Source organism: Bradyrhizobium sp. CSA207 (assembly GCF_029051685.1).
Classification (GTDB): Bacteria; Pseudomonadota; Alphaproteobacteria; order Rhizobiales; family Xanthobacteraceae; genus Bradyrhizobium.
Genome location: NZ_JAACFT010000005.1, coordinates 223,930 through 280,000, shown reverse-complemented (window position 1 = coordinate 280,000; position 56,071 = coordinate 223,930). Strand labels below are relative to the sequence as shown.

The 56,071-nt window shown below is 64.5% G+C and carries 53 protein-coding genes, 1 tRNA gene and 3 pseudogenes (1 of these 57 cut by a window edge); 26 read left to right on the top strand and 31 right to left on the bottom strand.

Annotated elements, in window-relative coordinates:
- Positions 1-1,918, bottom strand: the 5' portion of a protein-coding gene (locus tag GWG65_RS07730; RefSeq protein WP_275194769.1) for an acetyl/propionyl/methylcrotonyl-CoA carboxylase subunit alpha. It extends 98 nt beyond the left edge of the window; the window shows 1,918 of its 2,016 coding nt (coding positions 1-1,918); it begins with the start codon at positions 1,916-1,918; the stop codon falls past the left edge of the window.
- 174 nt (positions 1,919-2,092) lie between these two features.
- Positions 2,093-3,196, bottom strand: a complete 1,104-nt coding sequence (locus tag GWG65_RS07725) for a putative zinc-binding peptidase (protein WP_275194768.1) — start codon at positions 3,194-3,196, stop codon at positions 2,093-2,095.
- Positions 3,197-3,428: 232 nt separating this feature from the next.
- Here GWG65_RS07725 and GWG65_RS07720 point away from each other — a divergent pair, with 232 nt between their 5' ends.
- The 3 genes from GWG65_RS07720 to GWG65_RS07710 all read left to right on the top strand — a co-directional run bounded on the left by GWG65_RS07720 (position 3,429) and on the right by GWG65_RS07710 (position 7,674).
- Positions 3,429-5,906 carry a PAS domain S-box protein gene (locus GWG65_RS07720; RefSeq protein WP_275194767.1) on the top strand — a complete coding sequence of 826 codons (2,478 nt, stop codon included), beginning with the start codon at positions 3,429-3,431 and terminating at the stop codon, positions 5,904-5,906.
- A 159-nt stretch (positions 5,907-6,065) separates the two neighbouring features.
- Positions 6,066-7,325, top strand: a complete 1,260-nt coding sequence (locus GWG65_RS07715) for an arsenic transporter (protein ID WP_275194766.1) — start codon at positions 6,066-6,068, stop codon at positions 7,323-7,325.
- A gap of 112 nt (positions 7,326-7,437) precedes the next feature.
- Positions 7,438-7,674: a hypothetical protein gene (locus GWG65_RS07710; RefSeq protein ID WP_275194765.1), complete on the top strand. Its 237-nt coding sequence runs from the start codon at positions 7,438-7,440 to the stop codon at positions 7,672-7,674.
- A gap of 68 nt (positions 7,675-7,742) precedes the next feature.
- Here GWG65_RS07710 and GWG65_RS07705 read toward each other — a convergent pair whose 3' ends face one another.
- Both GWG65_RS07705 and GWG65_RS07700 read right to left on the bottom strand, forming a co-directional pair.
- Positions 7,743-9,107, bottom strand: coding sequence for an MFS transporter (locus tag GWG65_RS07705; RefSeq protein WP_275194764.1), 1,365 nt, complete (start codon positions 9,105-9,107; stop codon positions 7,743-7,745).
- A gap of 24 nt (positions 9,108-9,131) precedes the next feature.
- Positions 9,132-9,899 carry a GntR family transcriptional regulator gene (locus GWG65_RS07700; RefSeq protein WP_275194763.1) on the bottom strand — a complete coding sequence of 256 codons (768 nt, stop codon included), beginning with the start codon at positions 9,897-9,899 and terminating at the stop codon, positions 9,132-9,134.
- Between the two features lie 180 nt (positions 9,900-10,079).
- Here GWG65_RS07700 and GWG65_RS07695 point away from each other — a divergent pair, with 180 nt between their 5' ends.
- Genes GWG65_RS07695 through GWG65_RS07685 form a run of 3 tightly spaced genes read left to right on the top strand, consistent with a single transcriptional unit; the run spans position 10,080 to position 13,116 of the window.
- Positions 10,080-11,279, top strand: coding sequence for a mandelate racemase/muconate lactonizing enzyme family protein (locus tag GWG65_RS07695; protein ID WP_275194762.1), 1,200 nt, complete (start codon positions 10,080-10,082; stop codon positions 11,277-11,279).
- 10 nt (positions 11,280-11,289) lie between these two features.
- Positions 11,290-12,057, top strand: coding sequence for an SDR family oxidoreductase (locus GWG65_RS07690; RefSeq protein WP_247380896.1), 768 nt, complete (start codon positions 11,290-11,292; stop codon positions 12,055-12,057).
- Between the two features lie 27 nt (positions 12,058-12,084).
- Complete coding sequence (locus GWG65_RS07685) at positions 12,085-13,116, top strand: L-idonate 5-dehydrogenase (protein ID WP_275194761.1); 1,032 nt, start codon at positions 12,085-12,087, stop codon at positions 13,114-13,116.
- 13 nt (positions 13,117-13,129) lie between these two features.
- On the opposite strand, the gene GWG65_RS07680 is transcribed toward GWG65_RS07685, so the two are convergent.
- On the bottom strand, positions 13,130-14,005 hold the full coding sequence (locus GWG65_RS07680; RefSeq protein WP_275194760.1) for a DUF3280 domain-containing protein: 876 nt from the start codon (positions 14,003-14,005) through the stop codon (positions 13,130-13,132).
- Between the two features lie 190 nt (positions 14,006-14,195).
- On the opposite strand from GWG65_RS07680, the gene GWG65_RS07675 reads away from it, so the two are divergent.
- Both GWG65_RS07675 and GWG65_RS07670 read left to right on the top strand, forming a co-directional pair.
- The gene (locus tag GWG65_RS07675) at positions 14,196-15,596 is read left to right on the top strand and encodes a histidine kinase (protein WP_275194759.1); all 1,401 of its coding nucleotides are present in this window, start codon (positions 14,196-14,198) and stop codon (positions 15,594-15,596) included.
- Entirely contained in the window at positions 15,593-16,255 is a 663-nt protein-coding gene (locus tag GWG65_RS07670; RefSeq protein ID WP_275194758.1) for a response regulator transcription factor, read from the top strand. Before GWG65_RS07675 ends, GWG65_RS07670 begins: the two co-directional genes overlap by 4 nt.
- 19 nt (positions 16,256-16,274) lie before the next feature.
- Here the strand turns inward: GWG65_RS07670 and GWG65_RS07665 are convergent, their stop codons facing one another.
- On the bottom strand, positions 16,275-17,258 hold the full coding sequence (locus tag GWG65_RS07665) for a VOC family protein (RefSeq protein WP_275194757.1): 984 nt from the start codon (positions 17,256-17,258) through the stop codon (positions 16,275-16,277).
- 146 nt (positions 17,259-17,404) lie between these two features.
- Between GWG65_RS07665 and GWG65_RS07660 the strand changes: the two genes are divergently transcribed.
- The 4 genes from GWG65_RS07660 (at position 17,405) to GWG65_RS07645 (ending at position 21,926) form a co-directional block, all read left to right on the top strand.
- Positions 17,405-18,196 carry a DNA-binding transcriptional regulator gene (locus GWG65_RS07660; protein WP_275194756.1) on the top strand — a complete coding sequence of 264 codons (792 nt, stop codon included), beginning with the start codon at positions 17,405-17,407 and terminating at the stop codon, positions 18,194-18,196.
- Between the two features lie 75 nt (positions 18,197-18,271).
- Entirely contained in the window at positions 18,272-19,786 is a 1,515-nt protein-coding gene (locus GWG65_RS07655) for a bifunctional 3-(3-hydroxy-phenyl)propionate/3-hydroxycinnamic acid hydroxylase (protein ID WP_275194755.1), read from the top strand.
- Between the two features lie 24 nt (positions 19,787-19,810).
- Entirely contained in the window at positions 19,811-20,668 is an 858-nt protein-coding gene (locus tag GWG65_RS07650; RefSeq protein WP_275194754.1) for a fumarylacetoacetate hydrolase family protein, read from the top strand.
- 46 nt (positions 20,669-20,714) lie between these two features.
- Entirely contained in the window at positions 20,715-21,926 is a 1,212-nt protein-coding gene (locus GWG65_RS07645) for an ABC transporter substrate-binding protein (protein WP_275194753.1), read from the top strand.
- Here the strand turns inward: GWG65_RS07645 and GWG65_RS07640 are convergent, their stop codons facing one another.
- Positions 21,927-22,769: a hypothetical protein gene (locus GWG65_RS07640; RefSeq protein ID WP_275194752.1), complete on the bottom strand. Its 843-nt coding sequence runs from the start codon at positions 22,767-22,769 to the stop codon at positions 21,927-21,929.
- A gap of 209 nt (positions 22,770-22,978) precedes the next feature.
- Here GWG65_RS07640 and GWG65_RS07635 point away from each other — a divergent pair, with 209 nt between their 5' ends.
- Positions 22,979-23,860 carry an IclR family transcriptional regulator gene (locus tag GWG65_RS07635; RefSeq protein WP_275194751.1) on the top strand — a complete coding sequence of 294 codons (882 nt, stop codon included), beginning with the start codon at positions 22,979-22,981 and terminating at the stop codon, positions 23,858-23,860.
- A 36-nt stretch (positions 23,861-23,896) separates the two neighbouring features.
- Positions 23,897-24,871, top strand: a complete 975-nt coding sequence (locus GWG65_RS07630) for a tripartite tricarboxylate transporter substrate binding protein (protein WP_275194750.1) — start codon at positions 23,897-23,899, stop codon at positions 24,869-24,871.
- Between the two features lie 145 nt (positions 24,872-25,016).
- Here the strand turns inward: GWG65_RS07630 and GWG65_RS07625 are convergent, their stop codons facing one another.
- Entirely contained in the window at positions 25,017-25,508 is a 492-nt protein-coding gene (locus tag GWG65_RS07625) for an SRPBCC family protein (protein ID WP_275194787.1), read from the bottom strand.
- Positions 25,508-25,897: a metalloregulator ArsR/SmtB family transcription factor gene (locus GWG65_RS07620; RefSeq protein ID WP_275194749.1), complete on the bottom strand. Its 390-nt coding sequence runs from the start codon at positions 25,895-25,897 to the stop codon at positions 25,508-25,510. Before GWG65_RS07620 ends, GWG65_RS07625 begins: the two co-directional genes overlap by 1 nt.
- A gap of 289 nt (positions 25,898-26,186) precedes the next feature.
- Between GWG65_RS07620 and GWG65_RS07615 the strand changes: the two genes are divergently transcribed.
- Positions 26,187-27,248 carry a serine hydrolase gene (locus GWG65_RS07615; RefSeq protein WP_275194748.1) on the top strand — a complete coding sequence of 354 codons (1,062 nt, stop codon included), beginning with the start codon at positions 26,187-26,189 and terminating at the stop codon, positions 27,246-27,248.
- A gap of 64 nt (positions 27,249-27,312) precedes the next feature.
- Here the strand turns inward: GWG65_RS07615 and GWG65_RS07610 are convergent, their stop codons facing one another.
- Positions 27,313-28,143, bottom strand: a complete 831-nt coding sequence (locus GWG65_RS07610; RefSeq protein WP_275194747.1) for an outer membrane protein — start codon at positions 28,141-28,143, stop codon at positions 27,313-27,315.
- 290 nt (positions 28,144-28,433) lie between these two features.
- Positions 28,434-29,137, bottom strand: a pseudogene (locus GWG65_RS07605) (SDR family oxidoreductase).
- A 107-nt stretch (positions 29,138-29,244) separates the two neighbouring features.
- On the opposite strand from GWG65_RS07605, the gene GWG65_RS07600 reads away from it, so the two are divergent.
- Positions 29,245-30,090 (top strand): GNAT family N-acetyltransferase, encoded by an 846-nt coding sequence (locus GWG65_RS07600; protein WP_275194746.1) that lies wholly within the window; start codon positions 29,245-29,247, stop codon positions 30,088-30,090.
- 11 nt (positions 30,091-30,101) lie between these two features.
- On the opposite strand, the gene GWG65_RS07595 is transcribed toward GWG65_RS07600, so the two are convergent.
- The gene (locus tag GWG65_RS07595; RefSeq protein WP_275194745.1) at positions 30,102-30,551 is read right to left on the bottom strand and encodes a hypothetical protein; all 450 of its coding nucleotides are present in this window, start codon (positions 30,549-30,551) and stop codon (positions 30,102-30,104) included.
- A 394-nt stretch (positions 30,552-30,945) separates the two neighbouring features.
- Between GWG65_RS07595 and GWG65_RS07590 the strand changes: the two genes are divergently transcribed.
- Positions 30,946-32,811 (top strand): alkaline phosphatase family protein, encoded by a 1,866-nt coding sequence (locus GWG65_RS07590; RefSeq protein ID WP_275194744.1) that lies wholly within the window; start codon positions 30,946-30,948, stop codon positions 32,809-32,811.
- Positions 32,812-32,852: 41 nt separating this feature from the next.
- Here GWG65_RS07590 and GWG65_RS07585 read toward each other — a convergent pair whose 3' ends face one another.
- Entirely contained in the window at positions 32,853-33,449 is a 597-nt protein-coding gene (locus GWG65_RS07585; protein WP_275194743.1) for a hypothetical protein, read from the bottom strand.
- 381 nt (positions 33,450-33,830) lie between these two features.
- On the opposite strand from GWG65_RS07585, the gene GWG65_RS07580 reads away from it, so the two are divergent.
- The gene (locus GWG65_RS07580) at positions 33,831-34,490 is read left to right on the top strand and encodes a peroxiredoxin (RefSeq protein ID WP_148737740.1); all 660 of its coding nucleotides are present in this window, start codon (positions 33,831-33,833) and stop codon (positions 34,488-34,490) included.
- A gap of 130 nt (positions 34,491-34,620) precedes the next feature.
- Here the strand turns inward: GWG65_RS07580 and GWG65_RS07575 are convergent, their stop codons facing one another.
- Positions 34,621-36,351, bottom strand: coding sequence for a Cache 3/Cache 2 fusion domain-containing protein (locus GWG65_RS07575; RefSeq protein ID WP_275194742.1), 1,731 nt, complete (start codon positions 36,349-36,351; stop codon positions 34,621-34,623).
- A 298-nt stretch (positions 36,352-36,649) separates the two neighbouring features.
- On the opposite strand from GWG65_RS07575, the pseudogene GWG65_RS07570 reads away from it, so the two are divergent.
- Both GWG65_RS07570 and GWG65_RS07565 read left to right on the top strand, forming a co-directional pair.
- Positions 36,650-36,809, top strand: a pseudogene (locus GWG65_RS07570) (FAD-binding domain-containing protein); the annotation flags it as partial.
- Positions 36,810-36,875: 66 nt separating this feature from the next.
- Entirely contained in the window at positions 36,876-37,181 is a 306-nt protein-coding gene (locus tag GWG65_RS07565; RefSeq protein WP_275194741.1) for a histone, read from the top strand.
- Positions 37,182-37,251: 70 nt separating this feature from the next.
- On the opposite strand, the gene GWG65_RS07560 is transcribed toward GWG65_RS07565, so the two are convergent.
- The 3 genes from GWG65_RS07560 to GWG65_RS07550 all read right to left on the bottom strand — a co-directional run bounded on the left by GWG65_RS07560 (position 37,252) and on the right by GWG65_RS07550 (position 39,514).
- The gene (locus GWG65_RS07560) at positions 37,252-37,995 is read right to left on the bottom strand and encodes a hypothetical protein (protein WP_275194740.1); all 744 of its coding nucleotides are present in this window, start codon (positions 37,993-37,995) and stop codon (positions 37,252-37,254) included.
- Between the two features lie 93 nt (positions 37,996-38,088).
- Entirely contained in the window at positions 38,089-38,961 is an 873-nt protein-coding gene (locus GWG65_RS07555) for a DMT family transporter (protein WP_275194739.1), read from the bottom strand.
- Positions 38,962-39,067: 106 nt separating this feature from the next.
- Entirely contained in the window at positions 39,068-39,514 is a 447-nt protein-coding gene (locus tag GWG65_RS07550; RefSeq protein ID WP_148737985.1) for a hypothetical protein, read from the bottom strand.
- Positions 39,515-39,799: 285 nt separating this feature from the next.
- Here GWG65_RS07550 and GWG65_RS07545 point away from each other — a divergent pair, with 285 nt between their 5' ends.
- On the top strand, positions 39,800-40,060 hold the full coding sequence (locus GWG65_RS07545) for a hypothetical protein (RefSeq protein ID WP_275194738.1): 261 nt from the start codon (positions 39,800-39,802) through the stop codon (positions 40,058-40,060).
- Between the two features lie 33 nt (positions 40,061-40,093).
- Here the strand turns inward: GWG65_RS07545 and GWG65_RS07540 are convergent, their stop codons facing one another.
- Positions 40,094-40,555 carry a host attachment protein gene (locus tag GWG65_RS07540; RefSeq protein WP_275194737.1) on the bottom strand — a complete coding sequence of 154 codons (462 nt, stop codon included), beginning with the start codon at positions 40,553-40,555 and terminating at the stop codon, positions 40,094-40,096.
- A gap of 316 nt (positions 40,556-40,871) precedes the next feature.
- On the opposite strand from GWG65_RS07540, the gene GWG65_RS07535 reads away from it, so the two are divergent.
- Both GWG65_RS07535 and GWG65_RS07530 read left to right on the top strand, forming a co-directional pair.
- Positions 40,872-41,150 carry a hypothetical protein gene (locus GWG65_RS07535; RefSeq protein ID WP_275194736.1) on the top strand — a complete coding sequence of 93 codons (279 nt, stop codon included), beginning with the start codon at positions 40,872-40,874 and terminating at the stop codon, positions 41,148-41,150.
- A gap of 481 nt (positions 41,151-41,631) precedes the next feature.
- Positions 41,632-42,001 (top strand): annotated as a pseudogene (locus GWG65_RS07530) (AraC family transcriptional regulator); the annotation flags it as partial.
- A 71-nt stretch (positions 42,002-42,072) separates the two neighbouring features.
- On the opposite strand, the gene GWG65_RS07525 reads toward GWG65_RS07530, so the two are convergent.
- A complete protein-coding gene (locus GWG65_RS07525; RefSeq protein ID WP_275194735.1) occupies positions 42,073-42,477 on the bottom strand; it encodes a VOC family protein in 405 nt (134 codons plus the stop codon).
- Positions 42,478-42,541: 64 nt separating this feature from the next.
- Between GWG65_RS07525 and GWG65_RS07520 the strand changes: the two genes are divergently transcribed.
- Positions 42,542-42,973 (top strand): nuclear transport factor 2 family protein, encoded by a 432-nt coding sequence (locus GWG65_RS07520; protein ID WP_275194734.1) that lies wholly within the window; start codon positions 42,542-42,544, stop codon positions 42,971-42,973.
- A 62-nt stretch (positions 42,974-43,035) separates the two neighbouring features.
- Here GWG65_RS07520 and GWG65_RS07515 read toward each other — a convergent pair.
- The 3 genes from GWG65_RS07515 to GWG65_RS07505 all read right to left on the bottom strand — a co-directional run bounded on the left by GWG65_RS07515 (position 43,036) and on the right by GWG65_RS07505 (position 44,486).
- Positions 43,036-43,112, bottom strand: a tRNA-Arg gene (locus tag GWG65_RS07515).
- A gap of 146 nt (positions 43,113-43,258) precedes the next feature.
- Complete coding sequence (locus GWG65_RS07510; protein WP_275194733.1) at positions 43,259-43,759, bottom strand: hypothetical protein; 501 nt, start codon at positions 43,757-43,759, stop codon at positions 43,259-43,261.
- 160 nt (positions 43,760-43,919) lie between these two features.
- Positions 43,920-44,486, bottom strand: coding sequence for a hypothetical protein (locus tag GWG65_RS07505; protein WP_275194732.1), 567 nt, complete (start codon positions 44,484-44,486; stop codon positions 43,920-43,922).
- Between the two features lie 214 nt (positions 44,487-44,700).
- Between GWG65_RS07505 and GWG65_RS07500 the strand changes: the two genes are divergently transcribed.
- Positions 44,701-45,084 (top strand): VOC family protein, encoded by a 384-nt coding sequence (locus GWG65_RS07500; protein WP_275194731.1) that lies wholly within the window; start codon positions 44,701-44,703, stop codon positions 45,082-45,084.
- A 52-nt stretch (positions 45,085-45,136) separates the two neighbouring features.
- Here GWG65_RS07500 and GWG65_RS07495 read toward each other — a convergent pair whose 3' ends face one another.
- The gene (locus GWG65_RS07495) at positions 45,137-45,634 is read right to left on the bottom strand and encodes a hypothetical protein (protein WP_275194730.1); all 498 of its coding nucleotides are present in this window, start codon (positions 45,632-45,634) and stop codon (positions 45,137-45,139) included.
- A gap of 250 nt (positions 45,635-45,884) precedes the next feature.
- On the opposite strand from GWG65_RS07495, the gene GWG65_RS07490 reads away from it, so the two are divergent.
- Complete coding sequence (locus tag GWG65_RS07490) at positions 45,885-46,235, top strand: GrlR family regulatory protein (protein ID WP_275194786.1); 351 nt, start codon at positions 45,885-45,887, stop codon at positions 46,233-46,235.
- Here GWG65_RS07490 and GWG65_RS07485 read toward each other — a convergent pair whose 3' ends face one another.
- From GWG65_RS07485 to GWG65_RS07450, 8 genes are all read right to left on the bottom strand, one after another.
- Positions 46,236-48,923: a PAS domain S-box protein gene (locus GWG65_RS07485; RefSeq protein ID WP_275194729.1), complete on the bottom strand. Its 2,688-nt coding sequence runs from the start codon at positions 48,921-48,923 to the stop codon at positions 46,236-46,238. It abuts the gene before it with no gap.
- A 124-nt stretch (positions 48,924-49,047) separates the two neighbouring features.
- Positions 49,048-49,962, bottom strand: coding sequence for an EamA family transporter (locus GWG65_RS07480; RefSeq protein WP_275194728.1), 915 nt, complete (start codon positions 49,960-49,962; stop codon positions 49,048-49,050).
- 73 nt (positions 49,963-50,035) lie between these two features.
- Positions 50,036-50,851 carry an NUDIX hydrolase gene (locus GWG65_RS07475; protein WP_275194727.1) on the bottom strand — a complete coding sequence of 272 codons (816 nt, stop codon included), beginning with the start codon at positions 50,849-50,851 and terminating at the stop codon, positions 50,036-50,038.
- A gap of 4 nt (positions 50,852-50,855) precedes the next feature.
- Entirely contained in the window at positions 50,856-51,809 is a 954-nt protein-coding gene (locus GWG65_RS07470) for a dihydrodipicolinate synthase family protein (protein WP_275194726.1), read from the bottom strand.
- 72 nt (positions 51,810-51,881) lie between these two features.
- Complete coding sequence (locus GWG65_RS07465; RefSeq protein ID WP_275194725.1) at positions 51,882-52,760, bottom strand: SDR family oxidoreductase; 879 nt, start codon at positions 52,758-52,760, stop codon at positions 51,882-51,884.
- A gap of 187 nt (positions 52,761-52,947) precedes the next feature.
- Positions 52,948-53,808 (bottom strand): MaoC family dehydratase, encoded by an 861-nt coding sequence (locus GWG65_RS07460; RefSeq protein WP_275194724.1) that lies wholly within the window; start codon positions 53,806-53,808, stop codon positions 52,948-52,950.
- Positions 53,809-54,002: 194 nt separating this feature from the next.
- Positions 54,003-54,392 (bottom strand): OB-fold domain-containing protein, encoded by a 390-nt coding sequence (locus tag GWG65_RS07455; RefSeq protein WP_275194723.1) that lies wholly within the window; start codon positions 54,390-54,392, stop codon positions 54,003-54,005.
- Positions 54,392-55,549, bottom strand: coding sequence for a thiolase domain-containing protein (locus GWG65_RS07450; protein WP_275194722.1), 1,158 nt, complete (start codon positions 55,547-55,549; stop codon positions 54,392-54,394). The genes GWG65_RS07455 and GWG65_RS07450 overlap by 1 nt, the downstream gene beginning before the upstream one ends.
- Positions 55,550-56,071: the final 522 nt, after the last annotated feature.

Sequence of the window (56,071 nt, the reverse complement as noted above, 5' to 3'; positions counted from 1 at the left end):
TCTGCATCTTCATGGCTTCGACGACAGCGAGGGTCTCGCCGGCCTTAACCTCCTGCCCTTCGATCACCGCGATCGTGACCACGAGGCCCGGCATCGGGCAGAGCAGCTTCTTGCCAGTGTCGGACGCCGCGGTCACCGGCATCAGCCGCGCCGAGGCCGCTTCCGCTTCGGTCCAGACATAGACCGGCACCTCGACGCCCTGGTGCGCGAGACGGATGCCGTTGGGAATCGGACGCGCCTGCACCGCGACCAACTGGCCATCAATGGTGCCCTGCCAGACCGGATCGCCCGGCTTCCACGGCGATTGCAACAGATGCGCGTTGCCGGGTTTACCATCGGCATCGACGAGCCGCACCGTGATCGCCTCGCCCTCGCGTGCGACCTCGAGCAGTATCTCCTGGTGATCGAGCCACACCGCGCGGCGGCGCTCGCGCTGCACGACGCGGCCGCCCATTTGTCCGGAGATCTGCCGCTTGCGCTCCCCTAACACGTGATCAATGGCGGCGCCGACCGCCGCGATCCGCCGCGCGACCTCGCCTTCCGGCGCGCGCACAGCAAATCCCTTGGGGAATTCCTCGGCGATGAATCCGGTCGAAAGTCGACCCTCGCGCCAGCGCGGATGATGCATCAAGGCCGAGAGGAACGGGATGTTGTGGCGGATACCATCGACATAGAACGAATCCAGCGCGGTCGCCTGCGCCTCGATTGCAGCGGCGCGCGACGGCGCATGCGTGACCAGCTTGGCGAGCATCGGATCGTAGTGGATCGAGATTTCGCCGCCCTCCTGCACGCCGGTGTCGTTGCGCACGGTGATGCCGTCCTTGCTGGCTTCAGCAGGCGGGCGATACTTCACGAGACGCCCGATCGAAGGCAGAAAATTGCGGAACGGATCTTCGGCGTAGAGCCGCGACTCCACCGCCCAACCCGTAAGCGTGACGTCCTTCTGCGTCAGGCCAAGCTTCTCGCCCGCGGCCACGCGGATCATCTGCTCGACGAGGTCGACGCCGGTGACGAGCTCGGTGACGGGATGCTCGACCTGGAGGCGCGTGTTCATCTCCAGAAAGTAGAAACTCTTGTCCTGGCCGGCGACGAATTCGACGGTGCCGGCGGAGTCGTAGTTCACGGCCTTGGCCAGCGCGACCGCCTGCTCGCCCATCGTGCGGCGCGTGGCCTCATCGAGCAGCGGCGACGGCGCCTCCTCGATGACCTTCTGGTTGCGGCGCTGGATCGAGCATTCGCGCTCGCCGAGATGGATGACGTTGCCGTGCTTGTCGCCCAGCACCTGGATCTCGATATGGCGGGGATCGACGATGAACTTTTCGACGAAGACACGGTCGTCGCCGAACGAGGCCTTGGCTTCGGCCTTGGCGAGATTGAACCCCTCGGCGACCTCTGCCCTCGAATGCGCGATGCGCATGCCCTTGCCGCCGCCGCCGGCAGAGGCCTTGATCATCACGGGATAGCCGATCTCGTCGGAAATCCTCACCGCGTGCTTGTCGTCCTCGATGACGCCGAGATAGCCGGGCACGGTCGAGACCTTTGCCTTGGCCGCAGCCTTCTTGGATTCGATCTTGTCGCCCATCGCTGCGATCGCACCCGGGTTGGGGCCGATGAAGACGATGCCGGCAGCTTCCAGCGCGCGCGGAAATGCTTCGCGCTCGGACAGGAAGCCGTAGCCGGGATGGACGGCCTCTGCGCCCGTCTTGCGGCAGGCGTCCACGATCTTCTCGATCACCAGGTAGCTCTCGACCGCCGCGGGCGGACCGATCAGGACGGCCTCGTCGGCCATCTCGACATGGAGGGCGTCGCGGTCGGCCTCGGAATAGACCGCAACCGTCTGAACTCCCATGCGGCGCGCGGTCTTGATGATCCGGCAGGCGATTTCGCCGCGATTGGCGATCAGAATGCGTTTGAACATGCTTTTCTTGAGTCTCGACCTTGGGCGGGACCCTTCCCTGGCCGTTGGGGCCTATGGGGACGGGCCGTGTGGCTCCCGTGGTACATCAAAATAAGCTGGAGGCAACGGTCTAAATCCGCGCCGCTGACGTACCAGAGAGGGCCAGACCCGAGCCTCGCGGCGCCCGCGAGCCTTCTACTGCCCCTTGACCTCGGACTGGGCCTCGGTCGCGGCCTTGGACCCGGCTTGGGCCACGTCCCGGACCAGGCCGTGAATGAAGCCCAGTTTCGCGACCACCGCGGGCGACAGGATGAAGGGATAGAGGTCGCGCAGCCCCATCGCGCGGTTGACGCTGTTCATGGCGAAGGTGAAGGGCAGCCATGCATTGACCAGCGCCTCAACGTCCCGGGCCTCGTAGGGGTTGAAACGGATGCGGGTCGACAACTCTCCATCGCGGTCGACCTTGGGTCGCACCTCCATGCCGAACTCGGAGGCCATCTCCAGGGTGTCGACGATATGGAGATAGTGCGCCCAGGTCTCGGCAAAGTCCTCCCACGGGTGCGTGGTGGCATAGGCCGAGACGTAGTTCTGCTGCCAGTCCGGCGGCGCACCCTCTGCGTAATGGAGCTGCAAGGCCTGGCCGTAGTCGGCGGAATCGTCGCCGAACACTGCACGGCATTCTTCCAGCCTGCCGCCTTCGCTCACCAGCACGTCCCAGAAGTAGTGCCCAACCTCGTGACGGAAATGCCCGAGCAGCGTCCGGTACGGCTCGCCCATCTCGAGCCTGCGCCGTTCACGCTCGATGTCGTCGGCCTCGGTGAGCGCGATCGTGATCAGGCCGTTGTCATGGCCAGTCATGATCCGCTGCCCATTGTTCGGATCGTCAGCAAGGAAATTGAAGATCAGGCCATGCTCGGGATTGTCCTGCCGGGTCTGGAGCGGCAGCTTCCAGCGGATCAGGGAATAGAACAGCCGGTGCTTCGCCCCCTCGAGCTCGCGCCACCCGGCAAGCTGCGCGGGATCGGACAGGTCCGGGACCATGCCGTTATGACGGCAGGCGCGGCAGTAGCCGCCGTCTTCAGGATCGGTGAGCCAATTGCAGGCGTCGTACTCGGCATTGCGGCACAGCATCCGCCCCTTGCCCTTGTCAGCGAGCGTGGCCCAGGCCTCACCGTCGGGCTCGAGCGCCGACATGGTCTCCTTCTCCGGCAGGAACGCAACCCGATGGCCGCAACGTTCGCAGGCGCGATTCTCGAAATAGAGGACGTTGCCGCAGGCCTGGCAGACAAAGAGCTTCAAGATTTAGCCTCTTCTGAAAGAGAGTCTCGTGAAGAACACTGGAGAGCACTGGGAAGGCGCCTCGCAAAGACGCGTCCGCCGGCTGATCGTTCCAGCCTCTGGAACAAATTGCCAGACCGGACGTTCGCTCATCGGACTTTTCCCGTGCCGAGCAGGCCGCCTGCCCTTCCCGACAATCTCCCCTTTGAACAATGGCCATCGCGCTCCGTCTGTGTGAATATCGGTCCGGCACGTGCGTACCCGCATGATAACGGCCGACACCTTGAACGATCCTTTACCCGAGACCGCTGCCGCCGAAGGGCTGCGCGAGCATCTGGAAGAGATCGCGCGCGAGCGCGACGACGTCTATCGTGCGCTCCAGGATCGCGAGGCCGAGCTCGCGCGCATCCAGCGCATTGGCAAGGTCGGCGGGTTCGAGGTCAACTTCCGCGAAGGATTCAAGAACCGCCGTTCGCCCGAATATCTGATGCTCCATGGGCTGCCACCCGAAGCCTCCGACGAGACGCACGAGGACTGGGTCAACCGCATCCATCCCGACGACCGCGACGACGCAGTGAAGCACTTCTTCGATGCGCTGTCCGGGACGAGCGAAGACTACACCGCCGAATACCGCATCATCCGCCCCAGTGACGCCGAGACCCGCTGGATCCGCGTCGTGGCCAAGATCGAGCGCGACAAGAACGGCCGCGCCATTCGCTTCGTTGGCGCCCACATCGACGTGACCGACCAGATGCTGGTCCGCGAGACCCTGCGCGAGAGCGAAGAGCGCTTTCGGCTGATCGCCGACAGCGCGCCGGTGCCGATCTGGGTGACCAAGCTCGACCGTACACGCTCCTTCGCCAACCAGGCCTATGTCGATTTCGTCGGCCTGCCCTACGATCAGGCCATCGCCTTCGACTGGCGCAAGGTGCTGCATCCGGACGACCTGCCGCATGTGCTGCAACAATCCGTACAGGGTGAAGCGTCGCTCAAGCCGTTCGTGCTGGAAGCGCGCTACAAGAACGCGAGCGGCGAATGGCGCTGGCTGCGCTCGGAATCGCAGCCGCGCTGGGACCCGACCGGCAAGCACATCGGCTTCATCGGCGTTGCACACGACATCACCGCCGCCAAGCAGGCCGAGTCCGAGCTGCGGCAGCTCAACGAGACGCTGGAAGAGCGCATCACCAAACGCACCGCCGAGCTCGAAGCCAACGAGGCGCGGCTGCGCGCCATCCTGGAGACCAGCAACCAGTATCAGGGACTGGTCAACCTCCACGGCGAACTGCTCTACGCCAACAAGACCGCACTCGCCGGCATCCGCACGGAGTCGCGCGAAATCATCGGAAAGCCGTTCTGGGACACGCCCTGGTTCGCGACCACCGAGGGCATGAGCGCCGTCGTGCGCACCGCCTTCGACACCGTGCTCGGAGGCGAAGCGGTGCGAATGGAAATGCGGCTGCGTCTTCCCGTCGGCGAACGCGATTTCGATTTCGGCATGCGCCCCGTGCTCGACCGCCACGGCAACATCACCGGCGCGGTGCCGGAACTGGTCGACATTACCGAGCGCCGCCGCGGCGAGGAAGCACTGCGGCAATCGCAGAAGATGGAGGCGATCGGCCAGCTCACCGGCGGCGTCGCGCACGACTTCAACAATCTGCTCACCATCATCCGCTCGGCTACCGACTTCCTGCGCCGGCGCGAGCTGCCGGAGGAGCGCCGCCGCCGCTATGTCGACGCCATCTCCGAGACCGTCGAACGTGCCTCCAAGCTCACGGCGCAGCTGCTGGCCTTCGCACGCCGGCAGCCGCTGAAGCCGCAAATCTTCAACGTCGGCAGCCAGGTCGAGGGTGTCGCGCAATTGGTCCGGCCGCTGGTCGGCGGCCGCATCGAGATCGCGGTAGAGGTCCACGATTCCGACTGCTTCACGATTGCCGACATTGCGCAGTTCGAGACAGCGCTGATCAACCTTGCCATCAATGCCCGCGACGCGATGGAAGGTGAAGGACGACTGACCATCGCGGTGCGCAGGGTTTTGGGCATTCCGAGATTGCGCGCGCAGTCGGCGCGGGGCGGCGACTATGTCGCGATCTCCGTCGCCGACACCGGCAGCGGCATCGCACCGGAAAACATCGACGCCATCTTCGAGCCGTTCTTCACCACCAAGGAGGTCGGCAAGGGCACCGGCCTCGGCCTCAGCCAGGCCTTCGGCTTCGCCAAGCAGTCCGAGGGCGACATCGCTGTGACGAGCGCGCCCGGCCAGGGTGCGACCTTCACCATCTATCTGCCACAGGCGCAGAGCCCTGCCGGGGAGAAGGAAGCCGCGGCCCTGACCAGCGAGGCGGCAACGACCGGGCGCGGCTACCGCGTGCTCGTGGTCGAGGACAATGACGATGTCGGCCGTTTCTCGACCGAGCTTCTGGAGGACCTTGGCTACGTCGTCCGCCGCGTCGCCAACGCCAATGCGGCCCTCGCAATCCTCGGCGAGAACGAATTCGCCGTCGACCTCGTCTTCTCCGACGTCATCATGCCCGGCATGAACGGCGTCGAGCTCGCCGGCACCATCCGTGAGCGCTATCCGGGCCTCCCCGTCGTGCTCACCAGCGGCTACAGCAATGTGCTCGCCGAGAACGCGCATCGCGGCTTCGAGCTGATCCAGAAGCCCTATTCGGTCGAGTCGCTGTCGCGCATCCTGCGCAAGGCGATCACGGAGAAGCTGTCGGGCGCGCGGTGAAGGCAACACCAGCGTCGTCCCGGCGAAGGCGGAATGTTCGTCGGCTGCTAGCCGTCACGATGACGCTGACGGCAAGTCCGGTGACGTCGCGGGGGAAGACAGCGGCTCCGGGTTCGGCTATCGCTGCCGAATGAACCACCCCCGTATCAAGGACTGAACGTGCCGACTGCGCCGCATGACGCCTTTTGGGCCTGGAGCATCATCTTTGCCGCCACCGCGGGCGTCATCATCCGGCCCTTTCGCCTGCCCGAGGCGATCTGGGCCGTCATCGGCGCCGGCACCCTCGTGCTGCTCGGCCTGCTGTCCTGGCAGGATGCGCTTCTCGGGATCGAGAAGGGCATCGACGTCTATCTCTTCCTAATCGGCATGATGCTGATCGCCGAGCTCGCACGGCTCGAGGGATTGTTCGACTATCTGGCGGCGTTTGCGGTTGAACATGCGCGTGGCTCGCCGCAGCGATTATTTCTCCTGATCTATCTGGTCGGCACGCTGGTCACTGTGCTCTTGTCCAACGACGCCACCGCAATCGTGCTGACACCCGCCGTCTACGCCGCCACGCGTGCCGCCGGCGCCAAGCCGCTGCCCTATCTGTTCGTCTGCGCGTTCATTGCCAACGCCGCGAGCTTTGTGCTGCCGATCTCCAATCCCGCCAACCTCGTGGTCTTCGGCAAGCACATGCCGCATCTTGGTGCATGGCTGCGCCAGTTTACGCTGCCGTCGCTCGCCTCGATCATCCTCACCTACCTCGCACTGCGCCTTGCGCTGTATCGCGAGTTGAAGGAAGAAACGATAGCAGCCCGCGTCCCTCACCCGAGTCTGGGCCGTGGCGGCCGGTTGACCGCTTACGGCATCGGCGCCATCGGGATCACGCTGATCTGGGCTTCTGCACTCGATCTGCAGCTTGGCCTGCCGACCTTCATCTGCGGCACGGCGACCGCCGCCGCAGTGTTGCTGCTCAACCGCCAATCGCCTCTTCCCCTGCTGAAAGGGGTGTCCTGGAGCGTGCTGCCGCTGGTCGGCGGGCTGTTCGTGATGGTGGAAGCGCTGGTGAAGACCGGCGTGATCGGCCAGCTCAGCGCACTGCTGCACCAAGCCGTGGGGCAATCCGCTGCAAAAGCCGCCTGGAGCGTCGGCATCGCCACCGCGATCGCCGACAATATCGCCAACAACCTCCCCGTCGGCCTCGTCGCGGGCTCGGTCGCTGCCAGCGATCACTTGCCCGCACCCGTCGTCAGCGCCATTCTCATCGGCGTCGATCTCGGGCCGAATCTATCGGTGACCGGCTCGCTCGCCACCATCCTGTGGCTGGTCGCGCTCCGCCGCGAAAAGATCGAGGTCGGCGCCTGGCGCTTCCTCAAGCTCGGCATGCTGGTGACGCCGCCCGCCTTGATCGCGGCATTGGCAGCCGCGATCAGATAACGGCGAGCCCGAATTAAGCGGAATATTTGCGGTGCATCAATGCCGGCGGCGACGCCGCAGCTAGAGTTCGCTTGTCGCGCGGTCCGAACATGGCGCGACAAGGAAGGTCATCATGCCGATCCAATCCAAGGCACTTCCGCAGAGCTTTTCCCTGCGTCGCTCAATTCAGAGATTCACTGCACCGGTCGAAGGCCAGGCCGAGACGTCCCACCCCCTGCTGGTCTTGACCGTAGTGGTGCTGCTAGCCCTGTTCGCCATCGTGGAAATCGACCTCCACGCGACTCAACTTCAGGCGATCGGCCTGCTCGGCTATGGGACCGGGATCGATCCGATCTTCTTGAGCCCATAACGGCTCGCGGCTCATCCAGTCGAAGGTCCCGACCGCGGCCATGACGGCCGCGACCGGGTCATACATCGTCAGTCGTTCTCGTAGCCGTAGACTTCCGGCAGGATGAAGACCGCGGCGAGCAATCCGATCAGCGGGAAGATCGCGACGAACAGCGTCGCATTGGCCTGTCCGATCGCCGCGAACAGCGTCGGGAACAGGAAGATCGCCAGGAACGACGGCAGCTTCACGAACATGTAGGCGAAGCCGCTCGCAGTCCCGCGGTATTTCGGCTTGGCGACCATGGTCGGGATCGTCATGCAGTTCGACGCGTCCCAATAGTGGCCCCACAGCATGGCCGCCGCCGCGAATGGCAGCAGGATCTTGTTGTCGGTGTAGAGCGCGAAGGCGGCAACCAAGAGCGACACCAGCACGATGGAGAAGCCAGCGATCGCGATGCCGCGATGCCCGATCTTCGGCGTCAAGAGCGGGCCGACCCACCCGGATACAGCGGCGAGGGAGAACAGCCCCATCGTCACCAAATTGTTGCCGAGGATGCTCGACACGCCGACCATCGCGAATAGCACCGGCAGGTAAAACGCGAAGGTCGAGAACTCGCTCGCCTGGGCGAAGCAGGCGATCCAGCCATAGATCGTGGCGCGCCAGCGGATCGGGTCCTTCTTGAGATCGGCGAGGAATGCGCTGGTGCGGACCTTCGGCACTTTCACATCCTGGTCCGGCAGCATGGCGAGATCGTCGTTGAACATCTCGCGCGCGACCTTTTTGGCCTCGCGGAAGCGCCCCTTCTGCACCAACCACACCGCCGTCTCCGGAACGTCATGCCGCATGATCAGGATGATCAGCGCCGGCAACGCGCCGAGGCCGAGCGTCACGCGCCACAGCGTCTCGTGATGAATGTCGAGCAACAGGAAGATCACGATGACGCCGATGGTGAGAACTTCACCGACCGCGAACATGAACTGCCAGCGGTTGCCCATGACCTCGCGCTCACCCTTGGCCATGGATTCCATGATGTAGGTGTAGCCGGTCGAGATGTCGGAGCCGAGCGGGATGCCGAGCAGGAAACGGATCACCACGAGCCAGCCGACGCTCGGCACGAAAGCCTGCGCCAATGCGAGCACGATGAACATCACCATGGTGATCAGGAACATGACGCGGCGGCCGATTATGTCGGACAACCAACCGCCGAGCAGCGCGCCGATCAGGGCGCCGCCCTGCGTGCCGGCCGCGGCAAGACCGAGCATCAGCGGATCGGGATTGTACTGCTCCTTGATGAAGATCAGCACGAAGGCGATGGAATAGAGGTCCCAGGCCTCGACCAGGATCGAGGCCATCATCAGCCAGCCGACCTTGTTACCTTTTGGACTATAGTTCGTAATGAGGTAGCGGACCGCAGCTTCGCTCGCGGTCGGTTGTGGCATGGCGATCGTTGACATCTTTGGTCCTCTCTTCGAAACTCTTTACGCGCCGAGCAGCGGTTCGATGCTGCAATCGAGCAGGCGCGGGTCGATCCCGGTCTCCATGCCTGTGAACATCTCGCCCATATAGTCGATCAGTGCATCGCTCGCCTTCACCGCGTCCTCGACGCGGCGATTGGCGACCGCATTGAGAATGGCCAGATGACGATCGATGGTGCCTGACAGATCAGCCTGTCCCGGCATGAATCGGTGATGGATATAGCCGATGCGGCGATAGAGCGTGTGCAGCGGCCGCAGCGTATGCACCAGAAACGGTTCGCCCGCCGCGTCCAGCACCAGTGCGTCAATGCGGCGGTCGATGCTGTTGAACTCGTCGAGGGTCAGGCTGGCGCGGCGCTCGCGCAGCAGCCGCTCGATATGGAGCGCCTGATTGCGATGCGAGAGGCTGGCGCGATCGGCCGCGAGCCGGACCACGAAACGCTCCATGTCGCGGCGCAGGCCGAGCAACATGCGCTCGCGCGTCAGATCGATCGGCGCGATGTGCAGGCCGTGGCGCGGGCGGATGATGATCAGCGTATCGTTGGAAAGACGGTTGACGGCGTGATGCACCGGCGTGCGGCCGAAGCCGGTCATGTGCTGCAGCTCCAGCATCGTCATGAACTGGCCGGGCTTGAGCTCGCAATGGACGAGCAGCTCCTCGATCCTCTGATAGGCAAGCTCGAAGAAGTTGAGCCGGTTGCGCCGGCTGGGCTTGCCCTCGCCGTCGTCCTCCGCTCTCACCACCTCGAGCGCGCGTTTGCGCCGTGCCATGTTGTCCTCCCCGTCGGCCAGCGCTCTCGCGTTGCGGCGGCACCTTGTTGGTGATATCCCTAAAACATGTTGTGATATATTACAAGCAGGGGTAAGACGTCCGCCTGCTCGCCACACCAATACTGGCGCGCAATGACAACAAGACGGGCGCCACGCGCCTGTGACGGGAGGATTATTGCCGTGAAGATCACGTCGATCGAGACCCTGCGCACCGAGGAATTCTCCAACGTCATCTGGGTGCGCGTCCACACCGATGCGGGCGTGATCGGACTTGGCGAGACCTTCTATGGCGCGGGCGCGGTCGAGGCGCAGATCCACGACACCTTCGCCGGCCGCCTGCTCGGCCGCAATCCCCTGCACATCGAGGCAATCCATCGCGACATGCTGAACCTGCCGATGGCGCAGTCCTCCACCGGCGTCGAATACCGCGCAGCTTCCGCAATCGACATCGCGCTGTGGGATTTGTTCGGCAGGGTCTGCAATCAGCCGGTGCACCAGATGCTCGGCGGCCTCTGCCGCGACAAGCAGCGCATCTACAACACCTGCGCCGGCACCAAATATGTTCGCTCCACCAACATCAGCCCGGTCTCGAACTGGAACCTCGGCGCCTCTGAAGGCCCTTACGAGGATCTCGATGCCTTCATGACCCGCGCCGATGCGCTCGCCGAGAGCCTGCTGGAAAGCGGCATCTCCGCGATGAAGATCTGGCCGTTCGATCCGGCGGCACAGGAGAACAAGGGGCTCTTCATCACCGCCGCGCAGATGAAGCAGGCCATCGAGCCGTTCGAGAAGATCCGCAAAGCCGTCGGCGACAAGATGGAGATCATGGTCGAGCTCCATTCGCTGTGGAATTTGCCGACCGCCAAGCAGATCGCGCGCGCGCTCGAGCCGTACAAGCCGACCTGGTACGAAGACCCGATCCGGATGAACTCGCCGCAGGCGCTCGCCGAATATGCCCGCTCGACCGACGTCTGGGTCTGCGCCAGCGAGACGCTGGGATCGCGCTTCCCCTACAAGGACATGCTCGACCGCGACGCCATGCATGTAGTGATGGCGGATTTGTGCTGGACCGGCGGCCTCACCGAAGGCCGCAAGATCGCGGCGATGGCCGAGACCTATCACCGCCCCTTTGCGCCGCACGATTGCATCGGTCCGATCGGCTTCGTCGCCGCCATCCACATGTCGTTCAGCCAGCCCAACACGCTGATCCAGGAATCGGTCCGCGCCTTTTACAAGGGCTGGTACAATGAACTCGTCACCACCATGCCTGTGATAAAGGACGGCTATGTCTTCCCGATGGAAGGCCCCGGCCTCGGCATCGACCTGCTGCCCGCGGTATTCGACCGCAGCGATCTCACCGTGCGCCGCTCCAACGTCTGAGGATCTTGAGATGAGCACCGCCCTCTTCGACCTTTCCGGCCGTACCGCACTCGTGACCGGCTCCTCCCGCGGCCTCGGACGCGCTATCGCCGAGGGCATGGCCAAGGCCGGCGCCAAGTTGATCATCAACGGCGTCGATCCCAAGCGCGTCGAGCAGGCCGTCGCCGAATTTCGCGCGGCCGGGCACCAAGCCGAAGGTGCCGCGTTCAACGTGACCGACGAGCCCGCGATCGTCGCTGCCTTCGAAAATTTCGACAGACAAGGCCTGGCGGTCGACATCGTCGTCAACAACGCCGGCATCCAGCACCGCAAGCCGCTGGTGGAGTTCACCACAGACGAATGGCGCAAGGTGATCGAGACCAACCTCACGAGCGCCTTCGTGATCGGCCGCGAAGCGGCCAAGCGCATGATCCCCCGCAAGCACGGCAAGATCATCAACATCGGCTCGCTTGGCAGTGAACTGGCGCGTCCCACCATTGCGCCCTACACCGCCGCAAAAGGCGGCATCAAGAACCTGACCCGCTCGATGGCGGTGGAATGGGCCCAGCACGGCATCACGGCCAATGCGATCGGACCCGGCTACATGCTGACCGACATGAACGAGGCGCTGGTCAACAACACCGATTTCAACAACTGGCTGATGGGCCGCATCCCGTCAAAACGCTGGGGCCGGCCGGATGAGTTGGTGGGCGCCGCGATCTTCCTGGCGTCCGATGCCTCGACCTACGTCAACGGCCAGATCATCTATGTCGACGGCGGCATGATCGCCGCGATGTGATCGCTTAGACCAACAAGGGAACGAGCCATGCGCGCCGTCGTCATCCACGCCCCGAAAGACCTGCGCATCGACAGCTATCCCGATGCGGCGCCCGGCCCGGGCGAAGTCCGCGTCAAGATCGCCAATGGCGGCATCTGCGGCTCCGACCTGCATTACTACCATCACGGCGGTTTCGGCGTCGTGCGCATCCAGCAGCCGATGGCGCTAGGGCATGAGATCGCCGGCGTGGTCGCCGCCGTCGGTGACGGCGTCACGAACGTGAAGCCGGGCACCCGCGTCGCGGTCAACCCGAGCAAGCCGTGCGGCCAGTGCCAGCACTGCCAGGAGGGCATGCGCAACCAGTGCCTCGACATGCGCTTCCTCGGCAGCGCGATGCGCTTTCCGCATGTGCAAGGCGGCTTTCGCGAATTCCTCACGGTCGACGCCACGCAGGCCGTGCCGATCGCCGACAAGCTGACGCTGGCGGAAGCTGCGGTCGCCGAGCCGCTGGCAGTGTGTCTGCATGCCGGCAAGCAGGCCGGTCCCCTGCTTGGCAAGCGCGTGCTGATCACCGGCTGCGGCCCGATCGGCGCGCTGATGATCCTGGTCGCGCGCTTCGGCGGCGCCGCCGAGATCGTGGTGACCGATGTCGCCGAAGCGCCGCTCGCGGTTGCCAAAAGGCTCGGCGCCACGCACGCCATCAACGTCGCGGCCAATGCCGCCGCGCTCGATCCCTGGCGCGCCGGCAAGGGCGTGTTCGACACGCTGTTTGAAGCCTCCGGCAACCAGGCTGCGCTGCGCACCGCGCTCGACGTGCTGCGGCCCGGCGCGACGCTGGTGCAGCTCGGCCTCGGCGGCGAGATGACGCTGCCGATCAATTCCATCGTCGCCAAGGAATTGCAGATCCGCGGAACCTTCCGCTTCGACCCCGAATTCCAGCTCGCGGTGCGGCTGATGGGCGAAGGCCTGATCGACGTCAAGCCGCTGATCACGGCCACCATGCCGTTCGAGAATGCGGTCGCAGCGTTTGAGCTCGCCAGCGACCGCGCCCAATCGATGAAGGTGCAGTTGACGTTCTGAGCGTCGGCCAGCGTTATTGGTTCTCGATCAGGTGATCCCTGACCAATCCCACCGCGCCGCGCTTCCAGGAATAGTCGGCGCCCATCCGCAAGCCACTGTCGCCGCGCGCGACGACTGCGCCGGTCCGCGCGTCGCGCACCTGAAAACCCACCGTATACTCCGTCCGGCTGACCCGTCGCACCACGCCGATCAGCGATTGATCCGCGCCGAGCTTTGCGGCGATGGCCGCATCGCAGCCGCCGCAATCGCGCAGGCTGCGGCTCCTTGCGGCGCCCTCGCCTGCGCCGCTGACGTCGACGATGCGGTAACGCCCGGATTGCGCGAGCGCGGCGCGCACGCCCGCCGTCGCTTCGTCCAGATAGGACACGTCGGCGGCCGCGAGGCTGGATGCAGGCGCCGCGGTGTTGTCGTCGAGCTCGAAATCGAACACCGCAAGCGCGACCGGCGCCGGTGCCACGAGCGCTGCCAGGACCTCGCGGGATACGAAGATCTCGGCACGTTCCCATGCTTCGTCGTTATCACCGCGGAAGGTATAGAGCTTGTCCATCACGACCTTCTTGGCGCCGGCATCGATCACTGCGACCTTGGCCCATTGCACCAGCGTGCTCGTCTTCTGGATGCCACCGATGACCTTGAACGCCGCCCCGTCCTGCACGGACGGCGCAAGCCGATAGCGCCGGTCGGCGGTGATGTCGCGGCGCAACGCGGCCATGAAGGCGGCGAGCCGCCGCTCGTGGGCGGCAGTCTGGTTGGCCGGCTCGGCCGATGTGTCGATATAGCTGAAATCGTCGATGACAACGCCGACGCTGGCGTCGGCCGCCGCCGGCCAACGAGCCGCCGAGACGACGAGCAGGAGAATTGCAACAGGGACAAGAAGGGATCGTCGCATGTGCGGCCTCGCGGGTGGAAGGGCCCGACGCTAGGCCGGGCGATGCGCGGCGTGCAGCTTCCCGCGTCCCGGCCACCGCCGGGAAATTTTCACGACCTTACTCCTTGAGCGCCGGCGGCGCTTTCCGGCCGTGCAGTTCTGCCGTTTAATGCCCCGGCGGACCGAGATCATCCGCGCAGGATGCCCGCCGATGTGGAACCGCCTGAAGCCCGACCTGAAGCTCCGCCTGACGTTGCGCGTTGCGGCCATTTCCACCCTCTGCTTCGCGGCGATCTCGGCCTATTTCCTGGTCGAGGCCGATCGCTCCGTGCACACCCGGATCGACGCGATCGCCAGTCTCGCTGCGCGAACGCTGGAGCTGCAACAAAACAAGATCCAGTGGGTGAACCATCCCCGCGCCGAATTTCCGGACCTCGACAACGTCGCAGCTTCGGTCATGGCGCCGGGCCTTTGTCTTGCGTTTCGCGCCGGCAACGGCGACACCGTCCAGCGCTTCTGCGGTGGCGCATCCGGCGCCGCCGGCCATCCGCCGCAAGTCTTCGCCACGCTCTATCGCAAACTGTTCGATCCCGGCCGCGAGGCCACACATGCCGTGACCGTTCGCGGCACCACGATCGGCGAAGCCGTCACCTGGATCGATCCGGCGGTGCAGACAGCCGAAGCCTGGCACGACGCCGGCCGCCTGATTGCGGCGCTTGCAATCGTCCTGCCGCTATTGTGCGCGCTCGTCTATGCGGCGCTGGCGCGTGCGCTGCGTCCGACCCGGATCATCCGCGACGGCCTCGAACGGATGGCCGCCGACGATCTCACGGCGCGGCTGCCGCCATTCGAACTCGCGGAGCTCTCGGCCATCCGCGACGTCTTCAACCATCTCGCCGAACGTCTCTCCACCACGCTCGCTGAACGCAGCGAGCTCACCCGCCGGCTGATCGTGGTGCAGGACGAGGAGCGGCGGCATCTGGCGCGCGAACTGCACGACGAGTTCGGACAATCTCTTGCCGCCATCCGCGCCCTCGCCGCATCGGCACACCAGACTGCAGCGCAGGACTGTCCCGCCCTGCTGCCGGAATGCGACGGCATCTCGCGGACTGCGACCGGCATGATGGAGACGCTGCGTGGCGCCCTGTTCAGGTTGCGGCCGCCCGACGTCGACGAGCTCGGCCTCGTCGCGAGCCTCGAGGGCCTGGTTGCGGGCTGGAACGGCCGCAGCCGCGGCCAGCCCCGCTTCGAGTGCCGATTTGACGGCGCGTTCGAGAGCCTGCCCGCCGCGGTCGGCGCCGGGCTCTACCGCATCGTGCAGGAGGCGCTCACCAACGCGGCCAAGCATGCCGGCGCCACGCGGGTCACGCTGGAGCTGACCGCGCGCGAAGCCGCAGCGCATGACGATCGCACCATCGCGCTTTGCATCGCCGATGACGGCCGGCCGGGCGATACGGCCGTGACGACGGGAATGGGCCTGCTCGGGATGCGCGAACGTGTCGCCGCGCTTGGCGGCCGCCTGAGCTTCGAGACCGGAGCGGATCGGGGCGCGACGCTGCACGTCGTCATTCCCGCATCGGTCCACCCCACCGTCATGGAGCGTGCAGCATGAACGGCACCGACTGCGCCATCATGCTGGTCGACGATCATGCCGTCGTCCGCGAAGGCTATCGCTCGGTGTTGCAGAAGCAGCCGGGCCTGCGCGTCGTGGCCGAGGCCTCAGACGGAGCCGAGGCCTACCGCCTGTTCAAATCGGCCAAACCCGATCTCGTGATCATGGATCTCAGCATGCCCGGCATCGGCGGGATCGAGACTGTCAGGCGGATCCGGCAATGGGACAAGGCCGCCAAGATCCTGGTCTTCACCATGCACCAGAATGCGGGTTTTGCCGTGCAGGCGATCCGCGCGGGCGCAAGGGGATATGTCACCAAGACCAGCCCGCCGGAAACGCTGGTGCGCGCGGTCATGGACGTGCTCGCGGGCAAGATCGCCGTCAGCCCTGACATCGACCATGAGCTGGCGCTGAGCCGGCTCAGCGGCGAAAGCTCCGCCGCCGACGTGCTCACCGCGCGCGAGTTCGAGGTGCTGCGCCTGCTGCTCGCCGAACGGAGCACCGATGAGATCGCCGAAACGCTCCACGTCAGCCCGAAGACGGTCGCCAACCTGCACTCGCTGATCAAGGACAAGCTCGGCGTCGGTTCGGACATCGAACTGGTCCGGCTCGCACTGCGCCAGGGCCTGCTGACCCAGGCAGATTTTGGCGAGGCATGAAGCGCAGCGCGGTGGCGCATCATTCGCTCGATATCACCGAGTCCAGCCACGCGCAGTTCAGCGGCGGCACGCTTGGGTCGGGCACGCGCACGCCGCGCGCCGCCGCGTCCAGCCGCATGTCGCGCAGGCGCTTGCGCTGCTCCTCGGGCATGTAGAGACGCTCGTGGCCCCACAGCGACGGGCCGTCGAAGGTCTCGTGCGGCTGCCAGGTCTTGGGATCGATGACGCGTCCACCCCAGCCATATTCGATGAAGAAGCCGGAGGGCGTGTTCACATAGAACGACGTCATGTGGTCGTTGGTGTGCCGCCCCAGCGTATAGGCGATGCGGCCCTCGTCCATTTGCGCGAGGTCGTAGCCCTGTCCGACATCGTCGAGGCTGCCCAGTTCGACCATGAAATGATGCAGCGCCTTTCGCCCCGAGCCGACCATCGCAAAGCTGTGGTGGCGGCCGTTGACGTGGAAGAAATAGAGCCCATACGGCTTGAGTCCAAAATCGGAGACGTGAAAGCCAAGCACATCGCGATAAAACGGCAATAGCGGCTCGACGTCTTCCACGTTCATCACGACGTGCCCCATGCCGAGCGCGCCGGTGCGGAAGCCCGAGATCGGCCGGCCCGGCTTGAAGGGCTCGGTCGTAAGCGCCGGCTTGCAAAATGCCTCTAACCGGTTGCCGGCAGGATCGGCAAACGCGATCATCTCACTGACATGCCGCTCATCGGCGAGCGCGCGCGATCCGCGTGTCACCTTGACGCCGAGACTCTCGAGCCGCCCGGCAAGCTGATCAAGCTCGACGGTCGACGGAACTTCCCAGCCCATCACCGCAAGGCCAGCGTCGCTGCTGCCGTCGATGATCAGCCGCTGCTTGCGGTCGTCCATGCGGAAGGCCCGCATCTTGCCGCCGCGGTCGACCTGCTGCATGCCGAGCAGGCCGGTCGCCATCCGGCTCCATTGGTCGATCTGGGACGAATTGATCCCGATATAGCCGAGCGCGGTGATTTCCATCGACGTCCTCCCGAAGGCATCGTGCCTGCCGCATCGCGGCAAACTTGATACCGGTTGCGCGCGACCCTACGGTGGCTTCCGCAATCGCGTCGCGTTTGCAACGACGATAGCCGCGGGCCCAAGCCGCACATAGGAGGAAATGCGAAGTGTCCAAGGAGCGGACGCGAAACGGGGCGCCGCGGCCATTGGAAGGCGTCCGCGCCTTCAAGCGCGGGCTGGACGTGCTGCGCGAGGTCAACCGCTCCGGCGGCATCCGCGCCGGTGATGTGGCCCGCGCGCTCGACCTGCCCCGCCCCACCGTCTATCGCCTGCTCGAGACTTTGGAGGAACTCGGCTACGTCGCGCGCAGTGCCAGCGACGACCGCTTTCGCGTCACCCGGCGGGCGCTGAGTCTCGGCGACGGCTACGATCCCGGCGTGGTGATCTGCCAGGCTGCAGCGCCTTATCTTGCCGAGCTCAGCAAGGCCCTGGTCTGGCCGGTCGATCTCTCTACTTATGAAAACGCGGCCATGGTGGTGCAGGAGACCACCCATTCCCGCAGTCCGGTGTCAATCGATCGCGGCATGATCGGCAAGCGCCTGCCGATGCTGCGCACCTCCGCCGGCCGCGCCTATCTTGCCGCCTGCCCCGCGCGCGAGCGCGATCTGATTGTCAACCATCTGCGCCGGATCGACGAGGCCGATGACCGTCCCTTCCTCGACCAAAGCCGCCTCGATCGTATGATCGCCGAGACGCGGACGCGCGGCTACGCCATCCGCAGCGAGGGCGAATACAATCCCAAGACGGCCTCGATCGCTGTTCCGATCGTCCGGAACGGCGCCGTGTTCGGCTGCATCTCCATCATCTGGATCCGCTCGGCGCTCGGAATCGAGGAAGCGGTGGCGCAGTTTGCAGCGCTACTTCAGGAGACGGCGGCGGCTATTCCGGTCGAAGTCTAGCAGAGCCGTCCGCTGGGCGGACACTTGGCGCGCCGATGTTGAATGGGTGCCATGGCTTGGGGAAGAGATAGCCCCATGCAAAATAGATCCACCCCCGAAGACTTCGACGTCGTGATCGTCGGCCGTGGCCCGGTCGGCGCCGCACTCGCCAATCTGCTCGGCCTGTGCGGCGTGCGGACGCTGGTGCTGGAGCGGGAGGCGCGGACCTATCACCTGCCGCGCGCAGTGCATTTCGACGACGAATGCATGCGCGTCTTCCAGACCATCGGCCTTGCCGATGCCATCCTGCCGCATGTCATTCTCAGCCCCGGGATGCTCTTTCTCGACGCCGACGGCCAATTGCTGCTGGACTGGTCGCGGCCGCAGACGCTGACGCCGATGGGCTGGAATCTCAGCTACCGCTTCCACCAGCCGGATCTGGAGGATGTGCTGATCGGCGGCTTGACGCGTTGGCCGCATGTGACCTTGCGCAGCCGCTGCGACGTGTTCGCGCTGGATCAGGACGAGACCGGTGTGCGCGTCCGCTACGAGGACCTTTCGAACGGCCAACTCCGCGAAGTCCGGGCCGGCTATGTCGTCGGCTGCGACGGCGCCCGCTCGCTGGTCCGCCGCTTCATCGGCTCGGCCATGGACAACCTCGGCTTTCACGAGCGTTGGCTCGTGATCGACGTGCTGCTCAAGCGCGACCGCGACGACCTCGGCAATTACAGCCTCCAGCATTGCGATCCGCGGCGGCCCGCGACCTATGTACGCGGGACCGGCGCGCGGCGGCGCTGGGAGATCACGGTACTCCCGGACGAGGACTCCCAGGTGGTCGCGCAGCCGGAAAAAGTCTGGGAGCTGCTGTCGCGCTGGATCACGCCCGACGATGCCGAGATCGAGCGCGCCACGGTCTACACCTTTCATTCCGTCATCGCTCGGCAATGGCGCAAGGGACGACTGCTGCTGGCTGGCGATTCCGCGCACCAGACCCCACCCTTCCTCGGCCAGGGCATGTGCGCCGGCATCCGCGACGCCGCAAACCTTGCCTGGAAGCTTGCCACGGTGCTGCGCGAGCGCGCGGATGCGAGCTTGCTCGACACCTACCAGAGCGAACGTCTCCCCCATGTGCGCGAATTCATCGAGCTCGCCATTCGTCTCGGCGGCGTGATCAACACCAAGGCGATCGAAGCGGGCCTTGCCGCCGGCGAAGCGCGCGCGAACGCGCCGGTCAAGCTCGAGGTGAAAAAGCCCCTGCTCGGCCCAGGGCTTGCGCTCGGCGATCTGCCCCTGGTCGGGCATCTGGCGCCGCAATTCAGCTTGAGCAATGGCAACCGCAGCGACGATCGGATCGGCTATCGCCACGTGCTCCTCGTCGAGACCGAGGCTGCACTTTGGACCCATCTACGCTGCGCTCTGGCGCAGGTCGAAGTCGAAATTCTAACCAGCGACGACGCCGAAGGCATTACGCCCTGGCTGCGCGAACACGGCATCATCGCCGCGCTTGTTCGTCCCGATCGCTATGTGCGCGGAGCCGCCCGCAATGACCCCGAGCTCGGCCAGCTCGTCGCCGCTGTCATCCCACCAACCCACGTGCCGTCCGCGGCCTGACCGAACATATTCGAAGGACATCTCATGAAGCTGCTCTCATTCATCGCCGACGGACGCGCCTCCTTCGGCGCTGTCAAGGATAACGGCGTCGTCGATCTCGGTGCGCGCATGGCCGGTGACGGCTGCACCACACTGCGCCAGTTGCTCGAAACCGGCCGTCTTGCCGACACAGCGAAATTGATCGCGTCCGCCAAGCCCGATCATCCCCTCGACAAGATCATCTTCGCACCCGTGATCCCCGATCCCGGCAAGATCATCTGCGTCGGCCTCAACTATCGCGACCACGTCGCCGAAACGGGACGCACCGTCACCGAGAAGCCGGCACTGTTCGCCCGCTTCGCCTGTAGCCAGGTCGGGCATCTCCAGCCGCTGGTGAAGCCGAAGGTCAGCGACGATTTCGATTTTGAGGGCGAACTTGCGCTCGTCATCGGCAAGGAAGGCCGACACGTCTCCGCAAGCCGCGCGCTCGACCACATCGCGGGCTATGCCTGCTACAATGAAGGCAGCATCCGCGACTGGCAGCGTCACACCAGCCAGTTCCTCTCCGGCAAGACCTTTGCGGAGAGCGGCAGTTTTGGCCCGTGGCTGGTGACGGCGGACGAGATCCCCGATCCGTCAAAGCTCACCTTGCAGACGCGGCTCAACGGCACCGTGATGCAGAAGACCACCACCGATCTTCTGATCACGCCGATCCCCGAGCTGATCGCCTACATCTCGGCAATCTGCCCGCTTGCCCCCGGCGACGTCATCGTCACGGGCACGCCGGGCGGCGTTGGCGCCAAACGCACGCCGCCGCTGTGGATGCGTCCCGGCGACATCGTCGAGGTCGAGATCTCCGACATCGGAATCTTGCGCAACAAGGTCATCGCCGAACCGGCCTGACTGATCGCCGACTTCAATTAAACGATAACAAAGTCAGGGAAACGACATGGGCAGCCTCCGCACGACTTCAACCGCCATCCTCGTGATCACGTTGGCGCTCGCAGCGACCGCTGCACGCGCCGAGATCAAGGGCGACGCCATCCGCATCGGTGTCCTCACCGACATGAACGGCGTGTTCGCAACCGCTATGGGCCCGGGCTCGGTCGAGGCGGCGCGGATGGCGGCAGAAGAGTTCGGCGGCAAGATCAACGGCAAGCCGATCGAGATCTCACAGGCCGATCACCAGAACAAGCCGGACCTCGCCGGATCGCTGGCACGGAAATGGTTCAGCGACGGCGTGCAGGCTATCGCGGATGGCGGGAGCTCCGGCGCGGCGCTCGCGGTGCAGGAGCTGGTGCGCGGCAACGGCAAGATCTTCCTCGTCTCCGGCGCCGGGGCCAACCAGCTCACCGACGAGGCCTGCGCGCCGACCAGCGTGCAATGGACCCAGGACGCCTATTCCACCGCGACTGCGGTCGTCTCCGGCATCATGCAGACCAGCAAGGAGCCATGGTTCTTCATCACCGGCGACTATGCGTTCGGACATTCGATCGAGGCGACTGCGCGTGCCCGCATCGGCGAGCTCGGCGGCAAGGTTGCCGGCAGCGTCAAGGCGCAGCTCGGCACGCCCGATTACAGCTCGTTCCTGCTCCAGGCGCAGTCCTCGGGCGCAAAGATCCTCGCGATCAACGTCGCCGGCGACAACGCCACTGCGATCAAGCAGGCGGAGGAATTCGGACTGGCCGCGCAGGGCATGAAGATCGTGCCGATGTCGTTCCAGAACGTCGATATCGAGGCGGTCGGCCTGAAGGCGACCCGCGGCGATCTCATCGTTACCTCGTTCTTCGAGGACGTCTCGCCTGCCGCCCGGCGCTTTTCCGACGCGTTCTACGCGCGCCGCAAGGCGATGCCCTCGCAGATCCAGGCCGGCGTCTATTCGGCCGTGCGCCATTATCTGCAAGCCGTGAAGGATACCGACTCCGACGACAGCGCGACCGTGATGGCGAAGATGAAGGCGACCCCGGTGTCGGATGCGTACACCACCAACGGCCGCATCCGCGAGGACCAACGCATGGTGCACGATCTCTATCTGGTGCAGGTCAAGACGCCGGAGGAATCCAAAGGTCCCTGGGATTTCGTCAAGCTCGTCGCAACGATCCCGCCCGACCAGGCCTTCCGTCCGCTCGATCGCAGCAAATGCAGCCTGGTCGGCAAGTAATCAGGCCAGATAGCGCGTGAGATAGCCTTCCATCGCGTAGAGCGCGCACAGCGCCAGGCTCGACCACACCGCGGCGCTGAAATACAGGAACATCCAGGTCAGTTCGCCCTTCCAGTGCGCAACGTCGTGGGTAACCACCCAGCGCGTGCTGACGTCGTGAAGCCCTTCGAGGAAGCCGAGGAGCCTGTTGCCCTCGGCATGCCCCGCCCGCCAGCGGCTGAGATACATCGGCACGTCGACGGTGACGAGAAAGGCGAGGAAGCAGGCGATGCCGACGATGCCGGCGCTGAGCGCCCAGCGCACCGGTCCCTGGAATTCCGGCATCAGACGGCACAGCGCAATCCCGACCAGGAAGAAGGTCACCGCCCACAACGAATTCTCGATCGCGTTGAAGAGATAATTGGTGGTCAGCACCGCGTACCAGGAGAAGCACTCCGCGATGATGATCACGGGGACGATGATGAGGGCGATGTTCACCGTGGTCTCGGCGCCGGCCATGGTGCCGAGCTGATGCAGGATGATGGCCCATTGCGCGGCGAAGCACACTTCGGCGACCGTCGCGACGGAGCGGCCGACGAACACGCTCGACAGCCAGGTGTCGAACAGGCAGATGCGCTGCACATCGGCGCGCGGCAGGAACGAACGGAAGGCGCAGCCGAACACATAGCCGGCGCAGAGCAGCAGCATCACACCCATCGCGGGCGGCGCATCGAGGCCGCCGCTGACGGGCTGATAGAACTCCCGGTACAGCATGAACCAGACAAGGATATTGACGTTGCTGACAAGCGTCAGGGACCCCCACCACCACGCGAGGGGATTTGACCGCGCCTGCCACTGCAACATGATTAGCTCCGCTGTAATCGATTTGACATGTCGTCGTAACAATCCTGTCACAAGACGCCAGCGAATCACGACAAAAATTTGTGTGCGGCAGGCTCCTCACGGGCCCTTTGTGCGTGCGAGGCCTCCGCCGCTTCGTCCGCATAGTGGACGAAATTACATATTACGTGAATCTATTGGACAAGAAGTCCAGCCGGGTTCATGAAGTCCGCATGGCTCAAACCGCCCCCAAATTGCTCCACGCCTCCTCGTCCGCCGCCGCGGTGCTGGCCGAGAGTGCCGATAACGCCGCTTTCGCGACGACGCTGGCAAAAGGCCTCGTGGTGCTCGAAACCTTCAAGGCCGGGACGAGGCTGCTCGGCAACATGGAGCTGTCGAGGCTGACGGGCATCCCCCGGCCGACGGTGGCACGGCTGACGCACACACTGGCCGAGCTCGGCTATCTCCGCTACGACGCCGAACGCTCCAAATACCGCGTCGGCGCGCGCGCTTTGCGAATGGCGCATCCGCTGCTCGCCGACATGCAGTTTCGCCAGCTTGCGCGACCCATGATGCAGGAGCTGGCGCAGAGCGTCCGCGGCACGGTCTCGATCGGCCTGCTCGACGGCACATCAATGATCTATGTCGAGACCGCGCGCTCCGGTGACGTCGGCCCGCACGTGCCCGACATCGGCATGCCCATTCCCGTCGTGATCACTGCGATGGGCCGCGCCGCTGCGGCGACCTTGCCGCCGGCTGATGCCGCATCGCTCGAACAGCGCATCGAGGCCGAGGACGCCGAGCTGTGGTCGGCCTTCCGTGACAAATACCGCGCTGGACTCGCGCAATGCGCAGGCCGCGGCTTCTGCACCTGCTGGGGCGAATACATGGCCTCGATCCACGCCGTCGCCGCACCGCTGTTTCACGCGGGCGAAACCAGGCAGTCGTTCTCGATCAATTGCGGCATCCCCGCGTTCCGGCTTCAGCCCGGACAGTTGGAGGGCGAGATCGGCCCGCGCATCGCCGCCCTTGCCGACGGCATCCGCGCCATCGTCAGCGCGGCGGAGCCCGCGATCGGGACACGCAAGCAAAACAAGAAGGGGGCCAGGACATGAACAAGAAGTTCGGCACCCCGCGCCCGGGAGGCCATCATGACTATTACGCGCCGAACATTGCTGGGCACCCTCGCCTTTTCCTTTTCCGGACTGCCATTCTCGGCACACGCTGAGGAGGCCTGGCCGTCGCGCTTGGTCCGGCTGGTCTCGCCTTACGGGCCCGGTGGCTCCAACGACATCTCGCTGCGCTTGCTGGCCGAAGAGTTCGGCCGCAGCCTGCACCAGCAATTCATCGTCGAGAACAAGCCGGGCGCCGGCACGCGCATTGCCAACGATCTGGTCGCGCATGCGCCGGGCGACGGCTACACCATTCTCTACGTCGCAGCCCCCTACGCCACGGCCGAAGCGCTGTTTGGCAAATTGACCTACGACCGCAGCGATCTTCAGCCGGTTGCCATGGCGGTGATCGCGCCGCTGTTCCTGATCATCAGCGCGGACGCGCCGTTCAAGACGCCTGCGGAGCTGATCGCCTACGGCAAGTCCAAGCCGGATGGACTGACCCTCGCCTCGCCCGGGGCGGGCTCGCAGCCCCATCTTGCCGGCGAGCTCCTGTTCAGGGACGCCGGCGTCAAGGGTCTCAACATCCCCTTCCGCGGCGACGCCGCCTCCTACACCGAACTGCTCGCCGGCCGCGTCGACGCCACGCTGACGGCGCTGCCGACCGCGCTGCCCTACATCCAGAGCGGCAAGTTCATCGTGCTCGGCGTCGCCTCCGCCGAGCGCAGCGCGCTCTACCCGCAGGCGCCGACCCTGCGCGAACAGGGTTTCCCCAACGTGGCCGCCGCCGGCTGGTACGGCTTCATGGCGCCTTCCACGACGCCACGCGCGATCGTCGACAAGCTGCAAGCCGAAGTATTGCGCGCGCTCGCCGATCCCGTGGTCAAGGACAAGCTGACCGCCCAGGGGCTCGAGGTACGTGCCGGCACCGCCGCCGAATTCGGCCAGTTCATCGACAACGAGACGCGCAAATGGACCGGGCTGATCCGGGAGGCGGGGCTCAAGGGGGAGTGAAGAAGAAGTGTGAACGCGCGGCGTGAGGCGGTGGACTTTCTCCTCCGTCATGGCCTGGCTTGTCCCGGCAATCCGCGCCTAACCGCGCGGCACGAGAAACGTGGGTGCCCGGGACAAGCCCGGGCATGACGACGGAGAGCGTGGCTCAGCTCTTCATCCCACTCACATACGCCGCGAGCTTGTCCAACGTCTCATAGCCGTATTCGACGGCGCCAAAACCGATCATGCCGTCGCGCTGCTCCGTGCTCGAGGCTAGTTGCCGCATCATCAGCACGGTCTTGCCGTTGCTCTGCTCGGCGAACGTGAGGGTGAAGCGAAACAGGCCGGGATCATCGTCCTGGTCGGCGCCGTGATCCATTTCCATCAGGGACGGCCGCTCGATGCGGCGGAAGCGCATGCGGTTCGGATAGACCGTGCCGTCGGGGCCGATCATGTTGAAGCGCCAGACGCCGCCGACCCGCACGTCGATCTCGAAAGTCTCGATCTTGAATCCCTTCGGCCCGAACCATTGCGGCAGATGTTTCGGGTCCGACCACGCCTCGAACACCAGATCGCGCGGCGCGTCGATCACGCGCGACATCACGATCTCGCGGTCGAGCGACCATTGGGACAATGCCGGGTTGGCAGAACTCGTCATCATTTGGCACCTTTCCGTTTGCTGGTTCGGGACGGCCGTTTCGCGGCCGCCCCTTCCTTTTCTTTCTTCAGCTTCATCACGTAAGCCTCGAACCGGTCGAGCCGCGCCTCCCAGGTCGCGCGCTGCTGCTGGAACCAGTCCTCCGCGCCGACAAGCGCCTCCGGACTGAGACGGCAAGTGCGCACGCGGCCGGACTTCTCCGACTGGACGAGCCCGCTCGTCTCCAGCACGTGGATGTGTTTCATGAAGCTCGGCAACGCCATCTCGAAGGGATCGGCGAGCTCGCCGACCGACGCCTCGCCCGCGCACAGCCGCATCACGATCCCCCGTCGCGTGGGGTCGGCGAGCGCGGAAAAGATCTGGTCGAGCCGGGATAATTGGTTAGCCATGGAGCTAACTATATACCTTGTCGCAATTCGGCGTCAATAATTATTAGCTTTTCGGCTAACTAATTTTCGTGAGCCGCATATGCGGAACCCAGAGCGCGCAATCGTGACTTGGGAGACCGCGCGCTCCCAGCTAAAAGCTTCCCCGGGGGCAGCATCGCATCGATCGTCAGAGCACGTGCCGCCAATTGTCATCTCATCGCAAATCAGCCGCCGGACGCTTGCCCGGGCCGCGCTCATTCCGTTCGCAATCGCGCTTGCCCGGCCGCACCGCGCATCGGCGGATTCCGACATGATCGCGCAGATGCGCGACATCGTCGCCGCGGAACTGGCGCCGACGGCGACGTCGGCCCATCCGGGCGGCCTCGCCGCCGCGCTCTATGCCGGCCGTCATGTCGAATTCTTCAGCTACGGTTTCGCTGACGACGCCAGCAAACGGCCGGTGACGCCGGACACGCTGTTCAACCTCGCCTCCTTGCGAAAGCCGTTCGAAGCGACGCTGGTGGCGCTCGGCACGCTGCGCGGCGAGCTGCGGCCGGACGATCCCCTGCCGAAATACCTCCCCGAACTCACGGGCGATCATATCCGCCGCGTCACAATCGGCGAGCTCGCCACGCACACATCGGGACTGCTGCTGCCGACCGACTATCCGCCCTGGCCGAACGATGCATTCACCCGCGCGCAATTCATCGATATGCTCAATGCCTGGACGCCGCCCGCAGGCGTCGCGCCTGGCAAGCAGCGCATCTACACACATGCCGGCTACGTGCTGCTCCAGCTCGTGCTCGAACGCTGCTACCGCGCGCCGATCGCATCGCTGATCGAGCAGCGTATCCTCGGGCCGCTCGGCATGACCGCGACTTACGTCCCCGAGCGCGGTGCGGACGACCGCGCAGTGATGGACGAAGCCTGGATGCAGCGTGTCGTCCAGGGCTATTCCGACCAGGGCACCGCGACCGGTCCGCCCGGCAACCAGCAGAGCTATTTCGATTTCCCCGGCACCGGCCAGATGTTTTCATGTGCGCGGGATCTCGCAACATTGGTGGCGGCCTGCGTCGACGGCCGATCGGTCGAGCCGCATTTGCGCGAGGCGCTGCGGATGACGCAGCACGAGGCCTTCCGCGTCGACGAGAAATTCGGACAAGGCATGGCCTTCGAGACCGTGCATCTTCCCGGCGTCACCGTCGTCGACAAGCCAGGCGGACTGAACAACGCCTCAGGGTATCTCGGCTTGCTGCCGACGCGACGGATTGGCATCGTGCTGCTCGCCAATCGCGGCGACTATCCGCACGAGATCGCCCGCTACAAAATCCTGCCCGCGCTGGCGCATCTCGTAGCATTGCACGCGGGGTGAGCTTTTTGACAGAAAGCCCCGGCTGAACCGGGGCTTTCCATACCAGGTCGGAACGGGATGGTGGTCAATACCTGGCGACGGTCGGTCCGCCGAACTTGTAGTTCACGCCGACGCGCACGATGTTCGATTTGAGATCGACCGAGTGGGTGAAGACGTTGCTCGGAAATGCGCCGCCAAGCAGATTGGTGCTGGTCGCGGTGCTGCGTCCGAGATCGACATAGAGGTATTCGGCCTTGAGTGACCAGCCGCCGCCGAACGCATATTCGGTGCCGAGGCCTGCGGTCCAGCCGAGGCGCGTATCGCGGATCGCGGCCGATTCCGTCGCCGCCGCGAACGTGTCGGTGAAGTTGAAATTGCCCCGCACCTCCGCGATTGCTGCGCCGCCCGTCGCGTAGACCAGCCAGCTCGGGATGGCGAGGAAGCCGATGCGGCCGCGGATGGTGGCGAGCCAGTCGGCCGAAACCGAGGAGCTGACGGTGAAGGTGCTTGCCGCACAGCATGGGTACGGAGCCGCGCCGGTCGCGCTGCCCTTGAAACCCAAATAGTTGATGTCGCCTTCGAGGCCGAGCACAGCGTTGTTGATCTGCCAGTTGTAGCCTGCCGTGAAGCCGCCGGTGACGCTGGAGCCCTTGACGCGCTGGGCGCCGACCGCGGCAATGGCGGAGACACTGGAGCTCGCAAAATAGGCGGCCGGATCGAACACGGTCGATGTGGCTGGATCAGCGCTGCCCCATTGTCCACCGACGTTGGCACCGACATAGAAGCCGGTCCAGTTGTAGGCTGGCGCCATTGCCGGCGCCTTGGTGTAATGCGCTGCGAGATCGGCCGCATGCACGGACGCGGTGCCCAAGGCAACCGAGACAACCGAGGCAACCGCCAGCAGATACTTCTTCATTCCAGTCTCCTTGCCCCACGCGATTGAGCTCGCGTTTTCGAATGCGCGCGGGTGGGAGCCATCCGGCGCAGATTGGGGATAGGTGCCGCGCCGCCTCCCGTCTTGGACTGCGGCGAAGTTCATAAGGACTGTGACGTAGCGTGCGGTCCATCGCGTACGAAGTGTAGCCAGTGTGGCCGACGTGCCACGCATTTGCCTCGCCGCAGCATCAGGCAGTGGCGCGCAACGCAGGCCCGCGTCGCGTCACGACAATCGCGCGAGAATCAAGCTTCGAATCTGCTCGATGGCGCTCAGACCGAACGCGTCAGTCCGCCGTCGACGCGGATGTTCTGGCCGGTGATGTAGGCAGCGCCGTCCGAGGCGAGGAACGCGACCGTCGCCGCGACCTCCTCGACCTTGCCGTAGCGCCTCATCGGCCCGCTGTCGCGGCGGGCCTCTGTCTGCGGCAGGCTGTCGATCCAACCCGGCAGCACGTTGTTCATGCGGACGTTGTCGGCGGCATAATTGTCCGTGAAGATCTTCGTGAAGGCGGCCAGCCCTGCCCGGAACACCGCCGAGGTCGGAAACATCGCGCTCGGCTCGAACGCCCAGGCGGTCGAGATGTTGATGATTGCCCCGGCCTTTTGTGCCTGCATCACCGGCGTCACCAGCCGCACCGGACGGATCACGTTGAGCAGATAGGTGTCGAGCCCGGTGTGCCACTGCTCGTCGGTGATCTCGGTGATCGGTGCGCGCGGGCCGTGACCGGCGCTGTTGACGAGCACGTCGATATGACCCCACTTCGCCAGCGCACCGTCGACGAGGCGCTTCAGATCGTCATTTGACTTGTTGGAGCCGGTAACGCCGATCCCGCCAAGCTCGGTGGCCAGCGCCTCGCCTTGCCGGACGACGACAGGATGGCGACGCGAAAGCCGTCGGCCGCGAGCCGCCGCGCAGCCCCCGCTCCCATGCCGCTGCCGCCTGCGGTGACGAGTGCGACTTTCTCTGTTGCCATGACCGATGATCCCTTGCGATGGAGTTGAGGCGAGCCGCAGGCTCGGCCTATCATGAGGCCTTCTACAACCAGGCTTGTCGGCAGGTCCACCGTCGAAGGCATCCGTCATGAGTGATTTGCAGATCCGCAACCTGCGCCCAGAGGAGATTTCCCTCACCGTCGACTGGGCTGCCGCCGAAGGCTGGAATCCGGGCCTTGCGGATGCGGCCTGCTTCGCGATCCCCGATGCGCAGGGCTTCTTCGTCGGTGAGATCGACGGCGAGGCGGTGGCGACCGTCTCCTGCGTCAACTACGATGATCGCTTCGCCTTCCTCGGCTTCTACATCGTGCGCGCAGGGTTTCGCGGCGCGGGTCACGGCGTGCGCATCTGGAACGCGGCGATTGCGCATGCGGGGTCCCGCGTGATCGGGCTCGACGGCGTCGTGGCGCAGCAGGACAATTACAGGAAATCCGGCTTCCAGCTTGCTTACGCTAATATCCGCTATGGCGGCGCCATTGCGGCACCATCTCTACCGTCGCCTACCGACATCGTCGCGCTGGACAAAATACCGTTCGCCATGGTGGAGACGGATGACGCGACCGTCTTCCCGGCCCCGCGCATCGCCTTCCTACGTGCCTGGATCAATGCGCCCGGCCATCTCGGCCGCGCGCTGCTGCGCGACGGCAAGCTCGCTGGATGGGGCGTGATCCGCCGGTGCCGCATAGGCCACAAGATCGGCCCGCTCGTCGCCGACGACCGCGCGGCAGCAGAGCCGGTCGTGCAGGCCTTGCTGGCAAGCGCGGGCAGCGGCGAGATCTTCCTCGATGTCCCCGCCGTCAACCGCGAGGCAATCGCACTTGCGGAGTCGTTCGGACTGAAGCCGGTGTTCGAGACGGCGCGGATGTACACCGCAGCGGCCCCGCCGCTGCGGATCGACCGTATCTTCGGCGTGACCAGCTTTGAGCTGGGCTAGCGAATACGCGCTCAGTAGCAGCGCATGATGTTGACGGTGTGCTCACCGCCGCCGCGGCCGGGCACCGTCACGGACTCGGTGGGACAGCTCGGCACATAGGGACGATCGGACGGTACGACGTTCGGCGGGAAGCGATGCGTCCAGTCCCAGGGAACGTCGTAGGTATAGGTGTAGCGCACGTCGTTGGAGAGCGGCTGCCCTGCATCGGCGAAGGGCTGGCTGTAGCCCGCACTGTCGTAGAAGAACCCGCCGCCGCCCGGCCAATACACCCACGGATTGTTCCGCCGGTGGAACCGGCTGCCCGGCGCGATCGCTGGGCGTGCCGCGGCCGGCGGTGCGGCAGCGGATACAACGCCATGCGGGGCGGCTGCGCCCGGTCTTGCAAAACTGTCGCTGGCGGCAAGAAGCAGCACGACCACGCTGAGCGAGGCGAGTAACGCCCCATGCATTCTATACGTCATGATACGCACCAACTCGTTGGCTACAAAGCAAGCTCCCCGAGGGCACGCTAGGCCGGGCCGTCAGGGCCCGGCAAACATATAATTAATTATTGGTTAAGACCCAATCTTAACGCGACCTGCGACAAAGACGCATGGCGCACGGGCCGCTCACGGCGTCACCGCGGCCGCTTCTCGAACACGTCCTTGAACAACGGCGACGCGGAAAATGCCGCAACTGATAGAGGTTGGACTGAACTGACAGGACCCGTTGCTCCAAAGAGCGGCGGGTTCTTCCCTCTCCCCAGCCCTCTTGCATGACGACCCGCCCCTGTAACAAGACTGTCATGCAGCAAAACTAAACGATGGCGGGGGCCGCGGTTGGCCACCGAGCCGCCTCACCGCAGGGAGAGATTTGATGCGCCGTTCACTGGTGTTGCTGTCCGCCGGACTGACCGTGCTGTCCACCGGACTTTGCGCAGGACTTGCCTCCGCCCAGAACAACACGCCCCGCAACCTGATCCTGTTCATCCCAGACGGGCTGCGCGCCCTGAAGGTCACGCCCGAGACGGCGCCGGCGATGGCCGAGGTCCGCGACAAGGGCGTCAATTTCAAGAACCCGCATTCGCTGTTCCCGACCTTCACCATGGCCAACGGCTCGGCGATGTCGACCGGACACTATCTCGGCGACACCGGCGTGTTCTCCAACACGATCTGGACCAACTACACCTCCGCGCCTGCCGGCGACACCGTCGTCCCCTTCATCGAGAACGACGTCGTGCTCGGCGACATCGACGAGCATTTCAAGGGCGACTATCTCAACGAGGAGACCATCCTGAAGATGGCCCGCGACAAGGGCCTCAGCACCGCGGCAATCGGCAAAGTCGGTCCGACCTACCAGTTCGACCACAAGGACAAACCCGAACAGGCCGGCCTGCATTCGGTCGTGTTCGACGACTCGACCGGCGGCAAGAACGGTGTGGCGCTGTCGGACGAGGTGAAGGCGGCACTCGCCAAGGCCGGCCTTCCCCTCGCCTCTCCGCCCCGCGGCGACAATTCCAAGGCGGGCGATGCCAAGACACCCGGCACCACTGTCGCCAATATCGCGCAGCAGGCTTACTTTGCCGATGTCGCCACCAAAGTCGTGCTGCCGATGTTCAAGGCGCGCAACAAGCCGTTCGTGCTGGTGTTCTGGTCACGCGACCCTGATGGCACCCAGCATAACCAGGGCGACAGCCTCAACCAGATCAAGCCGGGCATCAACGGTCCGAGCACGATGGCGAGCATCAAGAACGCCGACGACAATCTCGCCCAGCTGCGCAAGGCCTTGGACGAGCTCGGCCTTGCGGCGAGCACGAACATCATGATCCAGGCCGACCACGGCTTCTCGACCATCTCCAAGGAGAGCAAGACCAGCCCCTCGGCCAAGGTCAGCTATGACGACACGCCGAACGATTTTCTGCCGATGGGCTTCCTGGCGCTTGATCTGGCCAAGGCGCTCGACCTGCCGCTGTTCGACCCCAACGACAAGAACGCGAAGATTGAAGGCAACAGGCACCCCAAGGCCGGCAACGGCGTGCTCGGCAAGGATCCGACCAAGCCCGACCTCGTCATCGCCACCAATGGCGGCTCGGATCTGATCTACCTGCCGAACAAGGATAAGAAGCTAGCGGCCAGGACGATCAAGGCGTTGCTGGAGCAGGACTACGTCTCCGGCCTGTTCGTCGACGACCAGCTCGGCCGCTTTCCCGGCACCCTGCCGCTGTCGAGCATCAATTTGCGCGGCAAGGCGGCGACGCCGACGCCGGCGATCGTCGTCAATTTTCGCTCCTATGCCAGCGACTGCGGCGAGGCGCCGACCAACTGCTCGGTGCAGGTCGCCGACACCGTGCTGCGCCAGGGCCAGGGCATGCATGGCAGCTTCAGCCGCGGCGACACCATGAACTTCATGGCCGCAATCGGCCCGGACTTCAAAGCCGGCTTCGTCAGCGAACTGCCGGTCAGCAATGCCGATGTCGGCATGACGGCTGCCCAATTGCTCGGGCTGCGCGGCGCGCAAAATGGCGGCCTGGTCGGCCGGGTGATGTCGGAGGCCCTGCCCAACGGGGTCGTGCCGAAGGCATACAAGGCCGTGGAGAAGTCGAAAATGTCCGAGAGCGGTCTTCAGACCGTGCTCAACGTCCAGCGCGTCGGCAGCCAGCGCTATTTCGACGCCGCCGGCTTCCCGGGCCGCACGCTTGGCCTCGAGCCGAACCCCGGCAAACAAAAAACGGCGGGGAAATAGCCCCGCCGCTTTCTCTCGCCCTCAAAAGAGACGAGATAATCTCACATTCCAATGTCGAACACGTTCGGCAATTGGCCCGCCAGAGGCAGCGCGGTGGCGCCCAGGAAGGTCGCCACCATCGCCATCAGGCGACGGTTGTTCTGGCGCTTGCCGCGCATCTGGCCCGCGATCCACTCCAGCATCTCGCTATTGACCTTGGAGGCATAGGCCGGCGCCCAGCTCTCGATGTCGGACTCTGCCGACAGCGCGACGCTGCGCGGCGGCACCTTCAGGCCCGACGCGCTCGCGGCATAGTGGGCGACGGCCTTGGCCAGCAGGTCGTCGAACCGGCCGCCATCGGCACGCTCGGTCGCGGCCTCGTTGATCTCGAACAGCGTCTCGGCTTCGGCGCGGCTGACCGGCTGGTCATTGACGGCGGTGGCCGTCAGGATGCGGACGCACCAGGCGGTGTCGTCGGCATCGAGCGAACGGGAAAAGTGCATCCGGCCCTTCGTCGTCGGGCCTTCGCCCGTGATCACGCCGTCGCGGACGATGGTCAGGGCGTGGGCCGCGGTATCGCGGCAGGACGGTTCGAGGGACGGCAACTCAACAGGCTTCTCGGCGGACTTCTCAAGAGACTTGGGCGCAGCGGCAGACATAGTTCACTTCCAGATTTCTTCTGATCGACCAGCATTTTCATGCGGGCGTAAAGGGGTGGTTAATGATTCGATACGGGGATCGCGACTTTTCTCATTGGTTGCCAATTGGTCGCTATCAGGACCATTTTGGTTCCATCAAACGTCGGGCGAGCGTGATGCGGATCATAAAAGGCTTTATCGGGGCAATCGAGATCGTGTGGCTCCGGTCGGGATGTTTCGCCGCACGCGCCCCTGTAACAGAAAGGTGCTAAGAAATGGGCCCTTCAAAGAGAGAATTCACATTTTACTTGAAGCGGTTCACTTGAGCGCGACGACACCCTATACTACCCGTGACGGAGAAATGTGAATTCATAAGCAAATTCAATGTGATGAGGCAGAACCATGACACTCCCGATCGGCGCCACCGCCCCCGACTTCGAAGCTGAGACCACCGAAGGGAAGATCAAATTCCATGACTGGATCGGCAACAGCTGGGCGCTTCTCTTCTCGCATCCGAAGGACTTCACGCCGGTTTGTACGACGGAACTCGGCGCGCTGGCCAAGCTGAAGCCCGAATTCGACAAGCGCGGCGTCAAGCTGATGGGCCTCTCGGTCGATCCGGTTGACCGCCATTCCAAATGGTCGGAGGACATCAAGGAGACGCAAGGTGCCGCCCCGAACTATCCGATGATCGGCGACACCGACTTCAACGTCTCGAAGCTCTACGAGATGCTGCCGGCCTCGACCTCGGGCGATCCCCTCACCCGCACGCCGGCCGACAACCAGACCGTCCGCAACGTCTTCGTCATCGGGCCGGACAAGAAGATCAAGCTGGTGCTGGTCTATCCGATGACCACGGGCCGGAATTTTCAGGAAATCCTGCGCGCCATCGACTCGCTCCAGCTCACCGCCAAGCATCGCGTCGCAACGCCGGCCGACTGGTCGCAGGGCGAGGACGTGATCATCGCAGGCTCGGTCTCCAACGACGAGGCCAAGACGATCTATCCGCAGGGCTGGAAGGAGCCGAAGCCCTACATCCGGATCGTGCCACAGCCGAAGTGACTTTTGGCGGTCGCCTTTGGCAACCGCCAGAAGTCGTCCCGGGGCGCGCGAAGCACGAACTCGGGATGTCGAGATCCCCAATGCGCGTTGCGCATTGGGACCTTCAGCCCACCTTGACCACGTCAGGACCTCAAGCCGCGCCCACGCGGTCGAGGAAGCTGTCGACCTCGGCCTTCAGATGCACGCTCTCACCCGACAGCGCCTGGGCGGAGGCAAACATCCGGCTCGAGGTTTCGCCGGTCTCGCTGGCGCCCTTGGCGGCATGACGGACATTGACCGCGACGCCGGCGGTGCCGGAGGCCGCGGCGCGCACGCTGGCGGCGATATTGTGGGTGGCGCTGCGCTGCTGCTCCACCGCGGCCGAGATCGAGCCGGCGATGCCGCTGATGCGCTCGATGGTCTGGCCGATCGCCTTGATGGCTGTGACCGACTCCTCGGTCGCAAGCTGCATGCTGGCGATCTGGTTCGAAATCTCATCGGTCGCCTTGGCCGTCTGGCCGGCGAGCGTCTTGACCTCCTGGGCGACGACCGCGAAGCCGCGGCCAGCATCGCCCGCACGCGCGGCCTCGATGGTGGCATTCAGCGCCAGGAGATTGGTCTGCTCGGCGATCGAGGTGATCAGCTTGACGACGTCGCCGATGCGCGCGCCCGCCTCGGAGAGCTGCGCGATGCGCTGGTCGGTGGCCTCGGCCTGGCGCACCGCCTCGGCGGAGATTTCACTCGATTCCTGCACCCTGCGGGTGATCTCGGAGATCGATTGGCTCAGTTCGTCCGAAGCCGTCGCCGCCGAACGCACGTGCTCGGAGGCGTCTTCGGACGCCCCCGCCGACTGCGCCGACAGGTCGGCGGTGGAACGCGCCGTGTCCGTCAGTTGCCGCGCGACGCGCTCGAATTCGCCGGATGAGTTCAGGACCTTGTCGAGGATACCGCCGACGCTGCCGCGGAATTCCTCGACGAAATTGCGCAGCTCGGATTTGCGCTGCTCCGCTGCGGCAGCGGAGGCGGCCGCCTGCTCGCTGCGCAGCCGCGCCCGCTCCAGCGAATTGCTCTTGAACACCGCGACCGTGCGGGCGATCTCGCCGATCTCGTCGGAGCGGTCCTCGCAATCGATCGCGACGTCGCTCTGGCCGTCGGCGAGCGCGGTCAGCGAGCGCGTGACCGAGGTGAGCGGCCGGGTAATGCGGCGGACGACCAGCATGGTGAGGACCAGGACCAGCAGCGCAGCGATGCCGGCGGCGGCCCCCATGCTCTCGATCGCCTGGGCCAGCATGCTCTCGAACTGTGCCATCGGGATGCCGACATAGAGGATGCCGGCAACCTTGCCGGCTGCGTCCGCGACCGGGAAATAAGCAGTCATGAAGGATCTGCCGAACAGCGTGGCCGGCCCCTTGTAAGCTTCGCCACGGCGCAGCAGGGCCTGCGCCGGATGGTCAGCGGCCAGCTGGGTGCCGACGGCGCGCTCGCCATTCTCCTTCTTCACGTTGGTCGAGCGGCGGAGGAACTGCCCGCTCGCATCGTCGAACGCGAACAGGGTCGCGTTACCGCCGACATAGGACACCGCGCGATCGACGATGGCGTGATCCCTGAAATCGGGCATTTTGGGAATCTCGGCGCGCGTCACCGCGCCATCCTTAATCGCGATCCTGGCGTCGGAAGCGGTCTCGGCAAAAGCGAGCGCCAGCGTGCGCAAATTGACCTCGATGTCGCGCAACGCGCGATCATTGATAGCAGTGGTGAGCGACCAATAGCCGGCGCCGACCACCAGCGCCGTATTCACGGCGATCAGCAGCACGGCGCACAGGACGGCCTTGGTACCCAGCTTGAATCGCGGCAGGAATTTCGCCGTCGCAAGTTTGGACATGAATGGAATCACCCCCGTAATTCCTGCATATTCGTGCAATCGGCTTACGGCCGCATTAACGAGGGTTCGCACCGAACGCACGCGGAATGCTTAACAAATTGTAAACGAGGGGCACCGGGCGGCGCGGCGCGCTGATGGCTGGCGCAGTCGCTGCGGGTGCTCGTGCCGGCCTTGCCAAGATCGGGGGATCGCCGACCCTTTCCAGGGGGCGGCGGCAAGAGTGATCCCGGGCGTGGCGCGCGACGGCGGCGCCGGTGCCGTCGACTGAAACGTGATCGCCCAAGCCCCGCATCAAGCGCTGCCGGCAAAGTGGATCCACCTGCCTTGGCGGGCGACGCCGGTCGAACTTGCGAACGCAGCCGTCGAACTCGGCAAGGTCCTATCCGGAGCTGATCGTCGATCATGCCGAAGGACGCCAGTGGGCGTTAGGTGCCTACGCAAAGGCCCGCAAAGGGTGAGCGTTGCTTTGACACAATTTCGAATCCCGCTATCGTCGTTGCTGCATTCAAACCGAGGGGGACGATATGGACGACGATAAACCCGTAACCGAACAGGCGATGGAGACGATCACCACCGCCGTGGAAGCGACCAAGGATGCCGCAGTCACCGCCGTCACGAAGGTCAGAAAGGCCGCCAAGAAGGTCGCAAAGAAAGTAGCGCCGAAGAAGGCCTCCAAGAAGAAGGCTGCCAAGAAGGCTTCGAAGAAGGCCGCAAAGAAATCGGCGAAGAAGGCGGCCAAGAAGACCGTGAAGAAGGCGGGCAAGAAGGCTGTAAAGAAAGCTCCGAAGAAGGCCACCAAGAAGAAAAAGGCCAAGAAGGCCAAGCGCTGATCGCAGCCCAAGGATAGGCAGAGCAAGCCTCCGGGTGCGGGCGCACCCGGAGGCTTTGCGGCGAAGTGCCCTACCCTCGCCGCTTGGATGCGCGCCGGCCTGGATGATGCTCGCCCCGCGGATCGCGGAATTCGCTGCGATGGCCGCGCCGGTCCTCCTTCGCGAACTTTCGCCGCTTCCCGGGCGAGCCGAACGCCTTGATCACCCGTCTGCCATTGACCTTCTTGATGACGTAGCCGCCCTTGGTCATCGAGAACGGCGCCTTCAGCGATCCCAGGTGGTCGAACTTGGTACCGCGGGGATGCTCGAACGGCTCGAACCAGGACGGATAGACAAAGTTCGACATCGGGAGACCGTTGACCGGGAAGGAGTCCTCTTCCACGGCGTCGCAGACCTCGTAGGCATATTGGGTGTTCCGGTTCTTGTCCGCCCAGAGATTGGCCATTGGGTCGAGCACCATCTCGAACAGCTCATGTGAGGCCGCCACGCTGATGGGCTCTTCGCCCAGGGCCTTGACGAAGATCTTCGAGATCGGCTGGCGGCGATGCGTCAGCTCATGGCGGCCGAGCATGTTCTTGTTGGAAGCGTCGTCGAAATAGACCAGCTGCCAATCGGTCGGCTTCGGCTTTTGCGTGACATAGAGATCGACCGGATAGCCCCACACCGGGAGGAAATGCTTGTCGTAGCACTTCTGAAGCGCCGCAGTGAGCGTGCTCATCTTGCGACCGCTGATCGTTTGCTCCGCGTAGTTGATGCAGGCAATTCGAACCGGCTTCATCGACCGGCCGAGCAGTGCGCGTCTCGCCTTCTTCATGGACATCACCGTGTTGAAAAGGAAATGGGATTGAATGGTCCCAGCCTAACACGAAACGGCCGATACACGTCAGGGATGTGTCCGTCGAAAATGCTAAAGGCGCCGGTTGACGACGAACACCGCGGCCGCGCACATCGCCATGCCGGCGATCGCAAGGGCGTCGAGCTTCTCTCCGAACAGCACGTAAGCCATCAGGGCCGTGACCGCGGGTACCAGGTAGAACAGGCTCGCGACCGAGGTCGCCGCGGCATGGCGGATCAGCCAGTACAGAAGCCCGATCGATCCGATCGAGAGCGCCACGGCGAGCCAGGCCAGCGCGAGCACGAACTCCCGCGTCCAGTGCACCACGCGGTCTTCGAATAGAAAGGCGCCGGCCGCGAAGAAGATGGTAACCGCGACATATTGGACCAGATTGCCAGAGCGCCAGTCGATGCGGTTGCAGTAGCGGCGCTGATAGAGCGTGCCAAGCGTGATGCTGATCAGGGCGACCACCGAGGCGAGCCAGCCGAGCCCGGCTTCGCCGGTCAGGGGGCGGTTGTGCAGGATTAGCACCACCCCGCCGAGGCCGAGCACGAGCCCGGCCCATTGCACCGGCGTCACGCGCTCGCCGAGCCAGCGGTTGGCGATGGTCGAGGTCAGGATCGGCTGCAGGCCCGGAATCAGCGCTGAGAGCCCTGCGGGAATCGAATGCGCGATCGCAATCGCGGTGCCGCCGAGATAGAAACCATGAACGAGGATGCCGGCGACCGCGCTGTGCGCGATGCCGATGCGGTCGGGCCATTTCGGGCGCGCAATCGCCACGATCACCGCCATCAAGCCGACCACGATCGCCATGCGGATGGCGAGATAGGTCAAGGGATCGGCATTGTTGATGACGTATTTGGTGCCGATGAAGCCGGTGCTCCAGAGCACGACGAACAGGATCGGCGCCGCGCGTGCGGCCATGTTTTCTTGATTATGATTCATTGCCGTCTTCATTGCCCGACCAGGGGCGCTGCGGCAACGCGAATTTACGGCGCTCAGATGTTGCGCTGCACGACGGACAGAGGAAACGGCAGCTCAGATCGGCCGCTCACCATTCTTCCGGACAGGGGTTTATGATCTTCCAGAGCTCGACCCCGTTCTTGATCTTCTTCATGTCGGTGGTGAGCCCGCCGTTGCGGCGGATCCAGTCCTTCACCGTGTCAGGATAGTAGGACATCAGATCCGACGTCCCTTCCGAGCTGGTGACCTTGATGCCGAAGGTAAAGGCCTTGTCATAATAGGCCTGATGGAAGCCAAGGCTCGCGCGCGGCGTCACGCAGATCTTGTTCATCGGCACGATGCCCAGCACCAGCGTGCAGGCCGAGTTGCAGATGCCGTCGATGATCACTCGCTCGCGCTTGTCGCGGACGCGCGCGTACTTGGCCTTGTACTCCTCGACATAACCGCCGTGGTCGCGCGTGATGTGCAGATCCGCCCGCGCCGGCGTGGCGACAGCAACGGAGAGCAACAGCAGGCTCAGGAGCGTGATGCGCATGGCAAAGGGACGGTGAAAACCTTGCAGGAATGGACCGGCCTCGAAGGACCCCCAAGGGGCCGGCAGGAATCTTTGACCAGATTCTCTTTGGTCATACTTGTGTGGGGAATTCGTTAAGCATCCCGAAAAGGCCAAAAATGGGCAGGCCGCGGGGGCGGACCGGCATTTCGGTCACACCGCCCGGGAATCCACGGAAATCGCCGGGTTTTCCCGCCGCTTGGGTGCCCAGCCCGCCGAAAATCGCTATAACGAGCTGACCTCTAAGTGTGGTTTCGGAGAATCGAGATGAGCAAGTTGAAGCTTGTTGCCATGGTTGCGGTCCTTTCGGCCGTGACCCTCGCCCCCAGCCTTGCGGAGGCGCGGCATCACCGGCATCACCGCTCTTCCGCCAACCCGCTGCCCTACCCGATCAGCTATTTGCACAATTACGGGCCCGGCGTCACCCCTGGCACTTTCGCCTATTACGACGGCCCGTCGACCAACCGCTGCTACCAGAGCGCGGCTGCCTATATCGGCCAGGACGGCCGCCGACACCCCTGCAACTGAGGGGTAACGGCGCGTCATCTCCCGGGGGAAGCCTTAACTGGCGGCTCCCGACAGCAGCAATTGCTTCTCGATCTCGTAGACCGGCAACTTCACGAGGTCCCTGCCGACTTCGCCCTGGAGCGCCTTGCGCACGGCGTCCGAATAGTCTGCGCGGATCATTCCGAGGGCGCGCGGCGAGGCCACCATGGTCAAAGCCGCGGTCTCGCCAGAACTTACGGCGGTATCAAGCCGTCCGGCGAGGCTCCGCAGGAAGGCGCGTTCAGCCTCGTCATGCCAATCGGTCTGCTCGGCCGAACTGCGCGCACCGCCCACCGCGGCATGCAACCGGCCGGGCGCGTCGGTCCCTTGCGCGGCGGTGGCAGGGTTGGACTGCTCATGCACCTCCCTTGTGTGAAGGTTCGGAAAAATCTCGTCGCCGAGATTCTCCAGAATCAACGCCTTGCGGCCATCACACACCACCAGCCAGTCGCCCTTGTCGATTCTCATCTTGTTCATTGCGCTGCTCCAAACGATCCGCGGACACAGCCCTCCGACGGAGGCGAAGCAACCGCCGGAGATGCTTTCCCTCCAATGCCTCGAGAGAACTGCCCACGGCGACAAGACTAGGGACGAAGCCAAGCGTGCGAATTGCGCAGGATCAAGGATGGTGGCGATGTTGGCCATGGCCGAAGCCGAGGTAGCTTGCGACAAGCCGGCTCAGGCCTGAGACGAACTGGCTGAAGATTTGTTCATCAGCATTACATTTCGGTTCCGCCACAATTTGAGCAGAACATCTTCGATATCCTGCATGGCGTAAGCGGAGGAAGACATCATGAAGTTCAATATTGGCCTCGTCGCCGTGGCCCTGTTCGGTGCCGCCTTGGCATCGCCGGCGGCGTCCGCCATGCCCATCGCGCCTGCACCTGCTACGCCGCAGGTCTCGAACGTCGAGCAGGTCCGCATGGTGTGCAATGAATGGGGGCGTTGCTGGTGGCGGCCGAACTATGCCTATGGTTACGGCTACGGCCCGGGATATTATGGGCCGCCGCGCTACTACGGCCCGAGATATTATGGGCCACGCTATTATGGGCCGCGCTATCGCCGCTGGTGAGATCTGAAGGGGCCCTCGGGCCCCTTTCGCATGTGCGAGGTGCGCATTCGGTTCGCGATCGCTGAGACCGATTCCAAACTGATCTGGATCGAGGAAACTGATCTAGATCAAAGAAAAGAATCCGCCGTCGGGCATTCTCTGCCGATGGCGGACCTCATCGTTTTTCGATGCCCTCAGACGGGTATGAATGTTCAAACTCACCTGGAAAGACAGCCGAAACTCGAAGGCCGACCTTTCGAAGCGTTCAGCTGCCCTGCGTGCACGCGGGTCCATTTCATCGATCTGGCCTTGGGCCGGCCGATGGTCGGAGACCGTTGACGCACGAGATCTCCGTCATATCCAGCTCCATGTGTTCGAGGCCGTTCGAACAGCCTCAAGTCCAGGCCACATCGCATGATCGACGGCCTGCTTCATGATTTACGGAATCACGTTTCACCATTGATATGATCTCCATCATTGCGGCGGCTGCGGGCTTGACGAAATGTTGTTCAATGCCCTGACACCTTCCTCCGCACTTCAACTGGCGACCTTCGCCGATATCGATGCGTTCAAGCCGGCCGAGCTGATGGAGGATGCCAGGAGCATCCCGCTCGACGTTGCGCGCTTTGCGGCGGCGCGTGCGGTCGTCTGCCTGCCGGCGTGCCGGATCATCCTGATGCGATCGTTTGCACGGATCCTGGATACGGCCTATCGCGCGCCGGGCGGGTGATCCTCTCGATGGCCGATGACCTGCGGGCCAATTTGAACGGCGTGGATATGGACTCGCGCTTCTTCGTGGCCCTGCGCGGCAACGACGATTGCCATTTCGTCGAGCCCAGAACCACCTGCTTGCAATGATCATCCTCTCGCCCCGCAGTTGCGATCCACGGGGCTTGGTCGGTCAATTGCGCGATGCGACGCGACACTCGGCCGGACCGAGCCGTCAAGACCGAACCGGTTGCCCGATTCCCAGGAGGTTTCCTTCACTGTCGCGGAACCACGCACCCCGCTCACCGGTGCCTTTGCTGGGGTAGTTGCCTCTGATCTCCGCAATCCCATCGACGGTACTCAGGCCGGGCAGGTCATACTCCTCGAACTCGACTCCCCGCGTGCGAAGCTCGCGCACCGTCGCCTCGATGTCGTCGACTTCCCAGCCCATTTGGGTGTGCGAGCCAGATTGCACTCCCGCCGAGACGAAGATCGCAAACTCGCCGGCCGTGCAGACGTAGCGCAGCCCGCCCGCGCGCTGTTCGACCGGTTCGAGCCCGAGTTTCTCCGAGTAGAACGCCCGCGCGCGATTCAGGTCTTTGGCTGGAAGGCGGGTTGCCACTTTCGCGTCCTTTAGCATGTGCTTTCTCCTTTCGTGATCTTAATGCGCTGGCTTGCCGCCAGCGATCTTCGGGAGGCGCCATATGGAGAATAACGTAAAGCAATTGTTCGAGCGCTACGAGAAGCTGTTCCGAATGGCGCTCGCGGGTGAAGTGGACATGGACAAGGTGGCATCTTCATACACCGCCAAGTTCGTCGCTGCGTCTCCGGCGGGCGTCAGTGTCGGTCAGAATGACGAGCACCTGAAGCAGATGATGCAGCAGGGATTCGAAAACTATCGCCGTATCGGCACCAAGGACATGCGACTTCGTAATGTCCGCATCGCACCTATCGACGAACACCACTGCCTGGCCCACGTGGCTTGGACCGCCATCTACGACCGAGGCAGCGAACCGGATATTTCCATTGATTTTGAGGTCCACTACCTGGTGCAGCAGCTTGACGACACACCAAAGATCTTTGGATGGGTATCGGGCGATGAACAGGCCGTTCTGAAGCAACACGGAATCATCTGATCCCACCTCTTGCCGTTACCCCCGGGCAATGGACCGCGGGAAGTCGCAATTTCGGCAGGATTTGGCGCGCTCGGAGAGATTCGAACTCCCGACCCTCGGAATCGAAATCCGATGCTCTATCCAGCTGAGCTACGAGCGCCTTGGCCCAAAGGACGGGCCGCCATCGAACGCCATCCGACCGTGCTGGGTAGCCAGCAGCGGGGAGCGTTCCGATGCGTTCGAATTAGCAGAGAGGCTCGACAATAAAAAGCCCTACCTGCCCCCACCGGGGGCAGAACCAAGCGCTCACCAGGTGGTGTCGAACAGGCCGAAATGCGGCTGCTGCGCCACCATCATCATCGGCCTGCCGGGCTGCGGCGCCGGATGCATCCTGGCGACCCTGCGCCGGGGCTGGGCCTGCGGAGCCTGAGCCAGAGCCTGCGGCCTGGCGTCCGTCTTCTTGGCTGAGGCGGCATCGGCCTTCGGGACCGTCTGCGTGAACTGCGCGAAGGTCTCGCGCACCCGTGCCTTTGCCGACATCTCGGCCAGGACGTCGGCCTGGACCGGCTGGCGGGGCGCAACCACAGCGGCCATATTCACCACCGGCGCAGCGATCGTCGGCTGAGTGGTGTCGAGCACGACGCGTTCAGGCAGGTGGCGATCGGACCGGATCCGGATCACCGGCTGTTCGTTGTTTGCGGTCGCAACCGCTTGCGCCACGGGAGAGGCCGGCAGGGCGAAGTTCGCCGCGAACAGCAGCGCGAGCAACGCTCCACCGACAAAAATGAAATACCGAAAGATGGGCATTGGCCACGCTCCGCCCCCGCATCCCCGCGCGGGCACTCCGCCTTAACCGGCGCTCTATCAATTGGTTCCTGCACCGGCTGTTCGGTTCAAATGGCAACGCCAAGTTTTTGGCCCAAGGGCCCGGGATGGTCACTTTTCCGCTATCGGATTGGGCCGCCCTTTACACTCGCCGCGCCGTAACCAGCGAACACTTCGCCTGATCGGCATTGACGTTGACGAAGCCGACAGGAACGTGCGCAAAAGTCTTACGGCTCTTCATGCTGACGGTGTCGGCCAGCACGCGGGTGCGCTCGGTCAGACGGCTGCCATCGCGCCGCATAAAGGCGCAGACGATTTCGACATCTCTTATGGCATAATCATTGTCGTTTCGCAGGGTGAACGTTACCAGCGCCTTCGAGCCGAGGCCGCCACGGCGCCAGGTCTGCGATGAAATCCTGAGGCGATCGAGCTCTGCCACTGCCTGAGCCGCGGAGGGCGGCAATTCCGCCGCTGGTTTGGCCGAAGCAGCCGCCTCAACGGAAGCCAGCTCCACATTCATTGGCTCGCGCTGAGCGGAGTTTCCCTTTGAGGGAGGTAACAGCACCCAGACGCCACAGCCGACGATGAAGGCCGCCAGCAGCCACAGCAGACTTCGGCCAGATGAGACGCTCGCGATCATCGCGCGCGCCAGACGCTCGCCGATCCCCGCGAAGCGTCCCCACCCAATGCGGTCAACCCCTACGTTCATGGGTGCATCACCGACAGCGACCGAGGCACGTGCCTGCGCATCCGTCCAACACCGATCTGGCCATTCTACACGGACTCGGCCACAGGTTACTTTAATCCAGCAGACGAACTATGGTTCCCGCGCTCGTGAGAATCCGGCAGCGACGGTGGCGATCACCGGCCGGGCTCGCTAACATGCACTGCAACATCGCGAAGACGCGCCGGGAGGAAATGAAATGCCAGTCGTCACTTGGGATCACGTCCATCTGCGCAGCCCCAGTCCGGAGGCCACCGCAGCCTGGCTGCGGGACATCCTCGGTGGCGAGATCGTCCGCGCGCCGGGACGAATCGACGTGAATCTTGGCGGCGCCAGGATCTTCATCGCGCCGCTGGAGGGCGACAACGCCGTCAGCCCACCACCACCGCACCCGCATCAGGGCCTCGACCATTTTGGCCTCACCGTGAAAGACATCGACGCGGTTGCTGCCGAGCTCAAGGCCAAAGGTGTCACGTTCACGCGCGAGCCGACCACGATCCGGCCGGGCGTTCGCATCTGCTTCCTCCGCGGCCCCGAAGGCATCTCCATCGAGTTGCTCGAGCGCGACAAGAAGTATACCTGACGCGGCGCGAACCGCATCGGGCGTCCGGTAGGCGAACGGGCGCCCGGCGCGGTTACGTCATGCTGCCCGGCATGAAGCAGCGGATGGTGACGCCCGTGTAGCCGTAGATCGGCCACACCATGGTCCGCCCGACCCGGTTCGGCTCCGAGATGACAGCCTCTTCGGGCACGTCGACCCAGACCAGTTCCTGTTTCTGGCCTTCGAGCACATAGCCAAGGCGCGGGACGCGGACGCGATAATGCCCGTCCTTGCTGTCCCAGTCGGAGTCCGAGAGCGCCGACCCGTCGGCATCGGAACAACATGGCCCCTTGCCGCTTCGCAGGCCGTCGAACCAGGCCTTCAATTCGGCATTGGTGTTGACGAACTGGCCGCGGTCGCGCGCGTGACCGAACGGCGCAGCGAAGGCAATCAGGGCTAATGCGCAGCCCAGCCCCGCCACGCTTCTCCAGCGTGTCGCACAACCAATTCGCCGATATTCTACTTTGCAATTCGTGGGACGCGCGCTGTACAGACGCGGCTCATCGCCGCCGGAATCGATCCAGTTGCTCACGTTGGTCTTGCTCCAGCACCCCGCGGCCAGTGCAACAATGGTTATGCATTTCGCGGGCCAACTCTGATTCGCAACGACCGGCCTCGCCTCACGATGAGACCGTCATAACGCCGTCACAGACAAGCCGGGACAATTACGGTCCCGGCTTGCTTGCCAACCGGCAAACTGCCGCGTTGCGCCAGGGGGTGGGCTTTGGCATAAAAGCTTTACCGGTGTGCCTCGGGCGACGGTCACCGACCTGCGGGACGTTATGAAGAACGGCCTCTACTCGATTCACGTGACGCTGCTCGATGGTCGAGCCGGCAAGGGCAGCGGCGTGATTCTTTTTCGCGACGGCAAGATTCTCGGCGGCGATGCCTATCTCTATTACACCGGCAGCTACAGCGTGAAGGACAACACCTTCAAGGGCGAGGTGCTGGTGCAGCGGCACACCTCGCCGCGGGCCGACGACAATCCGCTGTTCGGCGGGCCTGCTCCGGTCGGCATCGGCGTCAGCGGCACTTTCACCGACACGCGCGCGGAGATGACGGGCACGGCTCTGGTCGGCAAGGCCAGCCAGATCTTCGGCGCCACACTACACAAGCTCGCCGACGCCGATTAGCTATTCGGCAGCCTGCTCGAGCGGCGCCGTGCGCGGCAAGATCATCTGGATGCGCGTGCCGCTGCCCGGTTCGGAATCGAGATCGAGCCGCCCGCCGAGCCGGTTGGTCACGATGCTGTAGACGATGTGCAGTCCGAGACCGGTGCCGCCCTGGTCGCGCCGTGTCGTGAAGAACGGGTCGAAGGCGCGACGGCGCACGTCCAGCGACATGCCGCAGCCATTGTCGGAGAAGATGATCTCGACATTGTCCTTTCCGGACTCACGCACCTGGATGTCGATAAGTCCCGGACGTCCGTCGGGGAAGGCGTGCGCCACCGCGTTGAGAAACAGATTGGTCAGCACCTGCCCGTACGGGCCGGGATAGCTGTTCATGATCAGATTGGGCTGGCACTCGACATTGAGGGTCAGGTTATGCTTGCGCAGGCCCGGCCGCAGGCTCATCACCACCTGCTCGGTGAGATCGGCGAGATCAAAGCTGCGCTGATCCGAATAGTTGCGGTCGGCCGCGACCTGCTTGAACGACTGGATCAGCTCGGCGGCGCGGTTGAGATTGGCGACGAGCTGCGATGACGCATCGCGGCTGGTGTGGAGATAGTCGTTGAGCGTGGAGCGGCGCAACTCGCCGCGCTCGACCTCGGCGGTGAAGATCGCGGTCTTGCGCTCGAGCGCGGAGGCGACCGTGAGGCTGATGCCGACGGGATTGTTGACCTCGTGCGCGACGCCGGCGACGAGCCGCCCCAGCGCGGCGAGCTTCTCGGCCTCGATCAGCGAGGCCTGAGTCTCGCGCAGATTACGCAGTGCGGTCTCGGCGGCTTCCTTGGCCTTCCGCATCTCCTGCTCGCCGCGCTTGCGCTCGCCGATGTCCAGCGCCACGGTGACGATCCGCTCGATCTCGCCCTCGGCATCGAGCAGCGGCAGCTTGTTGACCAGCCATTGCCGCATGTTGCCGGAGGCGTCCTTGTATTCCTCCTCGTAGAAGCCGAGGCCCTTGCGGAAACTGAGCACGCGCTTGTCATTCTCATCGCTCTTGGCTGCGCCATAGCGCGACATCAGATCGGCAGTGGTGCGGCCGAGCGCGTCGCCGGGCTCGATGCCGAAGATGCCGGCCATGTAGCGGTTCATCAGCACATAGCGAAGATTGCGGTCCTTGACGTTGATGACCGCGGGCACCGTGTCGATGACCTGCTGGAGCAGACGGCGGCCTTCGGCGATGGCGTCTTCGGCGCGCTTCTGGTCGGTGATGTCGCGCAGCGTGCCCTCGTAGCGGACGATGTTGCCCGCCTCGTCCCGCACGCCGGTCGCGCTGTCGGAGAGCCACAGGATATCGCCGCTGCGCTGGCGCACCTGGTACTCGAACTCGCGCACCATGCCGTCGCGCGCCATCAGGCGCTGATATTCGACGCGCGCCTCGGGATGGACGTAGATCGTGTGAGCGATGTCGTTGATGCTGTCGATCAGCTGCTGCGGGCTGTCATAGCCCATCATCCGCGCCAGCGCCGGGTTGGCGTTGAGAAGGTCGCCGGCCGGCGTGGTTACATAGATGCCGTCGACCGAGCCTTCGAACAGCTTGCGGTAGCTTTCTTCGGCCAGCCGCTGCTCGGTGAGCGCGCGCACCGCCGCCTCGCGCGCCGTGTCGGCCTCCTCCAGCGCACGCCGGAATACTTCGGCCGCTCGCGCGATGTCGCCGATCTCGTTGTCGAGGTCGGCCGACGGGATCGAGGTCTCCTTCTCGCCGGCCGCAAGCGCGCGAATGGATCGCGCGATCTGGGCGAGCGGACGCACCGTCCTGCGCACCACGAACAACGCCGCGGCAATGCCGATCAGCACGCCGATCGTGCCGAGCACGATGCTCTGCCACCTTGCCTCGGTCAGCGTACGCGCGAAGTCGCGCGACAGCACGTGGCCGCGCCGTGCGCTGACCTCGCGCAGCAATTCGGTGACGCGTCCGATCAGCCGGCCCTCGGTTCCCAGCACCTCGCGATCGATATCGGCGATCTGCCGCTCCCTGACGGCCACCGCGATGATGGCCTCGGCGTAGTCGTTCACAGCCGATTTGAGCCCGCGATCCCCGATGTCCAACGCCCGCACGCCCTGCGCTGCCTGCTCGGCCGCGGACGGGTTGCGCGCAAGCAGTCCGAGCGCGATCCGGCTCTGCGCTTCCGACAGGCGGGAGGCGAGCTCGCGGTCGGCGGTGCCGGAGACGGCTGCGTCGAACTGGTCGCGCAGCGGCGGCAGCCCGGCGAGCAGCTGGGCGCGCCGGTCGATCAGGGTGGAGATCCGCTCCAGGCCGCTGCGATAGGTCGCAAGCCGCTCGGTGACCCCGTCGATCATGTCCTGCTGCTCGGGTGCAAGCTCGATGCGGGTCTTCTTCAGGATGTCGCTGAGCGTCGAGGCCGCCTCGCCGACCTGCTTGAACTGGATGCCGGCGCCGGGATCGGTGACGAAGTCGCGCGCCGCGAGGCGCAGCTCGTTCATGCGGCGGTCGATGTCCTCGGCGAGATCACCGACGCTCTGGAGCCGCTGCAACTCGGCGAAAGTGGTATCGATGTGTCTAATTGCGATCACGCTCGCGGTCGAGGTGACGATGATCACCGCCAGCACCAGCAGGAAGCTGCCGAACGTGAGCTGGCCGATGGAGAGCGAAAATATTCGCTTTTTCTCAGGGGTCGGCGTCGATTCGGCGGACATTGGTGCTTTAGGGACCGGGCTGCTGGAAGCCCAATATACGACGTATTGCGGCCCCGGGGGAACATGGCTTCGGCCGCCGTAAATCCTTAAAATTGCGGTCCTCGGCTGGCCCCTTCTGCCGAATTTACGAGGTTTTGACGCTGGCGGGCCTGCGGGCCGGGATCGTCATGGCGGCAACGCCGATGACGACGCAGGCCAGCCCGATCCAGGCGGTCTGGCTCAGGCTCTCGCCGAGGAAGGCGACGCTGATGGCGACCCCGATCGGCACGCGGAGATAGGCCTGCGCAGTGGTGCCGACTGAGCCCAGGGTCTGGATCAGGCGGAAGTAGATGGCAAAGGCCGCCGCGGTCGAGAACACGGCCAGCGCGAGGAGCGCAAGGACCGAGCTCAGCGACGGCGGCACTGTCCAGGGCTGTTCGAACACGAGCGAAGCCGGGATCAGGACCGCCGCACCCGTAAGCAGCGAGCCGGCGGCCGGCGCCATCGGATCGAGCCCCCTAAAGCTGCGGCCGAAGATCGCCGCGCAGGCGTAGCAGATGGTGGCAGCGACGATGGCCGCCTCCGCCACAAGCCCGCTGCCGACATCATGGAGAGCATCGACGCCAACGATCAGCAAGATGCCGGCCATGCCGGCAACCACGCCGATGAGCTTGCGCGGCGTCGTCACCTCGTGGCGGGTGACCACGGCCGTGAGCGGGAAGGTGAAGATCGGCGCGGCCGAGTTGAGGATGGTGGCCAGTGCCGCATCGACATGGCGCTCGCCCCAGGCGATCAGCGTCCAGGGGATAACGCTGTTGAGCACAGCCTGGAACGCGAAGCGCCGCCAGGTCGCTGTGTCCATCGGCATCTTGATGCCGCGCGCCCGCATGACGATGAGCAGCAAGAGGCCCGCAATCGCGGTGCGCGCCGCGATCAGCGTGATCGGCGGAATAGTGGCCACACCGAGCTTGATGAAGGTGTAGGAGCCGCCCCACAGTGTCGCGAGCGCGACCAGCAGCGCGAGCTCGACAGCGATGTTGGTATCCTGCCGATTGTCCATGGCCCGTCCCTCCGTCAGGGGACGGAACATACAGCAGCCAAGGGAGCAACAGTTCGTCGCCTATCGAAGTGTGCTAGCCGACGGCGCCCACCTCGAATACCTCGCCGTCATAGCCGGCGTCGCGGGGAATGCGGAGCTGGCGGCCGCTTTCGGTCTTGGTCATGACCGGCATCACCGTGACGATGGACATGCCGCGGGCATGATCGAGCGCGGCCTTGACGCTGCCCTGCTTGGCAAGCCGGATCAAATTGCGCGTGGTCGGGAACGGCAGCTTGAAGCGGCCGTTCTCGCCGCCCTCCACCGCCTCGCGCGGCGACACCCAGATCGAGTCGGTCGACTCCCTGCCGTCATGGGCGCCGAGCTGGTCGGGCGGTGCGGCCGCCAGGAAGAACCAGGTGTCGAACCGCTTCGGCATCCCCTCGGGCGTGATCCAGTGCGCGTAGGGCACGAGCGTGTCGAGCGCGAGCTGGAGGCCGTTGTCGGCCAGGATATCGAGGAAGCTGATCTTGTGCTCGTTGAGCGCGACGCGGTGCGCCTCCGCGATCTCGCCCGCGCGTTTGGCATTGATCGGCGTGCCCAAGTCCTTGGACCGTGCCAGCAGGATGCCGCTCTCCTCAAAGGTCTCGCGGATCGCCGCGATGCGAAAACCGCGGTCCGCCTCGCTTAGCCCCTCGCCGCCCGAATATAGATCGGACCGGTTGACGATCTCCTTGTCGCCGGCATCGACGCTACCGCCGGGAAACACCAGCGCGCCCGAGTTGAACTCGATCTGATGGTGACGGACCATCATGAAGACTTCAATTTCACCGCGGCTCTTGCCGTCGGCACCCGCGCCGTCACGCAGCAGAAGGATGGTCGAAGCGGGGCGCGATGCTGATGTCTCGGCCATCCAACTAACCTGCGGCGCTGGATTGCGGCCCAAGATTGGCACGCTTGTCGACGCGGGCCACGCGCGACAGCAGATACTCGACCTCGGCCTTTGCCGCCTGCGTGATGGTCGCGCCCGGCTTGCGCTGCGCGCTGGAGGCGATGATGCCGCGCTTCTGCAGCACGTATTTGCGCACGGCGAGGCCAGCGCCGGGCTGCTGCTCGTAACGGATCAGCGGCAGATGCGCGTCGAACAGATCATGCGCAGCGTCGCGCTCGCCATCCTTCGACAGGCGCACGACATCGATCAGAAGCTCGGGGAAGGCGTAACCGGTCATGGCGCCGTCGGCGCCGCGCTCCATTTCGAAATCCAGGAACAGGCCGCCATTGCCGCAGAGGATCGAAAGCGGCCGCAGCGAGCCGTCTTTCTGGAAGGCACGCAGCGTGGAGATTTTTTCCAGGCCCGGCCAGTCCTCGTGCTTGAGCATCACGCAGTTCGCATTGTCCATGACGATCTTGCGGATCACGGCCGGCGTGAACACCACCGACAAGGTCAGCGGATAGTCCTGGAGCACCCAGGGTACGTCGGCACCAATGGCCTCGGCCGCCTGCTTGTAATAGCCGACGATCTGGTCGTCGGTGCGAAGCGACGGCGGCGGCGCGATCATCACGCCGGCAGCACCCGCATCCATCGAGGCGCGCGCCAACGAGCGCATGGTGGCAAAGCCCGGCGCCGAGACGCCGACGATCACCTGCATCTTCTTGGCGCGCTTGACGAAGCGCACCGCGACCTGCTCGGCTTCGGCGGCGTCGAGCTTGGGCGCCTCACCGAGGATGCCCAGCACCGTGACGCCGTCGCAGCCGACCTCCTCGTAGAAATCGGTCAGGCGATCGATCGAGCGCTCGTCGATCCGGCCGTCGTCGTGGAACGGTGTCGGCGCGATTGCGAAAGTGCCCTTGGCGTCGGCGGTGAGTTTCATCGTGTCTCTCTGTCCTATCGTCTGTCGTCATTCCGGGCTCGCGACGTCGTCGCGCCCGGAGTGACAGTGTGGCTAAAACCGCCGTGCGCCCATCTTGATCTGCTCCTCGGAGAAGAAGATCTCCTTGGCATGATCGGCGATGTCCTGGGCCTTCCAGCCCGTGTGCGGCGGCTTCCAGCCGTCCATTTCCATCATCCGCATTTCGCGCACGCCACGGGGCCCGGACACGCCCAGCACCTTGCCGGTCTGGTCGCCCGACAAGTCGCTGACCATGTATAGCACGGCCGGCGCGATGCCGTCCGGTCCCAGCGCCGCGCCGGGGTTCTCCTTATAGCGGGGCAGGTCTGCGGTCATGCGGGTTAGCGCGCCGGGAGCCAGGGTCCAGATCCGGATGTTGTATTTGCGGCCCTCGATCGCCAGCACGTTGGACAGGCCCCAGATGCCGCCCTTGGCCGCGCCGTAATTGGTCTGGCCGAAATTGCCGATCAGGCCCGAGGTCGAGGAGGTGTTGACGATGACACCGCCGCCGTTTTCCCGCATCCAGCGAAACACCGGCAGGGTGCAACAAAAAGTGCCTTTGAGATGCACCTTGATCACCTTGTCCCAATCGGACTCGGTCGCCTTGGCAAAGGTCTGGTCGCGCAAGATGCCGGCATTGTTGACGAGGATGTCGGCGCGACCAAAATGCCTGATGGCGTCGTCGAATACCGACTGGCCGCCTTCCATCGTGGAGATGTCGGCGCCGTTGGCAACCGCCTTGCCACCCTCGCCCTTGATCGCATCGACCACTTGCTGCGCCATCGATTTGTCGGCGCCGGAGCCGTCGCGGGGCCCGCCGAGATCGTTGACCACGACGGATGCCCCTTCCCGCGCGAACAGCTTTGCGTAGGCCTCACCGAGCCCACCGCCTGCACCGGTGATCAGCGCGACCTTGCCGTCGAGTAATCCCATGGTGGTCTCTCCCTGTTTGTTGTTTCTTTCTTTACCTCGCCCCGCTTGCAGGGAGAGGTCGAAAGCGAAGCTTTCGGGTGAGGGGGAGTCTCCGCGAATCCAACTGCGACCGAATTCGTGGAGAGAGCCCCTCACCCCACCCTCTCCCCGTAAGAACGGGGCGAGGGAGCCGGCCGCCGGTGCCGTCCTAACCCAGCACCGTCTTGCCGTTCTTGATGACGGTGACGCCGCGCGACTTCACCTTGGCTTCGAACGAGATCACGTTGCCGTCCTTCCAGAGGTCCATGGTCACGGTCTCGCCGGGATAGACCGGCGAGGAGAACCGCGCCACGTGCTGGCGGAAGGCACTCGCATCGTAGTCGGCATAGGTCTGGAGCACGCCGCGGCAGGTGATGCCGTAGGTGCACATGCCGTGCAGGATCGGCCGCGGGAAGCCGGCTTTTTTCGCAAATTCGGGATCGCTGTGCAGCGGGTTGCGGTCCCCGCAGAGGCGGTAGACCAGCGCCTGGTCGGGCCGCGTGGTGATGTCGATGGTCTTGTCGGGCGCGCGCGACGGGATCTTGTGCGGATCGGGCTGGGTCAGGTTCGGTCCGCCAAAACCGCCATCGCCACGGGCGAAGCGCGAGGCGACCAGCGTTGCAAGCTTCTCGCCCTTTTCGTTCTTCAGCACGGTCTGGTGGCTGATCACCACGCCCTTGTCCTTGCCCTTGTCATACACCTCGACCACCGAGGAATCGGCGGTGATGTGGGCGGCGGCCGGCAATGGTTGGTGGAACGTGATGTCGCGCTCGCCGTCGACCACCATGACGCGGTTGAGATTCATCTCGCCCGGCCCCGCGCCCCACGCCGCGACGGAAGCAAAGGTCGGCACCACCTTCAGCGGCCGCGGCGTCAGGGTGCCTTCGTTGACGAAAGCGAGCTCGTTCTCGTCCATCGGATCGGCGCCAAGACCGATGCCGTAGGCGTAGAGCATGACCTCGCGGTCGCTGTAGGCGTATTTCTGGCCCAGGTTTTTCAGGGCTTTGAGCTCGTCGTATCTGGCGGACATTTTGGCTTCCTCCCCGATGTCTTCGGCACCGCCAGTTAGAGTGCCCTCTCCCCTTGTGGGAGAGGGCAGCGAGGACGGTGCGGCAAACTCATTTGGGTGAGGGGTTGCCTCCGCATTGAAAGTCTCTCCGCGGAGCGATACCCCTCATCCGGCGCTTCGCGCCACCTTCTCCCACAGGGGGAGAAGGGAAGAAATCAGACCGGCGTGAAGAACGGCAGCGGCGCGCCGTCGGTCGGCTTGAACACCACCTTCACCTTCTGGCCGATCTTCAGCGTCGTCAGATCGCAGTCGACGAAATTGGTCTGGAGCGACGGGCCCTCTTTCAACGTGACGTAGCCGATCGCGTAGGGACCGGTCGGCGACTTCCGCATCAGGCTGTAGGTATAGATCGTGCCTTCGCCCGAACTCTCTTCCCACACCGTCTTGTCGGAGTAGCAGAACGGACAAATCGCGCGCGGGAAGTAGTGCGCCTCGCCGCAGGTGGTGCAGCGCTTGATCATGAACTTGCCGCGGCTGGCCGCATCCCAGAACGCGGCGGTCTCGGGGTTGGTCACCGGGGCGGGATATTTCTTGGCTTCACTCATCACACGCGCTCCAGAATGGCGGTCGAGGCGGCGTGGCGGACGCCGAGAAGGCCGCCGGTGCCGTGGGCGATGGCGAGGTCGCAGTTCTTGACCTGCACCTTCGGATGCGCCTCGCCGCGCAACTGCCTGACGGCTTCGAGGATCTTGGTCATGCCGCCGCGGTTGACGGGATGGTTGCTGCACAGGCCACCGCCATCGGTATTGAACGGCAGCTTGCCGACGCCCGAAATCAGGTTGCCGTCAGCGACGAACTTGCCGCCCTCGCCTTTCCTGCAGAAGCCGAGGTCCTCGAGCTGCATCAAGACCGTGATGGTGAAGCTGTCGTAGATCGAAGCGTATTTGATGTCCTTCGGCGTGATGCCGGCTTCCTCGAAGGCGCGCGGGCCGGACCAGATGCCGGCGGAGTATGTGAGGTCGAGGTCCTTGCCGCCGCGCGGGCCCTTCATCGCCTCGCCGTGGCCGATCAAACGCACCAAAGGCTTCTTCAAGCTCTTGGCGATCTCGGGCGTCGTCACGATCAGCGCGCCGCCGCCGTCGGAGACGACGCAGCAATCCATGCGATGCAGGGGATCGGAGATCATCGGCGAGTTCAGCACGTCCTCGACCGTGACGACGTCCTTGAGCATCGCATGCGGGTTGTATTGCGCGTGATGGGAGGCTGCGACCTTGATCCAGGCGAGCTGCTCGGACGTGGTGCCATAGTCGTGCATGTGGCGCATGGCACACATGCCGTAGGCATTATGCGTGGTCGCACCGTAAGCGGACTCGAAGTCGGCTTCCGCGCCGGCCGCACGCGGCGGCATCGCCCCAGTGCGCGGCTTGCCCGCGAGCGTGATCAGCGCGATCGAGCATTTTCCCGCGGCAATTGCTTCAGCGGCATGGCCGAGATGGATGATGTAGGAGCAGCCGCCGGTTTCGGTGGAATCGACGTGGCGGAGCTTTTTGGTGTTCAGGCCGAGATAATCCACCATCGGCCAGGCGCCGCCGGGAGCATCGCCCGCGCAGAAATAGCCGTCGACATCGTCCTTGCTGATCCCGGCATCCTCGATCGCGCCCTTGGCGACCTCGGCGTGGAGCTGGGCGGTGGATTTGTCCGGCGCGTGTCGGGTCGGGTGTTCGTAGATGCCGGCAATGTAGGCCTTGCCCTTGATGGTCAAATAAAGTCTCCGCTGGCGTTTGTCGCTTCCAGTTTTTTCTGAACCGCCGCTGCCCTGTTGGCAAGCGCGGAAATATTCCGTCGGGCGAGAGGCAGCAGGTTGGCGCAACTTCCTGTCAGGGAGTGCCACCTGCATCCACGTCGTCATTGCGAGCGTAGCGAAGCAATCCAGGAGTCTTTCCGCGGGTGCATTTCTGGATTGCTTCGCTTCGCTCGCAATGACGCGATCAACGGGGCAAGGTCCTAAAGCTGTTTTGCCCGACGACACAAGCGACTTTCTTTTTTGCGAAAACAACCCCATGCACAGTAGAATGGTGGTTGATTATCAAAGAAGAATCGTAGGGTGGGCAAAGCGAAGCGTGCCCACCTTCTTACGATCCCGGTGAGATGGTGGGCACAGCGCTTCGCGCCTTTGCCCACCCTACGCCGCCGGGCGCACAGCCCTCATCCTGAGGAGCCTGCGAAGCAGGCGTCTCGAAGGATGGCGCCGGGCGAGAGCGGGGCCTTCATGGTTCGAGACGCG

Coding starts and splice junctions, on each gene's coding strand:
- GWG65_RS07485 (WP_275194729.1), bottom strand. CDS start 48,923: ATGTCCGCCGAATCGACGCCGACCCCTGAGAAAAAGCGAATATTTTCG.
- GWG65_RS07710 (WP_275194765.1), top strand. CDS start 7,438: ATGCCGATCCAATCCAAGGCACTTCCGCAGAGCTTTTCCCTGCGTCGC.
- GWG65_RS07490 (WP_275194786.1), top strand. CDS start 45,885: ATGAAGAACGGCCTCTACTCGATTCACGTGACGCTGCTCGATGGTCGA.
- GWG65_RS07480 (WP_275194728.1), bottom strand. CDS start 49,962: ATGGACAATCGGCAGGATACCAACATCGCTGTCGAGCTCGCGCTGCTG.
- GWG65_RS07525 (WP_275194735.1), bottom strand. CDS start 42,477: ATGCTAAAGGACGCGAAAGTGGCAACCCGCCTTCCAGCCAAAGACCTG.
- GWG65_RS07510 (WP_275194733.1), bottom strand. CDS start 43,759: ATGCCCATCTTTCGGTATTTCATTTTTGTCGGTGGAGCGTTGCTCGCG.
- GWG65_RS07585 (WP_275194743.1), bottom strand. CDS start 33,449: ATGTCTGCCGCTGCGCCCAAGTCTCTTGAGAAGTCCGCCGAGAAGCCT.
- GWG65_RS07670 (WP_275194758.1), top strand. CDS start 15,593: ATGAACGGCACCGACTGCGCCATCATGCTGGTCGACGATCATGCCGTC.
- GWG65_RS07470 (WP_275194726.1), bottom strand. CDS start 51,809: ATGAAACTCACCGCCGACGCCAAGGGCACTTTCGCAATCGCGCCGACA.
- GWG65_RS07630 (WP_275194750.1), top strand. CDS start 23,897: ATGACTATTACGCGCCGAACATTGCTGGGCACCCTCGCCTTTTCCTTT.
- GWG65_RS07625 (WP_275194787.1), bottom strand. CDS start 25,508: ATGACGAGTTCTGCCAACCCGGCATTGTCCCAATGGTCGCTCGACCGC.
- GWG65_RS07595 (WP_275194745.1), bottom strand. CDS start 30,551: ATGACGTATAGAATGCATGGGGCGTTACTCGCCTCGCTCAGCGTGGTC.
- GWG65_RS07645 (WP_275194753.1), top strand. CDS start 20,715: ATGGGCAGCCTCCGCACGACTTCAACCGCCATCCTCGTGATCACGTTG.
- GWG65_RS07675 (WP_275194759.1), top strand. CDS start 14,196: ATGTGGAACCGCCTGAAGCCCGACCTGAAGCTCCGCCTGACGTTGCGC.
- GWG65_RS07540 (WP_275194737.1), bottom strand. CDS start 40,555: ATGAACAAGATGAGAATCGACAAGGGCGACTGGCTGGTGGTGTGTGAT.
- GWG65_RS07705 (WP_275194764.1), bottom strand. CDS start 9,107: ATGTCAACGATCGCCATGCCACAACCGACCGCGAGCGAAGCTGCGGTC.
- GWG65_RS07535 (WP_275194736.1), top strand. CDS start 40,872: ATGAAGTTCAATATTGGCCTCGTCGCCGTGGCCCTGTTCGGTGCCGCC.
- GWG65_RS07565 (WP_275194741.1), top strand. CDS start 36,876: ATGGACGACGATAAACCCGTAACCGAACAGGCGATGGAGACGATCACC.
- GWG65_RS07690 (WP_247380896.1), top strand. CDS start 11,290: ATGAGCACCGCCCTCTTCGACCTTTCCGGCCGTACCGCACTCGTGACC.
- GWG65_RS07650 (WP_275194754.1), top strand. CDS start 19,811: ATGAAGCTGCTCTCATTCATCGCCGACGGACGCGCCTCCTTCGGCGCT.
- GWG65_RS07465 (WP_275194725.1), bottom strand. CDS start 52,760: ATGGGATTACTCGACGGCAAGGTCGCGCTGATCACCGGTGCAGGCGGT.
- GWG65_RS07555 (WP_275194739.1), bottom strand. CDS start 38,961: ATGAATCATAATCAAGAAAACATGGCCGCACGCGCGGCGCCGATCCTG.
- GWG65_RS07590 (WP_275194744.1), top strand. CDS start 30,946: ATGCGCCGTTCACTGGTGTTGCTGTCCGCCGGACTGACCGTGCTGTCC.
- GWG65_RS07560 (WP_275194740.1), bottom strand. CDS start 37,995: ATGAAGAAGGCGAGACGCGCACTGCTCGGCCGGTCGATGAAGCCGGTT.
- GWG65_RS07685 (WP_275194761.1), top strand. CDS start 12,085: ATGCGCGCCGTCGTCATCCACGCCCCGAAAGACCTGCGCATCGACAGC.
- GWG65_RS07655 (WP_275194755.1), top strand. CDS start 18,272: ATGCAAAATAGATCCACCCCCGAAGACTTCGACGTCGTGATCGTCGGC.
- GWG65_RS07575 (WP_275194742.1), bottom strand. CDS start 36,351: ATGTCCAAACTTGCGACGGCGAAATTCCTGCCGCGATTCAAGCTGGGT.
- GWG65_RS07455 (WP_275194723.1), bottom strand. CDS start 54,392: ATGAGTGAAGCCAAGAAATATCCCGCCCCGGTGACCAACCCCGAGACC.
- GWG65_RS07520 (WP_275194734.1), top strand. CDS start 42,542: ATGGAGAATAACGTAAAGCAATTGTTCGAGCGCTACGAGAAGCTGTTC.
- GWG65_RS07635 (WP_275194751.1), top strand. CDS start 22,979: ATGGCTCAAACCGCCCCCAAATTGCTCCACGCCTCCTCGTCCGCCGCC.
- GWG65_RS07460 (WP_275194724.1), bottom strand. CDS start 53,808: ATGTCCGCCAGATACGACGAGCTCAAAGCCCTGAAAAACCTGGGCCAG.
- GWG65_RS07640 (WP_275194752.1), bottom strand. CDS start 22,769: ATGTTGCAGTGGCAGGCGCGGTCAAATCCCCTCGCGTGGTGGTGGGGG.
- GWG65_RS07600 (WP_275194746.1), top strand. CDS start 29,245: ATGAGTGATTTGCAGATCCGCAACCTGCGCCCAGAGGAGATTTCCCTC.
- GWG65_RS07700 (WP_275194763.1), bottom strand. CDS start 9,899: ATGGCACGGCGCAAACGCGCGCTCGAGGTGGTGAGAGCGGAGGACGAC.
- GWG65_RS07620 (WP_275194749.1), bottom strand. CDS start 25,897: ATGGCTAACCAATTATCCCGGCTCGACCAGATCTTTTCCGCGCTCGCC.
- GWG65_RS07680 (WP_275194760.1), bottom strand. CDS start 14,005: ATGCGACGATCCCTTCTTGTCCCTGTTGCAATTCTCCTGCTCGTCGTC.
- GWG65_RS07505 (WP_275194732.1), bottom strand. CDS start 44,486: ATGAACGTAGGGGTTGACCGCATTGGGTGGGGACGCTTCGCGGGGATC.
- GWG65_RS07615 (WP_275194748.1), top strand. CDS start 26,187: ATGATCGCGCAGATGCGCGACATCGTCGCCGCGGAACTGGCGCCGACG.
- GWG65_RS07580 (WP_148737740.1), top strand. CDS start 33,831: ATGACACTCCCGATCGGCGCCACCGCCCCCGACTTCGAAGCTGAGACC.
- GWG65_RS07665 (WP_275194757.1), bottom strand. CDS start 17,258: ATGGAAATCACCGCGCTCGGCTATATCGGGATCAATTCGTCCCAGATC.
- GWG65_RS07610 (WP_275194747.1), bottom strand. CDS start 28,143: ATGAAGAAGTATCTGCTGGCGGTTGCCTCGGTTGTCTCGGTTGCCTTG.
- GWG65_RS07545 (WP_275194738.1), top strand. CDS start 39,800: ATGAGCAAGTTGAAGCTTGTTGCCATGGTTGCGGTCCTTTCGGCCGTG.
- GWG65_RS07500 (WP_275194731.1), top strand. CDS start 44,701: ATGCCAGTCGTCACTTGGGATCACGTCCATCTGCGCAGCCCCAGTCCG.
- GWG65_RS07550 (WP_148737985.1), bottom strand. CDS start 39,514: ATGCGCATCACGCTCCTGAGCCTGCTGTTGCTCTCCGTTGCTGTCGCC.
- GWG65_RS07475 (WP_275194727.1), bottom strand. CDS start 50,851: ATGGCCGAGACATCAGCATCGCGCCCCGCTTCGACCATCCTTCTGCTG.